The sequence below is a fragment of the Gardnerella sp. c17Ua_118 genome, assembly GCF_055804255.1.
In genome coordinates this window covers 1,499,458-1,557,128 of sequence record NZ_JANUYT010000001.1, presented here as the reverse complement: position 1 = coordinate 1,557,128, position 57,671 = coordinate 1,499,458, and the positions used below count along the sequence as shown (strand labels likewise).

The 57,671-nt window shown below is 41.8% G+C and carries 45 protein-coding genes and 4 tRNA genes (2 of these 49 only partly in view); 14 read left to right on the top strand and 35 right to left on the bottom strand.

Going from position 1 to position 57,671, the window contains the following annotated elements:
- The 6 genes from ffh to trmD form a co-directional block, all read left to right on the top strand.
- Window positions 1–898, top strand: partial view of a signal recognition particle protein gene (gene ffh / locus NYP69_RS06325; protein ID WP_473413050.1) — the 3' portion only. Its footprint begins 806 nt before the window's first position; 898 of the gene's 1,704 nt are visible here — the last part of the coding sequence; the start codon falls outside the window, past its left edge; its stop codon occupies window positions 896–898.
- Window positions 899–932: 34 nt separating this feature from the next.
- A complete protein-coding gene (locus NYP69_RS06320; RefSeq protein WP_473413049.1) occupies window positions 933–2,030 on the top strand; it encodes an endonuclease/exonuclease/phosphatase family protein in 1,098 nt (365 codons plus the stop codon).
- Between the two features lie 533 nt (window positions 2,031–2,563).
- Entirely contained in the window at window positions 2,564–3,037 is a 474-nt protein-coding gene (gene rpsP / locus NYP69_RS06315) for a 30S ribosomal protein S16 (RefSeq protein WP_016636229.1), read from the top strand.
- Between the two features lie 2 nt (window positions 3,038–3,039).
- Window positions 3,040–3,273, top strand: a complete 234-nt coding sequence (locus NYP69_RS06310; protein WP_016636230.1) for an RNA-binding protein — start codon at window positions 3,040–3,042, stop codon at window positions 3,271–3,273.
- Window positions 3,274–3,281: 8 nt separating this feature from the next.
- Window positions 3,282–3,866, top strand: coding sequence for a ribosome maturation factor RimM (gene rimM / locus NYP69_RS06305; RefSeq protein WP_415680743.1), 585 nt, complete (start codon window positions 3,282–3,284; stop codon window positions 3,864–3,866).
- Window positions 3,867–3,897: 31 nt separating this feature from the next.
- Window positions 3,898–4,767, top strand: coding sequence for a tRNA (guanosine(37)-N1)-methyltransferase TrmD (gene trmD, locus NYP69_RS06300; RefSeq protein ID WP_473413048.1), 870 nt, complete (start codon window positions 3,898–3,900; stop codon window positions 4,765–4,767).
- A 15-nt stretch (window positions 4,768–4,782) separates the two neighbouring features.
- On the opposite strand, the gene rsmD is transcribed toward trmD, so the two are convergent.
- Window positions 4,783–5,373, bottom strand: coding sequence for a 16S rRNA (guanine(966)-N(2))-methyltransferase RsmD (rsmD, locus tag NYP69_RS06295; RefSeq protein WP_473413047.1), 591 nt, complete (start codon window positions 5,371–5,373; stop codon window positions 4,783–4,785).
- Between the two features lie 242 nt (window positions 5,374–5,615).
- On the opposite strand from rsmD, the gene uriH reads away from it, so the two are divergent.
- Both uriH and uriT read left to right on the top strand, forming a co-directional pair.
- Window positions 5,616–6,563 (top strand): uridine-preferring nucleoside hydrolase UriH, encoded by a 948-nt coding sequence (gene uriH / locus NYP69_RS06290; RefSeq protein ID WP_473413046.1) that lies wholly within the window; start codon window positions 5,616–5,618, stop codon window positions 6,561–6,563.
- A gap of 125 nt (window positions 6,564–6,688) precedes the next feature.
- Window positions 6,689–8,110, top strand: coding sequence for a uridine transporter UriT (uriT, locus tag NYP69_RS06285; RefSeq protein WP_473413045.1), 1,422 nt, complete (start codon window positions 6,689–6,691; stop codon window positions 8,108–8,110).
- Window positions 8,111–8,331: 221 nt separating this feature from the next.
- Here the strand turns inward: uriT and NYP69_RS06280 are convergent, their stop codons facing one another.
- The 14 genes from NYP69_RS06280 to NYP69_RS06215 form a co-directional block, all read right to left on the bottom strand.
- On the bottom strand, window positions 8,332–9,480 hold the full coding sequence (locus NYP69_RS06280) for a PfkB family carbohydrate kinase (RefSeq protein ID WP_004574712.1): 1,149 nt from the start codon (window positions 9,478–9,480) through the stop codon (window positions 8,332–8,334).
- A gap of 108 nt (window positions 9,481–9,588) precedes the next feature.
- A complete protein-coding gene (locus NYP69_RS06275; protein WP_473413044.1) occupies window positions 9,589–11,979 on the bottom strand; it encodes an ATP-dependent DNA helicase RecG in 2,391 nt (796 codons plus the stop codon).
- A 353-nt stretch (window positions 11,980–12,332) separates the two neighbouring features.
- Window positions 12,333–12,527 carry a 50S ribosomal protein L28 gene (gene rpmB, locus NYP69_RS06270; RefSeq protein ID WP_004105392.1) on the bottom strand — a complete coding sequence of 65 codons (195 nt, stop codon included), beginning with the start codon at window positions 12,525–12,527 and terminating at the stop codon, window positions 12,333–12,335.
- A gap of 296 nt (window positions 12,528–12,823) precedes the next feature.
- Window positions 12,824–15,286 carry a type 2 isopentenyl-diphosphate Delta-isomerase gene (gene fni, locus NYP69_RS06265; protein WP_473413043.1) on the bottom strand — a complete coding sequence of 821 codons (2,463 nt, stop codon included), beginning with the start codon at window positions 15,284–15,286 and terminating at the stop codon, window positions 12,824–12,826.
- The gene (gene mvaD / locus NYP69_RS06260) at window positions 15,279–16,433 is read right to left on the bottom strand and encodes a diphosphomevalonate decarboxylase (RefSeq protein ID WP_473413042.1); all 1,155 of its coding nucleotides are present in this window, start codon (window positions 16,431–16,433) and stop codon (window positions 15,279–15,281) included. Before mvaD ends, fni begins: the two co-directional genes overlap by 8 nt.
- Window positions 16,434–16,465: 32 nt before the next feature.
- On the bottom strand, window positions 16,466–17,611 hold the full coding sequence (mvk, locus tag NYP69_RS06255; RefSeq protein WP_473413041.1) for a mevalonate kinase: 1,146 nt from the start codon (window positions 17,609–17,611) through the stop codon (window positions 16,466–16,468).
- Between the two features lie 582 nt (window positions 17,612–18,193).
- Window positions 18,194–18,640, bottom strand: a complete 447-nt coding sequence (gene rplI / locus NYP69_RS06250) for a 50S ribosomal protein L9 (protein WP_004112972.1) — start codon at window positions 18,638–18,640, stop codon at window positions 18,194–18,196.
- 15 nt (window positions 18,641–18,655) lie between these two features.
- Window positions 18,656–18,904 carry a 30S ribosomal protein S18 gene (gene rpsR / locus NYP69_RS06245; RefSeq protein ID WP_004105399.1) on the bottom strand — a complete coding sequence of 83 codons (249 nt, stop codon included), beginning with the start codon at window positions 18,902–18,904 and terminating at the stop codon, window positions 18,656–18,658.
- 199 nt (window positions 18,905–19,103) lie between these two features.
- Window positions 19,104–19,745 carry a single-stranded DNA-binding protein gene (gene ssb, locus NYP69_RS06240; RefSeq protein ID WP_016806626.1) on the bottom strand — a complete coding sequence of 214 codons (642 nt, stop codon included), beginning with the start codon at window positions 19,743–19,745 and terminating at the stop codon, window positions 19,104–19,106.
- A 152-nt stretch (window positions 19,746–19,897) separates the two neighbouring features.
- Window positions 19,898–20,194 (bottom strand): 30S ribosomal protein S6, encoded by a 297-nt coding sequence (rpsF, locus tag NYP69_RS06235; RefSeq protein ID WP_004131822.1) that lies wholly within the window; start codon window positions 20,192–20,194, stop codon window positions 19,898–19,900.
- Between the two features lie 196 nt (window positions 20,195–20,390).
- Complete coding sequence (locus tag NYP69_RS06230) at window positions 20,391–21,407, bottom strand: ribose-phosphate diphosphokinase (protein WP_016794614.1); 1,017 nt, start codon at window positions 21,405–21,407, stop codon at window positions 20,391–20,393.
- Between the two features lie 67 nt (window positions 21,408–21,474).
- Window positions 21,475–22,497, bottom strand: a complete 1,023-nt coding sequence (locus tag NYP69_RS06225; protein WP_473413040.1) for a ribokinase — start codon at window positions 22,495–22,497, stop codon at window positions 21,475–21,477.
- 98 nt (window positions 22,498–22,595) lie between these two features.
- Entirely contained in the window at window positions 22,596–23,960 is a 1,365-nt protein-coding gene (locus NYP69_RS06220; RefSeq protein WP_115756860.1) for a PFL family protein, read from the bottom strand.
- Window positions 23,961–23,979: 19 nt separating this feature from the next.
- Window positions 23,980–24,273: an ACT domain-containing protein gene (locus NYP69_RS06215; protein ID WP_004131818.1), complete on the bottom strand. Its 294-nt coding sequence runs from the start codon at window positions 24,271–24,273 to the stop codon at window positions 23,980–23,982.
- A gap of 458 nt (window positions 24,274–24,731) precedes the next feature.
- Here NYP69_RS06215 and NYP69_RS06210 point away from each other — a divergent pair, with 458 nt between their 5' ends.
- Both NYP69_RS06210 and NYP69_RS06205 read left to right on the top strand, forming a co-directional pair.
- Complete coding sequence (locus NYP69_RS06210; RefSeq protein WP_473413039.1) at window positions 24,732–33,176, top strand: Rib/alpha-like domain-containing protein; 8,445 nt, start codon at window positions 24,732–24,734, stop codon at window positions 33,174–33,176.
- 61 nt (window positions 33,177–33,237) lie between these two features.
- Complete coding sequence (locus NYP69_RS06205; RefSeq protein ID WP_473413038.1) at window positions 33,238–33,378, top strand: hypothetical protein; 141 nt, start codon at window positions 33,238–33,240, stop codon at window positions 33,376–33,378.
- A gap of 407 nt (window positions 33,379–33,785) precedes the next feature.
- On the opposite strand, the gene NYP69_RS06200 is transcribed toward NYP69_RS06205, so the two are convergent.
- The 10 genes from NYP69_RS06200 to NYP69_RS06155 form a co-directional block, all read right to left on the bottom strand.
- Window positions 33,786–33,858: transfer RNA gene (locus NYP69_RS06200), tRNA-Val, on the bottom strand.
- Between the two features lie 40 nt (window positions 33,859–33,898).
- Window positions 33,899–33,970, bottom strand: a tRNA-Val gene (locus NYP69_RS06195).
- Window positions 33,971–34,001: 31 nt separating this feature from the next.
- A tRNA-Cys gene (locus NYP69_RS06190) sits at window positions 34,002–34,072 on the bottom strand.
- A gap of 27 nt (window positions 34,073–34,099) precedes the next feature.
- Window positions 34,100–34,172: transfer RNA gene (locus tag NYP69_RS06185), tRNA-Gly, on the bottom strand.
- A gap of 118 nt (window positions 34,173–34,290) precedes the next feature.
- A complete protein-coding gene (locus NYP69_RS06180) occupies window positions 34,291–35,241 on the bottom strand; it encodes an acyltransferase domain-containing protein (RefSeq protein WP_473413037.1) in 951 nt (316 codons plus the stop codon).
- Between the two features lie 42 nt (window positions 35,242–35,283).
- Window positions 35,284–36,810 carry a DUF4127 family protein gene (locus NYP69_RS06175; protein ID WP_020973647.1) on the bottom strand — a complete coding sequence of 509 codons (1,527 nt, stop codon included), beginning with the start codon at window positions 36,808–36,810 and terminating at the stop codon, window positions 35,284–35,286.
- Window position 36,811: 1 nt separating this feature from the next.
- On the bottom strand, window positions 36,812–37,654 hold the full coding sequence (locus NYP69_RS06170) for a carbohydrate ABC transporter permease (protein ID WP_016635532.1): 843 nt from the start codon (window positions 37,652–37,654) through the stop codon (window positions 36,812–36,814).
- Window positions 37,644–38,615 (bottom strand): carbohydrate ABC transporter permease, encoded by a 972-nt coding sequence (locus NYP69_RS06165; RefSeq protein ID WP_020973646.1) that lies wholly within the window; start codon window positions 38,613–38,615, stop codon window positions 37,644–37,646. Before NYP69_RS06165 ends, NYP69_RS06170 begins: the two co-directional genes overlap by 11 nt.
- Window positions 38,615–39,898 (bottom strand): ABC transporter substrate-binding protein, encoded by a 1,284-nt coding sequence (locus NYP69_RS06160; RefSeq protein ID WP_004131797.1) that lies wholly within the window; start codon window positions 39,896–39,898, stop codon window positions 38,615–38,617. Before NYP69_RS06160 ends, NYP69_RS06165 begins: the two co-directional genes overlap by 1 nt.
- Window positions 39,899–39,973: 75 nt before the next feature.
- The gene (locus NYP69_RS06155; RefSeq protein WP_016635535.1) at window positions 39,974–40,927 is read right to left on the bottom strand and encodes an ROK family protein; all 954 of its coding nucleotides are present in this window, start codon (window positions 40,925–40,927) and stop codon (window positions 39,974–39,976) included.
- A gap of 278 nt (window positions 40,928–41,205) precedes the next feature.
- On the opposite strand from NYP69_RS06155, the gene NYP69_RS06150 reads away from it, so the two are divergent.
- The 3 genes from NYP69_RS06150 to NYP69_RS06140 all read left to right on the top strand — a co-directional run bounded on the left by NYP69_RS06150 (window position 41,206) and on the right by NYP69_RS06140 (window position 45,735).
- Window positions 41,206–42,345 (top strand): ROK family protein, encoded by a 1,140-nt coding sequence (locus NYP69_RS06150; protein WP_116285570.1) that lies wholly within the window; start codon window positions 41,206–41,208, stop codon window positions 42,343–42,345.
- Between the two features lie 99 nt (window positions 42,346–42,444).
- Window positions 42,445–44,475, top strand: coding sequence for a family 20 glycosylhydrolase (locus NYP69_RS06145; RefSeq protein ID WP_473413036.1), 2,031 nt, complete (start codon window positions 42,445–42,447; stop codon window positions 44,473–44,475).
- A 75-nt stretch (window positions 44,476–44,550) separates the two neighbouring features.
- Window positions 44,551–45,735, top strand: a complete 1,185-nt coding sequence (locus NYP69_RS06140; protein ID WP_230472059.1) for an SGNH/GDSL hydrolase family protein — start codon at window positions 44,551–44,553, stop codon at window positions 45,733–45,735.
- A 485-nt stretch (window positions 45,736–46,220) separates the two neighbouring features.
- On the opposite strand, the gene NYP69_RS06135 is transcribed toward NYP69_RS06140, so the two are convergent.
- The 10 genes from NYP69_RS06135 to NYP69_RS06090 form a co-directional block, all read right to left on the bottom strand.
- Window positions 46,221–47,666 carry an MFS transporter gene (locus NYP69_RS06135; RefSeq protein WP_016635358.1) on the bottom strand — a complete coding sequence of 482 codons (1,446 nt, stop codon included), beginning with the start codon at window positions 47,664–47,666 and terminating at the stop codon, window positions 46,221–46,223.
- Between the two features lie 160 nt (window positions 47,667–47,826).
- Complete coding sequence (locus NYP69_RS06130) at window positions 47,827–49,032, bottom strand: iron-containing alcohol dehydrogenase (RefSeq protein WP_016829309.1); 1,206 nt, start codon at window positions 49,030–49,032, stop codon at window positions 47,827–47,829.
- Between the two features lie 2 nt (window positions 49,033–49,034).
- Window positions 49,035–49,748: an HAD family hydrolase gene (locus NYP69_RS06125; RefSeq protein WP_016635356.1), complete on the bottom strand. Its 714-nt coding sequence runs from the start codon at window positions 49,746–49,748 to the stop codon at window positions 49,035–49,037.
- A gap of 80 nt (window positions 49,749–49,828) precedes the next feature.
- A complete protein-coding gene (locus tag NYP69_RS06120) occupies window positions 49,829–50,812 on the bottom strand; it encodes a nucleoside hydrolase (protein ID WP_032813262.1) in 984 nt (327 codons plus the stop codon).
- A 76-nt stretch (window positions 50,813–50,888) separates the two neighbouring features.
- Entirely contained in the window at window positions 50,889–51,857 is a 969-nt protein-coding gene (locus NYP69_RS06115; RefSeq protein ID WP_101889588.1) for a carbohydrate kinase family protein, read from the bottom strand.
- Window positions 51,850–52,551, bottom strand: coding sequence for a phosphoribosylanthranilate isomerase (locus NYP69_RS06110; RefSeq protein WP_004133368.1), 702 nt, complete (start codon window positions 52,549–52,551; stop codon window positions 51,850–51,852). The genes NYP69_RS06115 and NYP69_RS06110 overlap by 8 nt, the downstream gene beginning before the upstream one ends.
- Before the next feature lie 5 nt (window positions 52,552–52,556).
- A complete protein-coding gene (locus NYP69_RS06105) occupies window positions 52,557–53,360 on the bottom strand; it encodes an energy-coupling factor ABC transporter ATP-binding protein (protein ID WP_101889587.1) in 804 nt (267 codons plus the stop codon).
- On the bottom strand, window positions 53,357–54,229 hold the full coding sequence (locus NYP69_RS06100) for an energy-coupling factor ABC transporter ATP-binding protein (RefSeq protein WP_473413035.1): 873 nt from the start codon (window positions 54,227–54,229) through the stop codon (window positions 53,357–53,359). Before NYP69_RS06100 ends, NYP69_RS06105 begins: the two co-directional genes overlap by 4 nt.
- Entirely contained in the window at window positions 54,226–55,047 is an 822-nt protein-coding gene (locus NYP69_RS06095; RefSeq protein WP_473413033.1) for an energy-coupling factor transporter transmembrane component T, read from the bottom strand. Before NYP69_RS06095 ends, NYP69_RS06100 begins: the two co-directional genes overlap by 4 nt.
- 91 nt (window positions 55,048–55,138) lie before the next feature.
- Window positions 55,139–55,795, bottom strand: a complete 657-nt coding sequence (locus NYP69_RS06090; protein ID WP_032813263.1) for an ECF transporter S component — start codon at window positions 55,793–55,795, stop codon at window positions 55,139–55,141.
- A gap of 197 nt (window positions 55,796–55,992) precedes the next feature.
- Between NYP69_RS06090 and NYP69_RS06085 the strand changes: the two genes are divergently transcribed.
- A protein-coding gene (locus tag NYP69_RS06085; protein WP_473413032.1) for a PfkB family carbohydrate kinase crosses the window boundary here: on the top strand, window positions 55,993–57,671 show its 5' portion. 214 nt of this gene lie beyond the right edge of the window; the window shows 1,679 of its 1,893 coding nt (coding positions 1–1,679); it begins with the start codon at window positions 55,993–55,995; the stop codon falls past the right edge of the window.

Here is a 57,671-nt window from a genome sequence, read left to right as displayed (position 1 = left end):
TGGCGATGCGCGAGGCGGCGCTGCGCTATCTGTTGCAAGCGTAACTGGCAAGCCGATTTTGTTCGCTTCTACTGGCGAAGGTTTGAAGGATTTTGAGATTTTCCACCCAGATAGAATGGCCTCCAGAATCCTCGACATGGGCGATATTCTAACGCTTATTGAGAATGCGCAAAAGCAGTTTGACGAGGAAGAGTCTAGAAAAGCGGCCGCCAAAATATCTGAAGGAACTTTTGGACTAGATGACTTTTTGGATCAGCTTCAGCAGGTTAAAAAGCTTGGTTCTATGAAGAAAATTCTTGGTATGATGCCTGGAATGGCGGCGCACAGGCAGGAGCTTGAGCAGTTTGACGACCGCGAGATAGACCGCACAGAGGCGATTATTCGCTCGATGACGCCTAAGGAGCGCAAAGACACCAAGATTATTGATGGTTCTAGGCGCGCGCGAATCGCAGCTGGCGCGGGCGTTTCAGTTTCCGCGGTGAATGCGCTTTTGCAACGCTTTGAGCAAGCAGCTAAGATGATGAAGCGCATGAGCAATGGCGGCGGCGCAGGAATGCCTGGAATGGGCGGAATTCCTGGGTTTGGCGGCGGCGCTGGAAAGTCCAAGCGTAAAGACAAAAAGAGCAAGAAGAAGAGCGGAAAGTCTGGCAATCCTATGCGCCGCGAGGCCGAAGAGCGCGCTCTCAGAGACCGCTTGTCTGGAAATTCTTCTGCAAGTAGTGCGAATGATGGCGATGACGCTGGCGAGTCTGCCTTTATGAAGAAGAAGCAGGATTTGCCTAATAATTTGCAAGAAAATCTTCAAAATCTTATGAGTGGCGAAGGTGATTTTGCTGGCGGAATGCCTGATTTGCCGCCTAATTTGGGTGGCGGACTCGCAGGACTTTTCGGCAGATAATGCAAATAATGCGAATAATGCAGATAACCAGTAGATGATTTACTCGATTTTACTTGCGATTTTACTTATTTCGCTTGTTTTGCTTCTAGTTTGGCAGCTGCTTAGGTGGCTGCCAGCTGGAGCGGATAAGCTAAAACCGCTGCCCTATGTTATTGCGCTGCTGCCGACTACTCCGTTTTGCGCAGGTTTTGGGCTAATCGCCAGCGCTGTGGCTGCAGTTGCAACACGCTCGCAAAATGAATTTTATAAATATTACGTATTTTTGTGCGTTGCATATGCACTGTTATTATTAATCTCTTTGAAATCGTATACGCCGTATTTTGCAAGAAGATTGATGCGAATAAAACAGGAAAAATCGCCAGAATCATCACCAGAAAAATCGCAGGAAAAATCACTAGAAATCCGCGTTATGACGCTTAATTGCAGATATGGCCGCGCAAACGCAAGTCAAATAATAAAACTCGCAAAAACGCATAAAATCGACACGATTCTTTTACAAGAAGTGAGCGAAAAACTTGTAAAAAACCTTGAAAAACTTGGGATTAGGCGCGATTTTGCGAATATGCAATTGGGAAATACAAACAACCACGAAAATGGCGGATTTAACGCGATTTATACGCGACTAAGCAATATTAAGGAATCTTTTGGCAAGTCGATTAAGATTGATGCAGCAAACGTGCCAATTGTTACGGCGGTTGCTTGCGACTCGTCTTTGGCGGATTTCGACTCATCCGCGGAAAATCTTCTAATAACATTCGCCTCAGCGCATCCAAAATCGCCTATGCGCGGATGTGCGGCTTGGAGCAGCGGAATAATGGCGCTTGCAAAAATCGGCGAGAATCACAATAAAAGCAACGTCAAAAAAGTCACAATAATCGGCGGAGACTTAAACTCTACTCCAGACCACCCAAGCTTTAGAGCGCTACTAAAATCAGGATTTTTAGACGCATCAATGCAAATTGGAAAGCGACTAAAAACATGGCCAACGTGGCAAAAATGGCCGAATCTTGCGCTTGACCATGTGCTAGTAAAGTCAACAGGATGCAACGCTATAGCCACAGAGCAACGCGCGATTCGCGTGGACGGCAGCGACCACTTTGCGCTAATCGTTTGCGTTTCGCTCCCCCTCTAGCTCAGCGTAATCTTCCGCACTTTGTAGCTCTAAACAGCATGTAGAGCTACAAACTCGGGAAAACCTTACGCTTTATGTAGTGCGTTTGTATCAAAAAACACCGAAATTCGGTACAAACGCACTACATGGCAGGTCCTGCCGTTCGCGCGGTCTAAGCGCGCGAACGTCTTCGCTTGCGTTGAAAGCACACCGTGCTTTCAACCTTAAGCAAGCTCAGCGCTCCAAATTGCCTTCTCGCGCTACGCTTTAAGCTCGAAGGCAGATTGGCGCGCCTGCGAGGAGAGAAATACTCAAACCTCGCGCAACGCTAAGTAGGGAAAAGACGCCAGCCTCTTAGCCCGAGTTTGTAGCTCAACACGCCAGTTTGAGCAACATTATTGGCAAAATGCTTAGTCCACGCAATCAGTCATAATAGAAAAGTTATTCGCGTGAATCGAAGCCCTCTTATCGACCACGCGAGGAACAGTGGAACTCGCAAGGAGTGCCCCACACCCGAGCGAAATTCTACGACTCTAGTTATAAGGAGAGCCATTTTGGCAACCAAGATTCGTCTTAAGAGATTGGGCAAGAAGTTCTACGCCTTCTATCGCGTTGTAATTTCTGATTCGCGCAACAAGCGTAACGGCAAGTCCATCGAAGAGATCGGCATCTACGATCCAAACAAGCAGCCATCTTTGATTCAGATTAAGTCTGATCGCGCACAGTACTGGCTTGGCGTTGGCGCACAGCCAACCGAACCAGTGTTGAAGCTGCTAAAGATTACTGGCGATTGGCAGAAGTTTAAGGGTCTTGACGGTGCAGAAGGCACGTTGAAGACTTCTGAGGCTGGCCCAGATGCTCAGGCTCGCGTTGAGGCTGTAGAAGCCGAAGCTCAGAAGCTTAAGGCCGCTAAGAGCGAGGCCGCTGCAAAGGCTCAGGCTGCTGCAGAAGCCGCTAAGAACGAAGCCGAAGAAGCCACTGAAGAAGCTCCAGCAGCAGATGCTGAAGCCGAGGAAAAGGCTGAGTAATTATGCTGGCTCAAGCTGTGGAACATCTCATTAAAAACATTGTGGATTTTCCAGATGACGTATCCGTTCGTTCTCATTCAAACGCTCGCGGCGAACTTTTGCGCGTGCGCGTAAATCCAGAAGACATCGGTCGCGTTATTGGAAGAAACGGTCGTACCGCCAATGCTATTCGTATTGTTGTGCAGGCTCTAAGCCATCGCAACGTGCGCGTAGACATTATGGACGTACGTAAGTGAGATTGAACGTGGCTAAAAACCAACTTTTTGACAACCCTCAGCAAGGTGCAAACACCCTACTGAGGGTTTGTCGTATTGGAAAAGCGCAAGGATTAAAAGGCGAAGTCACGGTTCAGGTATTTACCGACGAACCTTATAATCGCTTTGAACCAGGCAATGTGCTTTACACGCAAGACGGCGAGCGCGAGTTTACAATCGAAGCCTCTCGCACTTTCAAAAACCGCTGGATTCTGCTTTTTGAACAAAGCCTAAATCGTAACGACGCAGAGGCATTAAACGGCTTGGAGCTTTACACTAAGGCTCAAAGCGCGGAAGAATTAGAGCAAGAAAATGCCTGGTATATTAAGGATTTAGTAGGCCTTAGCGCGCGCATTTGTAAGAATAATTCACTTGGTGTTGCTCCTCGCGAAATCGGCAAAGTCGTAGATGTTGTGGACGGCGCGCAGTCACTGCTTAAAATCCGCCTTTTGGAGCCAGTTGGCGATGATAAAATTGCGCTAGTTCCTTTTGTTCAAGCGCTTGTTCCAGAAGTAAATCTTAAAGACGAATATTTAACTTTAGACCCTCCAGGCGGCTTAATCCCTGGGCTTTAATGCACAGGATTTAAGCTTAAGGCTTATAAAAATGCAAATCGACATAATCTCCGTATTTCCAGAATATTTTCGTATGCTTGATTTAAGCTTGCTCGGCAAAGCGCAAGATAATGGCCTGCTTAAAATCAACGCGTACAATCTTAGAAGATGGACGCACGACGTTCATCAATCGGTTGACGATACACCAGTTGGCGGCGGCGCTGGAATGGTGATGAAGCCAGAGGTGTGGTCGGAGTGCCTGGATGAGCTGCTTTTTAGTGGCGACGATGGAGATAATATCGCAGATAACAGCGGCGATGTCTGCGACGTCTGCGACGACAATAACTGCATCGCAAACAATAGCGTTGATAACGGCACAATTCTAATCTTCCCAAATCCTTCTGCACCACTGTTTTCGCAAAAAGACGCAACGCAATTAGCAAACGCAAAGCGACTCGTGTTTGGATGTGGCCGCTACGAAGGCTATGACGCGCGAATCCCAGAATACTACAAATCGCGCGGCTTAGATGTGCGCGAGTACTCGATTGGCGACTACGTTCTTAATGGCGGCGAAGTGGCTGTTAGCGTTATGGTAGAGGCCATTACGCGCTTGATTCCAGGCTTTATGGGTAACCCTGAGTCGATTGTGGAAGAGTCGTACACGGGCGCGGACGCGATTCTTGAGCATCACCAGTACACGCGTCCAACAACTTGGCGCGGCATTAGTGTGCCTGCGATTCTTACTTCGGGCGACCACGCTAAAGTGGATCGATTCCGTAGAGATGATGCGTTGGAGCGCACAAGTAAAATTAGACCAGATTTGATTGAAAAACTTGATTGCAAGTCGCTTAGTAAGCAGGATAGAAAAACGCTGATTAGCCTTGGATGGGAGGTTTCTGGCGATTCGCCAAAACGCCTATAGAATTTGCACGGTTTCTTATTTGCTGTTGCGCGAAGTTTGAATAAACATAACTGCAGTCTCACCATAGTTGCGCGTGTCGAAAATCTCCCACCCCGCACAAATCTTAGGCGCAACACTGCGTGCGCTACGCTCCAAAACAATCAACGTGTCTGCCGCATCACTTACAACGCCGTTTTTAACCATGTTTTCAATCAAAAGCTCAACTTGCGCCGTCTCCAACGCATACGGCGGATCCACAAACACCAAATCGAAAGCATCGCCACTGTAGTCTTGCACAAACTGCTCCGCGCGCTTTTTATTTACGCGCGCGCTTAAATCTTCGCTCCACGCGCTTTGGTTTTCTAGCACTTTAATTGTTTTTGCAATTAACGCTGCTGCAGCCGCGTTCGCCTCCACGCACACAAGCTCGTTTGCGCCTCTAGAAATCGCCTCAATACCTAGAGCCGCGGTTCCAGCGAATAAGTCGAGTACGCGCGCTCCCCCGCACACTCCCCACGAGTCGAGTCTAGAAAAAATCGCCTCTTTTGTGCGGTCTGTTGTTGGTCTTGTGCATGACTTTGCGGCGCATAATGGCGTGCCCTTAAATCTTCCTGCAATTACGTGCATATTTTAAGCATATCATTTTAATTTATTTTGACTTATGTATCTTTTTTACTTGTGTCAAATTTTATCCTTGTTAAAATTGTATTGGTCATTTGTTTATTAACATCAACAAATGTTGCTTAGCACTGGTTTCTGGCGATTTATCCAAAACTACGCTAAACAATGAAGTTTGCTAAAAAGCCTAAGCATAAAATATCTAAATCCCAAATACAACTGACATATAACTAAACAACTAAGGAGCAGCAATGACTTCAATCATTTTAGATTGCGACCCTGGCCACGACGACGCGATGGCAATTCTTCTAGCGCTTGGCAACCCAAACATTGATTTGATTGGCGTAACAACAGTCGGCGGTAATCAAAGCCTCGAAAAAGTAACATACAACGCGCGAGCAACGCTAGAAATGGCTCACGCAACAAACATTCCAGTTCACGCAGGATGCGATCGTCCAATGATTCGCCCGCTAGAAGTGGCTGCATCCATTCATGGCGAAACTGGCCTAGACGGAGTAACGCTTCCAAAGCCAACTCGCCCATTAGACGAAGGCCACGCAGTAAACTGGATTATCAACACGATTATGAACAGCGAGCCAGGCACGATTACACTTGTTCCAACTGGCCCACTTACAAACATTGCAATGGCTGCGCGAATGGAGCCGCGAATCGTTAGCCGCGTTAAGGAAGTTGTGCTTATGGGCGGCGGCTACCACGTTGGCAATTGGAGCGCGGTCGCAGAATTTAACATTAAGGTAGATCCTGAAGCCGCTCACGTTGTGTTTAATGAAGATTGGCCTATTACAATGGTTGGTCTTGATTTAACGCACCAAGCACTTTGCACGCCGCAAGTACAAGCTAAAATCGACGCAATCGGCACACCTCTTTCTGCGTTTGCAAGCGGTTTGATGGACTTCTTCCGCAAAACATACCAAAACAATCAAGATTTTATTGACCCACCTGTGCACGATCCTTGCACGGTTGCGTACTTGATTGACCACAGTGTTGTACAAACTCGCAGATGCCCTCTAGACATTGAAATTAAAGGCGATTTAACACTTGGAATGACGGTTGCAGATTTGCGCGGACCAGAGCCATCAGCCAGCGAATGCCATACGCAAGTGGCCACTAAGCTTGACTTTAACAAGTTCTGGGATTTGATTATCGACGCTCTAAAGCGAATCGATGGAATCAAATAAACCAAATAAGTCAAATAAACCAAATAAGTCAAACAATAGACATCAAACAAATAAATAAAAGATAATAGAGAAAATCCCTAACAAGAGAAGATCCCTAATAACCAAACAAATATATAGGAGTTATTATGACTGAGGTTTCATCTCCAGCTCCACACATGTTAGACAAGGGCGGGCGCTCAATCGTAGCACTTATGACCGCACTTCTAGTGGCCATTTTTGCGTTCCAGCTAAACGCATCCATGCTCTCCCCAGCACTCGCCACTATGACGCACGAGCTTAAAACAACGGATACGCAAATCGCGCTAACACAAACCGTGTTCTTTACGGCGGCAGCGCTGTTTTCGCTATTCCTACCTCGCTTGGCAGACATTGTTGGTCGCAAAAAAGTACTTACAGGCATTCTGGTTTCAACCATTTTAGGATGCGTTATTAGCGCCATTGCACCAAATGTTACGGTTCTTATGATTGGCCGAATCCTTCAAGGCGCAAGCGGTCCTGTTGTGCCAATGTGCTTGATTATGCTGCGCGTGCGCGTTAGCGAAGAAAAGCGCTACGCAAAGTTGATGGCAATTTTAACGTCTGTAAACGGCGGAATTGCAGGCGTGGACGCACTTGCAGGCGGCTGGCTCGCAGGCAACTTTGGCTTTAGATCCGTATTTTGGACTATGGCTGTAATCGGCGTGATTGCAGTTCTTTTGGTTATATTCCAGACTGAAGAATCGCACGCGCAAGACACTCCTAAGATGGATTGGGTTGGTGTTGTAACGCTTGGCATCGCGTTCTTGGCTGCATATCTTGCGATTAACGAAATCGGCAAGCTTGCTAGCGCCAACTTGACTCTTGTGGCAGTTCTTGTAGTTCTTGCAATCGTTTTCTTTGTAATCTTCTGGAACGTAGAGGGCAAAAACTCCGCTCCGCTTGTTTCTACAAAATATATGAGCCAACGCCGCACTTGGGGATTGCTTTCTTGCACGCTTCTTACAATGACGGGCGTTTTTGCAATCATGAATGGCGTTGTTCCACAGCTTGCACAAGATGCTAAGTCTGGAGCTGCAATGAGCGCAAGCGTTGTGAGCTTTGCAACTCTTACACCTTACGCAATCATTGGCTTTGTGTTTGGTCCTGTTGCTGGCATGCTTGCTGCAAAGTTTGGATACCGACTCGTTTTGCGCGCTGGAATCCTTGTAAGCGTTCTTGGCGTTGTATTTGGAATGTACGTTGCTGAAATGCCTTCTGTTTGCGCTCTTGTAGTGCTTTCTTTGTGGCTTGGAATTAGCTACGCAGGTGTTGCAAACATTATGCTTAACGGCCTTGGAATTGTGCTTTCTCCTAAAGATAATCCTGGATATTTGCCTGGCATGAATGCTGGAGCGTTTAACCTTGGTGCAGGATTGAGCTTTGCGATTCTTTACGCTGTTATGACCAATTTTGCGCAGAACGCTGGAGCCACAACTGGCTACGTTGCTTCGATGATTGCTGGAATCGTGCTGCTTGCTCTCGCGTTTGCATGCTCGTTCTTGATTCCTAAGCCAGAAGATTGCGACTGATAAGCGCTTAGACTGCGCTTGCTCAGGCAGGTAAAATCGCTCGCGAGTTACAGCACACTGTAGCGCGCGAGCGATTTTCCGCTTTTTGTACGTGTTTTAGGTCAAAAATGGTACAAAATGCGGAAGATTTTTCCCGAGTTTGTACCATTTTTTGGTGGAATGTGGTACAAAAAGCGTCACATCGTTCGCGCGCTCTAAGCGAATGCAGGTCGGAGCGAGTATCACGCGCGCTCATGAATGCTTTGCATACGCTCCTCAACAAGCTCTGGCGTCATCGCCTCGTGCACAGCTTCAACAGACTCCATGTTAAGCGCAGCAGCAGCAACCGCAAATCGCCCAGTCTTAGAATTGTCAAAGTGGTTGTATCGCGCGTAAATCAAAGCAGCAGTCGCAGTATCGCTAGAACCGTTGTCGTTGCCAACAGCCTTAGCGCCTTCAGATCCGTTTCCTCTAGAAACTATCATTCTTTGAACGCGCCGCAAAGGCACAGGATAAAACGCAATTCCTTCCCCAAGAATTCCATACGCAACGCCTTCTCGCCCAGAATTAACAAACACGCGCTTTACTCCGCGCTTAAGCAGAGCCTTTGCGCATTGAACGGCCGATCTTTCGTCTACAGCGCAAATTCCAGTAAGCGCTTGCGATTCTGCAGTGTCTAAAACAAGAGTATCAATGCAATTTAATCGCGAAAGTATTCTCGGCGCTTTTGCATCCGTTATTGCGCGAACCATAATCGGCTTCTTGTAGTTATCGCACACCCATTCAAACGACTTTTGCGAAATGTTGGTGTCTAGCGCAACAATATCTGCGTTTTCTATGATTGATATTCTTTCACGCAAAAAGTCTGGCGTCATGTAATCGTAGATACTCATATCGTCTAGCGCCAAAAGCCTTTGCCCAGAAGCGTCTCCAACGTACATGTAAGACGCTGTCATTGCGTCTGGCAGCTGCTTTGAGTAGCCTATGTCTAGTCCGTTTACGGATGCGTCGATTTTAAACAGCTCGCCATTATGGTCGCCTCCGTACACAGAGACCAGACTTGCGCGCGTGTTCATCCTCTCTAAAGCAACTGCTATATTTCGCCCAACTCCGCCAAGCGCGTAGCGCACTTTTGCAGCGTTCGACGTGTAGTCCATAAGATCTCCGCACGCGATTCCCAAAACATCCATGCTTATTCCGCCGATTACAGTCACGTAGCTTGGTGGCGTAACAATGTAACCTTTGCCTCTAAGGTATCCCTTGCGAATCAAATTAGAAATGTGCGCTGCCACGCCCGATCGCGTAATGCCAGCTAAATCTGCAAGCTCTTGCTGACTAATCATAGGATTCTGCTGAATCCACGACAATATTTGTTGTTCGCGTTCAGTCATCTTTGCCTCGTCTCTCGCGTTTTTACCTTATATCTCTAGAATATTCAAAAATTGTCTTTTTCGCACGTAAATTGTAAAAAATTGTGCGATTTTCTTCTCGATTTTCTTCTAATTGCTCAAAATCGCCGTGCTGCTTCCACGAGTAAAGTCTAAAACCGCTCCAGCGAGTTGTGTGTGATTTTGCAAAGTCGGGTCGCTTGCAAGAATCGAAGTTGCGCATTGCCTTGCGTCTGCAATAATATGCGCGTCTTTAACAACTCGAAGCAGCTTTAAGCTTGATTTTCCGCCAGATTGACTATCTCCTAAAACGTCTCCAGCGTTTCTAAGCTCCAAGTCTTTTTGCGCTATTACAAAGCCATCTAGCGATTCTTCTACGACTTGCAAACGCTCTGCTGCCAACTCGTTGCCTTGAGCTGCAGATACCAAAAAAGCCCATGATTGCGTGCCAGAGCGCCCCACTCGTCCCCTAAGTTGATGAAGCTGCGCAAGCCCGAATCGCTCTGCGTTAAAAATCACTATGCAACTTGCTTTTGCAACGTCTACGCCAACTTCGATTACGGTTGTAGAAACCAAGATTTGCACTTTTCCGCTTTCAAAGTCGCTCATAATTTTGCGCTTCTCGTCGTCGCTTGTGCGGCCTGTAAGCTCAGCAAAATTGACGCCACTAAATTGAGCGAGGTTTTTAAGGCGGGTTAAAATTTGCGATACTGTGTGAACTTGCGAATTAACTTGCGAGTTAACTTGCGAATCGTTTAGTGGATTAGATGCGTATGCACCAAAATCGCCAGCAACCGCGCAATCGCCATTATCGCCATTATCGCCATTATCATCATCGTCTATTCGCGCACAAACAATGTACGCGCGCTCCCCCGCGTCAATCCTGGAACGAACGTGGCTAAACATTGCAGCCATTTTTGCAAAGTCCAGCTCGTTTATAACAAACGTGCGAATCGGCTTGCGGCCGCCTGGAAGCTCCGTTAAGTAAGACGCGTCTAAATCGCCAAACCAAGTCATTGCAGCGCTCCTAGGGATTGGCGTAGCCGTCATAACAAGAAGATGAACATCCGCATTATTGCTCATTTTTCGTATAAGCGAATCGCGCTGCTCAACGCCAAATCTGTGTTGCTCGTCGATAATCGCAAGCGCAAGGTTTGTTGGCTTAAAACTGGCGGAAAATGCGGCATGAGTGGCCACTATAATCGCAGGCTCGCCGCTTGCTACTTTTGCCAAAGCACTTCTTCGATCCGCCAGCTTCATTCCGCCCGTCACAAGCGTAATTTCAACGTTTATATGTGCGCGCGCAATCATTTTGCGCAAGTTTTCGGCGTGTTGATGAGCCAGCACTTGAGTTGGCGCAACAAGAACCGCTTGATGGCCCGAACCAACAGCTTGAAGCATTGCGCTCATTGCAACAACCGTCTTTCCAGAGCCGACTTCTCCTTGCAAAAGACGACGCATTGGTTTTAATGGGGACTCTGCGGCTGCTTGCGATTCGCCCTGCGCGCCTTGCATATCTTCCGTAATCTCGCTAATAACGTTTTTTTGGCCTTCCGTCAACGCAAATGGCAAACTTTCTTCAAACTGCTGCCTTAAAGCGCCATTGTTGCATTTATAAGCAGAGCCTAGACGCGAATTCTCGCGCGATTGCAAAACAGCAATTTGAGATATAAACGCCTCTTCAAAACGCATTGTGTTAATTGCACGCGCAAAATCCTCTTTGCTTTGCGGATTGTGGATTGATTCAAACGCATCCGTGCGGTGCATAAGATTTTTACTTGCGATTACGGATTGTGGAAGAATGTCTGGCAGGGATTCTGGCAAGGATTCAGGCAGGGATTCAGGCGCAAAATCGCCACTATCACAACTCTTAAAAAGTTGCAATAATCCTAAAATCGTCTCGTGAATATGGTCGCTAGAAATACGCGAATTTGCGTGATAAATCGGCTGCGGAGCGCATAACTTTTCAAACGCTTCTTCAACACTTTGCGCAGCAAAATCGCCAGAAGATGTTCCAACAGACGCGCTAGATTTCTCATCGGTGCTAGATTTCTCATCATCGCTACGCGCCGCCAAAACGCTTATAACTTGCGGATGCGTAAATTGCAAAACACCATTAAACGCGCCGCTCGTGCCGCCAACAACAACGGTTTGACCAACGCTCATGCGGCTGCTAACCCATTGAGCGTATTGCTTGCTTTTTGAAAAATAGACAATTTGAGCGCGCGAGGCATCTTGCGCAACGTTTACGTCTAGGCGATACCCTCTTCGCGCATTCATTTGCACTAAGTTGATGGACTGTATAATCGCACAAAACGCCACTTCTTGACCTGGCAAAATTTGGCTTAAATGCGCGCGTTTTAGCGGATTTGTGACTCTAAACGGATAGTACGTTAGCGCGTCTTTTACTGTGACTACACCTAGTGATTTTAGGGCAGACACGCGGCGCTTGTTGCCTACGATTGAAGATATTGCTGTGTTAAGTGTTATGCGTGCTGCCATACTTCGATTATAATCGTTGCGCTAACTCTGGAAAAACAACGCTTTATGTAGTGCGTTTGTATCAAAAAACACGGAAATTCAGTACAAACACACTACAGTTTTATGTGTTTGTGTAGTGCGTTTGTATGACGACACGCCGTATTTTAAGTACAATCGCACTACAATGCAGGTCGTCGTTCGCGCGGTCTAAGCGCGCGAACGTATTCGCCGCCGTAGAAGCACACCGTGCTTCTACGCTAAGCGGCTCAGCGCTCCGAATTGCCTTTTCGCGCTACGCTCTAAGCGAAAAGACAGGTCGGAGCGAACAAAAAAAGCCCCGAGCACTGCTCAGGGCCTTACATTTAACACGCGATTCACGCTTCAACACGCTGAACCTTGCCTGCCTTAATGCATTTTACGCACACACGAAGGCGAACATTTTCGCCATCAATGGTGGTGCGAACTGGCTGAAGGTTCGGGCGGAAGGTGCGCTTATTGCGAATGTGCGAATGTGAAACACTGAAACCGGTCTGCGGTCCCTTGCCACATACTGCGCAACGAGCTGCCATAATGGACTCCTATTTTCTTTGACTTGCAAGTCTTGCGTCGCTCATCCATGCAAATCCAAACGCGACTAACCAATGTTAAATCGCATAAACAAATAAGCATGCCTGAACGCACAACTACACAAGTATATCACTACGCCAGACATTACAACATACGCGAGGAGAGAAATACTCAAACCTCGCGCAATGTTAAACAAGGGAATATCGTTATCGCGATCTAAGCGCGCTAACGCCTTCGCCGCGCAGAAGCAGTGCTTCTGCCTTGAGCGGCTCAGCGAATCGAGGTGATTTCTCGCGCATTATGCAGCTCGAAATCGTCGATTCGCGCACGGCTTGCCATCAATCAAGATGCGCGAATTTTGGCGCAAATCCGCAACATTCTTGCATCCAAGCAACGCCATAATCACGCGAATCTGCGCCTTCCAATCCTCAATTTGATCAACAAGCGCATCCTGTCCACCGCAAGTGAGCGTATGCAAGAACTCGCCCGCAACTCCAACCGCGCTCGACCCAAGCTTTAGCGCGCGCACAACATCAAGCGGCGTACGCACTCCTCCGCTTGCAAACACTTGCATTTGAGCACTATCGCAAGAATCGCAAGCAGCCGCACTATCGCAAGAATCGCAAGAATCGTGCAAAATCTCATCACATTGCGCTATGTCTAGTAACGACTCAACAGTGGTAAGCCCCCAAGAATCAAGAAACTCGTAGCCGCGCACACCCCCACGCCTTGCATTTTCAATCGCAACAAAATTCGTGCCGCCGCGCCCACCAACGTCCACAGCGCGCACGCCCACATTTTGCAATCGCAGAACATCCCCAGCGCTCATTCCGCATCCAGTTTCCTTAACAACAACTGGCACTTTCATTGCATCAAGCGAGCGCACAACAGCCTCAATATTGCTAAGCCACGCGCTAAAATCGCGGTCGCCTTCGCTCATAACGAGCTCTTGCGCCGCATTAATGTGGATTTGCAACGCGTTTGCTTGCAAAATTTCAACAGCTTTAACCGCCTGCTCAACGCTTGCGCCTGCGCTCACATTCGCCATAACAAATCCGCGCGGATTAAAGCGCCGAATCACGCTAAAGGTTTCTGTAAGATGCGGATTTTTAAGCGCTGCGCTTAGAGAGCCACACGCCATTGCTACACCAGTTTTTGCCGCCACTCTAGCTAGCAACGCGTTTATATTTTCGCCATTCTTGCTGCCACCCGTCATTGCGTTAATGTACAGCGGAACATCCCATTTTTCGGCGGCACCAAACACACTCACGCTTGTATCTACGTCGCTTAGCGCCAATTGCGGCAACGCGTTTGGAATAAATCGCACTTGTTCAAAACCAGATTCCGCGTGCGATTTATATTGTTCGCACGCAAGTTTTATGTGATCGTCTTTGCGCTGCTCGATAAGCGAAGAGTCGCGATTTTCATCAAATTCCGCGACTTTCAGATTAAGCGCCTCAATCCCACTTTTTTTCCATTCGTCTTTAATGAGATTAGCAACTGCATCAAAATCTTGTGCGCGCGCAATCGCGATTCCGCAATCTCCTCCGCCTGCGCCGCTTGTTTTGGATGGCAATCCTGCACTGTTGGCAACTTCGATTAGCTGCGTAAGTTTTGGCGTTTCGATTAGCGTTCCCGTGATTTCGCCAAGATCTTTTAGCAACGCACGATTTTGCGCGAATCCGCTTAATAACGCGTTAAAATCCCCATTTTCTAGCGAATTTGCGATTTTTTGCACGCATTTTTCGCTTTGCACGCAAAAATCTTCGTATGTTTTAGCGTATGTTTTAGCAATATTATTCACGCTTAAAGTGCCGCTTGCCTCAGATTTCACGCCAGATTTTACTCCAGCTTTTACGCTTCCAACAAGCTCCGCGCTACTGGCAGGGCTCCCAGTCCACCCAACTAAAAGTCGAAAGCCTGCGCCCACTTTTAAGCGTTTTACAACAAACCGCGGCCACTTTTTTTGCAACAACTCGTGTAGGCTTGAGTCGCCGCTTTCAATCATTTCTACTTCTGCTTTAAGCCATTCGCGATTGTACGCGCGGTACATTACCCACCCACCGTATGCGCTTGCAGCCACGTCTCCGCCGCTTCCCGACTTTTTTACTAGCGAAGACGCAATTATGGCTAGCTTGCACAATTCTGGCGTTGCAAGCGTTAATCCGTACCATTTGCACAGCGCTCGCACAGCCGCCACCGTTACGGCTGCAGAAGATCCAAGCCCGTATTTTTTGCCACTTTTTTTATCGTCTAAATCGCTTTCAATGCGTACGTTGTATTCGCGCGCGCAACCCAGTGATTCCTCCGCACCCAACACGCCCATCTCGCGCGCATATTCATCTACAACGTTCATTGCGGAAATCACATACGCGTAGTATTTTTTAATTTTTTCTACATTAGTTTGTTCTAGCAAATCGTTGGTTGCTGGCGATTCTTCCGCTGGCAAATCGCAAGCAGCCGCGCGAGTATCTAAACCACATACGCAACTTTTATCTAAAATAAATTCCTTGTTATTGCCAAAACGCGCGCCGCCAAACTTCCAATACAGCGGCTCAAAGTTTTTATCCTCACACGCAATTTTTCCGTAAAAATTCCTGCCACAGTTGTCATCTTCAGAAAAATCGCAAGCTCCAGCCGCGTCAACCGTAACTTTAACATAACGATTCACAGCTGATACGATTGCCGCTCTTCCATCTACAACAGCGTATTCGCCTGCAATATAAAGCTTTCCAGGAGCTTCCGCTTGAAACTTAGTCATGATTTTCTCCGTACGCCGTTACGCTAACAGCATCGCCTGGGCACGCAATAACAAACTGCGGATTGGATTGCGCTGATTCAACAGATTCCGCCAAATCCGCATGAGGCAAATCCGCCAAATCCGCCGATTTCTGCGACTCGCGCAAACTCTTAATCTCACTCAACACGCGCAGCCTCAACTCGTTTTTAACGCGCAAAACTTGCTCCGCACTAGTTAAAACCTTAACATTTGGACCTGCGTCCATTGTAGCCCAAACAGGCCACCCCTCGCCGCGCATTTGCAGCACAACTCTAAGCACAGCGTGCGATTCTTCGCTAAGGTAGTCAACGCTAGGATTGGCCGCGCGCATTGCAGCATGCATTCCTAAAGCGTTTCGCTCCGAAACCTCGCCCAACGCCTCTAAATCGCAGTTTTTAATCGCTTGCAAAGCCGTTGTAATGTCATCTTTACAACTTTCAATCCAACTTTTATAAAGCGGCGATGTTTCAACCGTTTGCCGCATTGCATTGCGGCTCGAAATCTTCTTTTTGCTTGGATTCAAAACAACAGCCACCATTGCAAGATTCAAATCTTTTGGCGATTCAATTGGCTCCGCGTAACTTGTTTCGCTACTCACGCCCGCGTTCCACAACACCAATCCGCCATAAATCGACCTGCATGCCGACCCCGACCCTTTGCGCGCTAAAATCGAAAGTTCGCGCGCGTTTAACCTAAGACCAGACGCATACGCTGCAGCCGCAGCCAGCGCTGCAAAACCCGAGGCGCTAGACGCAAGACCTGCAGCCGTTGGAACCGTGTTTTTGCTTACGACTCGCGCATGGATTTCGATTCCAGCCATTTTCCGCACCATGTCTAGCATTCTTACGATTCGCGCGCGCTCTTCGCTTTGCAATAAATCGCCACTAAGCTCTGTGTTGTTTAAGCAAACGGAGTCTTCTTTTAGAAAATCGTCAAAATGCACGCTAGTTTTAGTGGAAAATCCTCCTAAAGTCAAAGATAGCGAGGAAGAATACGGCAAAATAAGCTGCTCATCGCGCTTTCCCCAATACTTGATTAGCGCAATGTTGGCGTTTGCTTCCGTGATTGCGCAATGCGTTTGCATCGACTCGTCAAACGCTATTTTTGGCTCAATTTCAACGTTTTCCACAATAACCTTTCTAAAACCTTTCTATAACCTTTCTAACTGCCAATTTCCACAATCCACGTTTTGGCAGCACCTGCACGCTCTAAAGCCAGCGCCACTTTAAGCGCATTATCGTAACTTTGCGCAAGCGCGATAACGCATCCGCCACCGCCACCTCCAGTCAGCTTTGCTCCCAAAGCACCACTTTTGCACGCAGCACTAACCAACTCGTCTAATAGTGGCGTGCTCACGCCTAATTGCGCAAGAATCTTGTGCGCGCGGCTCATCTTAAGCCCAATTTCCAGCGGCCGCCCAAGCTCTAAATCATCTTGCGCACTAATAGCGATTTTCCCAAGCTGCTCTAGCATCGCATCAACCGCATGCGGATTCAAATCGTGCTTTTTGCGCAATGCTTCAACCGTATCGCGCGTTTGACCCTTGCACCCCGAATCAGCCAAAACAAGCCACGCGTGCAATCGTATATTTATATTGCTAAATTCGCCGCGCAAAAATCGCACCGCACGCGCCGAAGCAGTAGCCTTAGCGTCTAATCCAGATGCCTTTCCATGAGCAACATTTTCTGCCTCCTGCGTAAGCGCAAAAAGCTGACCCTCGCTGGCTTCAATCGCGTAATAGTCTAGAATCGCGCGAATTACAGCGCCTGCAGCTGCAGCCGACGACCCCAATCCTCGCTCTGGCGGAAAATCGCAAGCTGTTTCCACTTGTAACGCTTCGCCGTGCCAATTCGCAAATTGCAAAGCCTTATAAATCGCGGTTTTAATGGAGTTCAAACGCTTTGGTGCATTTTTTAATGGCCCGCAAAAATCCAACGCTTTAAGCGTTACGTAACTTTGAGCAAGCTCTTGCAAGCTGTTTTTATTAGGATTATTTTCGATTTGGGTAACTAGCTCGTCGGTTGCTTGCGACTTTTGCGCACCTGCGTTTAATTCGTTTTCTGCGTTTTGTGCGTTGTATGCCTTTTCTGCGTTTGCGCTACTAACTGTTGCGCGCATCTTAAGATTTTTCAGCGGAAGAGCCACTGCACTGTAGCCATAAACAACCGAATGCTCACCAAAAAGAATTACTTTTGCGCAAGTCTGACCAACGCCAATGCGATTATGTACGCGATTTTTCGCGCGCTCATTATTGCAATCACACGGATTAGACGCGTGGCGATTCGCTAAAGTGTTGCACTCAGTCACTAATCCTCCTTTGCGACGCACTGGTTCACTTATTAGCATTGCATAATTATTGGCATTGCATAATTGCGCAAATGCTCGCTTTTGCATGTTAAGTCTATTTATCAACTTTTATAATTTAGTAGCTAAAACGATTCAACACCACGATTTGCGCAATACGCACACAACACATTCACATTTCCCGAATTTTGTTTCTCTAATTAGCGTGTTCAACAACAAAACACGGAAAACAACTCCGCATTTTGTACCAAATTTGACCTAAATCACGTACAAAAAGCGTCAACCATTTCCGCACTTTGTACCAAATTTGACCCAAATCACGTACAAAAAGCGTCAACCATTTCCGCACTTTGTACCAAATTTGACCCAAATCACGTACAAAAAGCGGAAATGTAGGTCGTCGCGAACAAAAAAAGCTCTGCGCAAATCGCAGCAAGTAAAACTCACCACAATTCGCACAGAGCTAATGCTTAAGATCAATCCAAATGGATTGCCTCCCATCGCAAATTCCGCAAAATCACAAGCAATCGCAAGAAAACTTGCAAGAACTCACAAAACCCACGTGGGAAGCTGGAACACGTTTAACTACTCAGCTACAACCTTAACAGTAAAGGAAGCGCTGATTTCTGGGTGAAGAGCCACAGTTGCTGGGAATTCGCCAGTGGTCTTGATTGCAGCAACGCTAATAGCGCGTGCTTCAACGGCGGCCTTTGGTGCCAAAGCAGCAGCAATCTTATCGGCGGAAATACCACCGAAGAGCTTGCCAGACTCGCTCACCTTAGCGGCGATTTCTACAACAGTGCCTTCGATTGCGGCCTTAGCTGCAACAGCCTCTTCGCGAGTGGCAACAGCCTTAGCCAAGCGTGCGCGACGCATCGCTTCAATCTGGGAAGCAGCGCCCTTATTCCACGCAAAGGCCAAGCCCTGTGGAATCAAGTAGTTACGTGCGTAACCAGCCTTAACAGTAATAACGTCACCAGAGTGACCCAAGTTTGCAACGGTCTTGGTGAGAATAACCTTGGTTTCTGCCATGTTCTATCCTCTCAATCAGCGACCAGTAGTGGCGTATGGGAGCAAAGCCATCTCGCGAGCGTTCTTAACGGCCTTCGCGATCTTGCGCTGTTCCTGTACGGTTACACCAGTAATACGACGGGAACGAATCTTGCCGCGGTCCGAAACGAACTTACGCAACAAAGCAACGTCCTTGTAATCAATTTCAGTAATCTTGGCAGCCTTCAAAGGATTTGGCTTCTTCTTAAAAGGCTTGACCGGTGGTTGCGGCCTCTTACGTGACATAGGATGTCCTCTCTTAAATGCGTTAAACTTTTGTTTTTGTTTATACGCTAAACTGATGTTTTTAATTGTAAAGTCGTATTTAGATTTTTACCAGCATTAGTTTTACAAGCAATAAGTCATATTCGCTAAACTATCTGCCCTAAAGCAGCGGCGACTAGACGCCATTAGCGCGCGCATAAAACTAGAAAAACTAGAAAAACTAGAACTCTGGCTCTTCGTCTGTTCCACCAAAATCGGAGCTAGCTCCAAACGTTGCAAATCCGCCGTTTGATGGAGCAGAAGCACTCCACGGGTCTTCAACGTTTACGCCCTGATTAGCGCCATTTTGCGCATTCATTCCAGCACCAGCAGCCGCACTATTCGCATAATTCGCGCCGCCAGCATAACCGCCAGTGTATCCACCAGCATTCATTCCAGCTCCAGCACCAGCGCCCTGATTGAATCCGCCATTGTTCCCAGCAAAACCGCCCTTCGAGCTCAAACGATTAACCTGAGCGGTTGCAAAACGCAAGGATGGCCCAATCTCATCAATCATCAAATCAATGCTGTATCGTTTTTCGTTGCTGTTTTTATCAACGTAGTTGTTTGCACGCAACCTACCCTGAATAATAACGCGCATTCCCTTAGTAAGTGTTTGTGCGCAATGCTCAGCTAAGTCGCCCCATGCAACGCATCTAAGCGATAATGGCGTGCCGTTAACGTAGCTGTTTGTTCTTCTGTCAAAAGTAGAGGAATTAGAAACAATCGTGAAAGACGTTCTAACACTACCATTGGAACTGGTAGCAGTCTCTGGCTCTTTAGCCAAATTACCAATCACCGTTATAACAGTTTCTCCAGCCATCGCGGCCTCTTTTCTATTAAGACTTGGAACAATTTCGTGGAACAATTTAGAGCAAATCCAATTTGGCTATTTGACTATTTGACTATAAATTAATCAAACTAATCTAAATAAAATTTTGGATATTGTCCTTAAACTTTTGACTTTACTTTGCTTTACTTTGCGTCCTTGCGAAGAATCTTCGTGCGGACTACAGATTCGTTAAGGTTCAAAACACGGTCAAGCTCGTCGCTAAGTGCTGGCTCGGCAGTGTAATTCACTACAACGTAGTTACCTTCGTTCTTGCCATCAATCTCGTAAGCAAGCTTACGGCGACCCCAATAGTCGGTGCCATCAACGGAACCGCCCTCTTTGGTGACAAGCTCAAGATACTGCTCGGTCAACTTCTTAAGACCGCGCTCGTCAAGCTCTGGATCGGCAATGAACATCAGTTCATACTTGTGTGCAGACATCACCCACCTCCTTCGGACTATTCGGCTGCGGGCTTTCCACAGCAGGAGTGTGTTTGCAAAATCGTTCGTAAATCAAGTTATTACACAATTTATTACGCGATTATTACGCAATAATTTTTGCATATTTAATTTTACGAACAACCTACTAAGTCTACATCATGCTTGCGACTCACCGCCGCGCAGCTAATCAACCACACTAATGAGCGTAAATATTCCTATGCTTCATGTCTTCTGGAAGCGCGTTTCTAAGCGAAACAAGCGATCCCGACCTAAACACGGACCTAATTCCAGCAGCCAAAAGAGGCGCAATCGAAAGAACCGTCATATTTTCTAAGCGCTTTTCTTCTGGAACAGGAACTGTATCCGTTAAAATGATTTCGCGCGCGCCGCAACTCTTAAGTCGCTCTACTGCAGGGCCAGATAGCAGCGCATGAGTTGCAACCAAAGTAACGGATTTTGCACCAGCTCCTTTAAGTGTGCGCACAGCTTCGCAAATCGTGCCAGCCGTATCAATCATATCGTCTACAACAATGCAATCGCGGCCTTGAATATCTCCAATAATTCCATGCGCTTCCGCATGATTTGGCCTTGTTATATCGCGCGTTTTGTGAATAAACGCTAACGGCAATCCGCCAAGCTTTGCAGCCCATTGCTCCGAAACCTTGATTCGCCCTGCGTCTGGAGAAACAATCGTAGTGTTTTCTAGGCTCATAGTATTGCGAACGTAGTCAATCAAAACTGGCATAGCAGTCAAGTGATCCACAGGACCGTCGAAGAATCCCTGCTCTTGAGCAGCGTGCATGTCTACAGTCAAAATACGAGTAGCTCCAGCAGATCGGAACAAGTCAAACATAAGTCGCGCTGTAATTGGCTCGCGGCCTTGATGCTTTTTGTCTTGACGCGAATACCCAAAGAAAGGCGCAACAACGTTTATGCTTCTAGCGGATGCTCTCCTTAAAGAATCCACCATAAGCAGCTGCTCCATAATCCAATTGTTGATTGGATCTGTGTGCGCTTGCAAAACAAAAACGTCTGCGCCTCGAACTGGCTGCGTAAAGCGCACATACATTTCTCCGTTTGCAAAATCGTAGGCAGTTGTTTCCAGCACGTCTATTCCAAGGTAGTTGGCGGTTTCTTCCGCAAGTTGCGGATACGCTCTACCCGTTACAAGCATCATTTGCTTTTTTGGAGTGCCTTCAAGAATTGTTGACATATTTGCCTTCCCGTTTGCAAAATCTGTAAAAACGCATACGCGACTAGTTTAGCAGCATACAACGCCACTACTCAAATGCGCGAACAACCTGCTGCGCACTTCCATACGAACTTTGCGCTCCAAATCCCATTGCTGCATACGCCGAAACGTAAGTGGCAACTTGCGCGCTTTGATCCAGACTAAATCCAGCTGCAAGTCCTGCTAAAACAGTTCCCATAAACGCGTCTCCGCAACCCGTTGTATCTACTGCTTTAACACGCTGAGGGCAAATGCGCACAGCCTTCTTGCCATCTTGCGCAGCATAGTCTAAAACAACCGAGCCTTCTGCACCAAGCGTTACAACTGCCTCATCAAAGCCGTACTCGTGCATAATGCGCGCCGCATCATGCCAATCAAAATCGTCCCAATTCCCGTCTTCTGGCTCGCTAATTTTAAGCAATTGCGCCATCTCGTGCTCGTTTACAAGAAGGATGCTTGCGTTTTCAATCAACTCGCGTGGCAGCTCGCTTACAAAAGGCGAATTATTTAGCAAAACTTTTACGCCAGCCGCACTCGCAATTTTTGCCGCCGCCGTTACGGTTTCCATTGGGCTTTCTAGGCAAAGTCCTAAAACACTTGCGCCGCAAATTGCTTGCTTAACATCGTTTTGATTAATGTATTCAACGCTCACTTTTGCATTAGACCCTGGAGCGTAAACGATTGTGTTTTCGCCGCCTTTTGCGTCTACTGTTATTACTGTTGCGCCACTTTTTACGCCTTCTACACGCAAAATTCTAGACGTGTCTACTCCAGCAGATTCTAGCGTGTTTAATAGGAATTTTGCATTTTCATCGCTGCCTACCGCGCCAAACATTTGCACGTTTGCACCTATTTTTGCTGCAGAAACGGCCTGATTCCCCGATTTTCCGCCTGGAAGAACGCGCAAATCACTTCCGTTTACAGTTTCCCCAGGATTTGGGAGACGATCTGCGACTATTGTGTAGTCTGCGTTCATGGAGCCTACTACAGCAACGCGATTGCTTGATTCACCTATCTTTTTTAGCGCGCTAGCAAGCATTTCGCCGCTTAGTGGCGTAGTCTTTTCCATCATAAATCCTTTCGTAAAATTCCATTAAGCAATGATTTAAGCGTGATTAAGTATTAATTCAAGCCGCAATCAAATCACAATTTAACTTACGATTAACTCGCCTAATTCTTAAAGCTATGAACAGGCGCTGGAATTCTTCCGCCACGCGAAACGAATTCCTCGCAGCTTTCGGTATTTACTGGCATAATCGGAGCATACCCCATTAAACCGCCAAAATTAGCCATTTGCCCAACGCTTTTGCCTTCCACAGGTATTATGCGTACAGCAGTTGTTTTTTGATTTATCATGCCAATTGCTGCCTCATCCGCAATCATTCCAGATATTGTTGCAGCAGTTGTGCTTCCAGGAATCGCAATCATATCTAGACCTACGGAGCATACGCATGTCATTGCTTCTAGCTTTTCTATTTTAAGGCAGCCCGACTTTGCAGCAGCAATCATGTTTGCGTCTTCTGAAACAGGTATAAACGCGCCAGAAAGCCCGCCAACGTAGCTGCTGGCCATTATTCCGCCCTTTTTAACTTGATCGTTAAGCATTGCAAGAGCGGCGGTTGTGCCAGGAGCGCCAACAGTAGAAAGTCCGATTTTCTCTAGGACTTCGCCTACGGAATCTCCCACGGCTGGCGTTGGCGCAAGCGACAAGTCTATTATTCCAAACGGCACGCCAAGTCTTCTAGATGCCTCTTGCGCAACCAACTGGCCGACTCGCGTAATCTTAAAGGCTGTGCGCTTAATCGTCTCGCACAAGAACGCAAAATCCTTGCCACGCGCCTCGTCTAGCGCGCGCGAAACCACGCCTGGCCCAGATACGCCAACGTTTATTACAGCGTCTCCTTCGGTTACGCCGTGGAATCCGCCTGCCATAAATGGATTATCGTCTGGAGCGTTACAAAATGCAACGAACTTTACGCATCCGTACGAATCACGGTCTGCAGTCGCGCGCGCGATTTGCTTGACTACTCGCCCAAGCAGCTGAACGCAATCCATATCAATTCCAGTTCGCGTAGACCCCACGTTTGCGCTCGAGCACACAATATCCGTCTCGCTCAAGGCTTTTGGCAGCGATTCTATAAGCATGCGATCGGCAGCTGTCATGGATTTTGCAGGCAGAGCGGAGTAGCCGCCAATCAAATCTACTCCAACTTTTTTGGCAGCCTTATCTAGCGCGTGCGCAATTTGCACAAAGTCGTCTGGGCTTTTGCACGCTGCTGCTCCAACTAGGCTTATTGGTGTTACGGTTATGCGCTTGTTTACAATCGGGATTCCGTAGTCGCGCTCAATCGCGCAGCCCGTGCTGACTAAGTCTTTTGCAAGGCGCGTAATCTTGTTGTACACGTTTTCGCACACTTTTTGCACACTTGCGTCTGCGCAGTCTAGCAGATTTATTCCCATTGTTATGGTTCTAACGTCGAGCTTTTCTTGCTCGATCATGGAGTTTGTTTCGCTCACTTCCATAATATTTAGCATGGGCTTCTCCTACTAATCCCTAGATTCTGTGCATGTTTGTAAAGATTTCCGCGCGCTGGCAGTGTATACTAACGCCTATTCCTTCGCCCAGCTTTGCCAATTCTTCGGCCAGTTCGCCAAATTCTACGCTTATTTCGTTTACGTCTACAATCATCATCATGTTAAAGAATCCGTTGACGATTGTTTGAGATATATCTAAAATATTCGCCTTGCTATTTGCTAAATGAGTCGTAACTTTTGCTATGATTCCTACAGCATCTTTGCCCACTACGGTGATTACGGCTTTGTTTTCATCATTATTAGTGGTATTCATAATCACTCCTATTGGCTATATGTGATTTTTGCTGCGCAACAGATGTTCTATCTATTCTGCTTGCCATTCGCGCGCGTTTTGCTCCTTATTTATACTATTGCCCGCCGCGTATAATCGCCTAGTTGTGCAACACGCCAAAGTAGCATCTGAATAAATTTTCATAAAAGGTTAAAAATTTATAATAAAATCCTCCATATATTGTTATATCAACATAATATGCATCAAATACCCCCCCCCATCAGTAAATTTTACACTTGTAGTCAACGTCACGCTTAAAAAATTTCACTCAAAAAACAAAAATACGATATAATATCTTGAATTGATGAATATTTATCTGTTCATGTAATTGAGCAAAGCTTGAATGCATACATGTTAAGCACACATTAGCAATCGCAATGCATCGCATGCTCCACAAAGCGGCCGAATAAAAGAAGAACACAAAAAGAATGGGGATTATTATGGCAAAGAACACTCGCCAAAAGCACGCTCGCAATCAAGAGTATCGCTCACTTGTAAACGTAAGCGCCGATTTTAGCGCATCAACCGCACGCAAACTGTCACTTAGCGCACTTACAACGGTTCTTACTGCAGCCACCTGCTTGGGCGGTCAGCCAATCCTCGCATCCTCTAATATTCTTCTTCCTCCAACTACAGCGGCATTTGCATCTCAAGTGAGTGATGCAAAAAATACTCCTTGGCTACATACGCCAAACATTCTTGAGTTCCAAAGGTATCGTTTTGTTAACAGCAATGGAAAAACTGGCTCAACAGCCGATTTGGGTGATTACGATAACACCACCAAGAAATCGGATATGTATGCACACGTTGAAGAAAACAACGGTGCTAAGTATTTAGTCTTCGATGTGTTCTTCAACAACGACGGCAAATCAATGGTCACTCATTCTAGCCAGCATCAATACGTGTGGCAGATTCCTTTTACAGTTGCAGACTTAAACAATGGAGGATATAAAAACGATACTATCAGCGATTTGAGCTTCGACTTCTATCAACGAAACAATAATTCTCCTCAAGCAACAAACGCGATGCTTTCGCGTGATATTAAATTGTTCAGCAAAGACGATAGCAAATCTTTTAACGTTAATTTCTTAAACAATGGTAAAGATCACGCAGGCTCAACATACTTATACACATTAGGCATAAGAGGAGGAAACAGCTACAATCGCGACTTAAGTGAAACATTCCACAATAACGCTAGATCAAATAACGGAAAAGTGGATCCTGTTATTGAAAAAGCAGTAAAACTTTATGGACCATATTCAGGAAAAAGCTACGGCATTGGCTTAAGAACTACTAATGCAAATTATGCTGTTCACATGCACTGCAAGTTGAAGCTGCGCCAAGACGCAACCATAGACGACATTCAAAACGCTTTTACTTGGGCAAACAGTAGCTCTTATGGTAAAACAACTAACTCTGCTTACACGTTTATTTCTGGTCGCACACAAGACGAGAACTTCCCTCGCACAAAAAGCGATAAAATCCCTCCAAAGCTGTATTTTAATGGCAAGGAAATTGGCGATAAGGACAACAACAGCATTACCGTGTATCAGGGCGAAAGCAACACCTTCACTTTCAGCACGTCCGACAATAGCGAAAAGGTGACGAAGTTCTCCGTAGGTGGATTCCCTAACGGTATAAACGCAAACTTTAATGAGAGTAATAAGGACGGCTTTGACGCGACTGAAAAGAAGCCTTACAAACACGAAATTAAAGACGTTAAGTTTGAGCACAAGGATGGCAAGACGCCAGTAAACTCCGACTACACGATTACTGTTTCTGCAACCGACGCTTCTGGCAACAAAGCAGAAAAGAAAGTCACTGTACATCTTAAGAATCTGAACCAGAAGTACAAGGCTCCAACCGCTACCCCACTTACTGTTGATTGGGGGCATGAGCTTACTAAAGACGAGCTTATAAAGCAGATAAAAGACAATGATGGAAATGGCGAAATAACTTTTATTGACAAGAAGTTGCCAAAGACAAATCTATCCGAAAGCCGTTTCAAACATTCTAAGAACACTCTGCAAGTCGCATCAAAAATCATATATGCAGATGGATCCTACCATCTAGTGAACATTCCTGTAATAGTTAAAAAGCCACTTGCTTTTGAGCACGCACCAAAAGGAAGCGAGAACACTGTAACCGTTGGGGATAAACTTAAACAACCAAGCGATTACATAACACTCGAAAATAATTCTGACAATAAAGTTAAGCCGCAAAAAGTAGAATGGTACGGCGGAACACCTAATTCCAGCACAATTGGCAACTTTAATAACACTGTCAGAGTGCATTACACAGACGGTAGCCACAAAGATACTACTGTAACATTTAACGTTAAGCCGAAAACACCTGTTATTGAAACAGATTTGAACGGTCGAGCAAAAATTAAAAACCAGAAAGTAGTAGTAAACGTCGGCACTGGGTTTATACCAGGTGCCACAAACAAAGTTACATTATACGATGCCAACAATAACGCAATTGGCTCTACTACCGAAATCAAAGACGGTAAGGCAACTATTACTGTAGCTAATAGCATACCTGCAGGAAATGTGTATGCGATTACAAGCAGTTCATACAACAATCATCAGGATAAACATACAAATACCTTCAATTTATCTTCCGATAGAAGTGACAATCACCAAGCTACAGAAGATAGACAAAAGCCAACACTTACAGCAAACGATGCAACTGCAAAAGTTGGAGAAAACTTAAGCTTTAATCTTGAAGCAACAGATGATATTAAAATTGACGACTTCAATATTGCAGCTCCATTAGCGGGACTTGTAAATAATGATTTTTCACGTTTGAAGATTGAATACCAAGGCAAACAAGATGATCCAAAAAATCGCAAAGTAAAAATTACGATACTTGGCATGAAAGCAAGTGAAGTTGGAGAACATAAACTCAAGTTCTCAGTTACTGATGCAGCTGGAAACAAAACTGAGAAGGAAGTTAAGCTAACAGTTAAGCAACCTTACGAGCTAAAAGCAAATCCTATTACCGTTGACTTAGGTCATGAACTTACTAATGATGACGCTAAGAAGATATTTGAAAACAGCAAAAATATTCCTTCTGGAACAACATACACTTGGGTTAATAAACCTGGAACCGACTCAACTGGAAATGAAAAGCGAGGCACAGTAAAAGTCAGCATTCCTGGAGTAGAAGCTAAGGATATTGATGTAGCTGTAACAGTTCAAGATAAAGTAAAACCAGTAATAAAGGTGTACAAGAAAGGCCCTGGTAACACTTGGACTGAAGTAACCGAAAAGATTGCTGAAGGCAAAGTAAGCTACACAAAGATTGACACGTACCACGGTGACAAGTGCGAACTAAAAGTAACAGCAACCGACAACAGTGGCAAAGTTACAGATTTGAAGATTAGCAGTTTATTAACAGGCATGTCTTCATCTGATTTTGCAACAAAGAAAGGTGTTGGTTCTGAACAAGATCCTCGAGCAATAAAGATTGCAGGAACTGTGCCGAATGGCGCGGCTGCCGGATCATACTCTAGTAATCTTATAGCAGTTGATGATTCTGGAAATCAAACAAACCTTCCAATTCGCTTTATTGTGCACACTCAAGCAGATAAATTTAACAAGATTACTCCAAAGGATATAACTCACAACATTCCTGCTGATGGCAACAATAATAATCATCCAAAGGCTGAGGATGGTATCTCGGAAACCAGCAAGAAAGACTTCCCAACCGGCACTACTTATTCTTGGGTTAAGGAACCAGATTGGAATAAACCTGGCGAACAGAGCGAAGTTAAGATTCGCATAACATTCCCAGATGGTTCTCACGTAGACGTTTCACCAAAGCTTACTGTTACGGATACAATTAAGCCTGTTATTGAAAAGCCTGATTTAGGAACAGCAAAACATGGAAGCAAAGATCATTACTTACTGAAAGTTCATCGCGGTGAGAAGTTTGATCTTACACTGAAAGTTCACGACAACACTGGCAAAATAGTCGGCGCAATCTTGGATAACAATGTACCTGATTGCGGAATCACTAATACTAATTTAACAGTTGACAATGCAGGCAACCACAGTGTTAAGAACCCTGCTATTGTTCATATAACTGGTACAGCACCAACCAACGAAGGAACAAGCCAATATTGGAGCCGTACTGTTACTGTAACAGACGAGGCTGGTAATAGTTCTAAACTCCCTATTCAGATTGCTGTATATACAAGCGCGGAGGAACACACTGCAACCGCTACGCGTATTACTAAGCAAAACGGTAAAAAAGTAACAGAAGACGATATAAAGAAAGCAGTAACAACTGACTATACAAATAAAGACAAAACTAAGAAACCAGTAGTTTCTGTAAAAACTGGCCAAACTTTACCAGATGGAAGCACTCCTGGAAACTCCACAATAACAGCTATTGTTACTTATCCAGATGGTTCTACAACAGAAGTCGAAGTGCCTATTACCATCCAAGAGCCAATGAGTAAGACTTATAAACCTACTACAAACGAGGTTGATAAGTCTTACGGCTCTACTAAGAAGCAAATAGAAGATTCCATAACAAGCACTTCTACTGGCGGCGGAATATCTTGGCCTAAGAACAAAATTCCTGCAGGAACAACAATTAAGATTGCAGACGAAACCAAGATTCCTAGAGGAACTGAACCTGGCATATATGAAGTTCCTGTAAAGATAACGTATAGCGATAACTCTGTTGGATACGCCACAGTAAAAGTTAAGATTGGCGAGCCGCAGAGCAAGAGCTACAACCCACAAGGCAATACGCTTACGTTTGCTTACAACTCGAAGCCAAAGACTGACAACATATCCGGTAAAATTACTGGTGTTGGCAAGGATAAAGGCATTAGTCTTAAAGATAATCATGGTAAAGATACAGCGCTTCCTACTGGCGCAAATATTGCTATTGACAACCCAAGTAATATTCCAGACGGAACTAAAGCTGGCGATTTTACTGTTCCTGTAACAATTACATACAAGGACGGTTCAGAAGATCATACAGTTGTTAAGGTAAAAATTAACAAGCCACAAAGCGAAACAAATAATCCAACTGTTACTAATATAACGAAGGAATATGGTAAAACAACTAACGAAGCTGAAGTAAAGAAGCACGTTACTTTTGACGGTAGTAAACCTAATCCAACTTCAGTAACTGTTGAAAACGCTAGCGATATTCCAAATGGTAAGACTCCTGGCGACGTAAATATTAACGTTAGTATCGAGTATTCTGATGGCTCCAAATCTCGCGTTACAGTAAAAGTTACTACTGGAGATCCTGATACTAAGACTTACGCACCAAGCGCAAACGAAGTTAAGAAAAACCGTGGTGATGAAATCACAGCTGATGACATTAAGAATGCTGTAAAGACTTCTACAGTTGATGGCAAGACCCCGGATAAGAGCAAAACAAAAGTAGAGCTTGTAAACAAAAACAACTTGCCTGATATGACTAAGACTGGCACAACTAATGTTCCTGTTAAGGTCACATACCCAGATGGGTCAGAAGTTGTTCTTGAAGTTCCAGTGGTAGTTAAGGACACTGACAAGGATATTTACACGCCAACGTCTTCTACGCTAGAAAAGCCTTACGGCTCAACTATTAGCGATAAGGATATTACTGATAAGGTTACGGTTCCACACTTTGTTGGAGATGCAACTAAAATCTCTTACAAAGTCAAGGACACTAAGAAGATTCCAGGAGGAAACTCAGAGCCTGGAGCTTACACAGTACCTGTAACAGTAACTTATCCGGACGGCACAAGCGAAGATGTGGACGTAAACGTTACAATCTTGAATAAGGATTCCGACTCTTACGAACCAACCGCTAAAACTCTTACGAAGAAGCACGGCGAAACGATTAGCAATGACGATATTACCGGTCAAGTAAGTGTGCCTAATTATCCAACCGGCAAAAAGCAACCGAATAAGAATGTAGGAACTGGAGCAACGCTTCCAAATACTAATACTCCAAGCGAAAGCAACGTGCCGGTTACTGTTACTTACCCAGATGGCACAACTGACACTGTAAATGTTCATGTGGTTGTTAAGGATGCGGATGCGAATACGCATACTCCACAAGCTGAACCACTTGAAAGAAATATCGACAGCGGAAAGCCTTCGGATAGCGACATTACAAGTAAGGTTACGATTCCTAATTGGCCAGCAGGCGAAAAAGATAATCCAACTTACTCTATTGCTGATAGTGATAAGGCTCAGATCCCTGCTGGAGATAAGGCTGGCAAGTTTGAGGTGCCTGTAACGGTTACGTATCCGGATGGATCAAAAACCTTGATCAACGTGCCTGTAATTATTAAGGCTCCAAAGCCACAAGCGAAAACTGGCATGACTGTGCCAAAGGGTGCGGAACCTAAGCCAGAAGACATGATTTCTAATAAGGATAAGTTCCCTGATGGCACCATCTTCGAGTGGACCGAAAAACCAGACACATCTGAGGAAGGCAACAACAAGTCCGGAAAAGTAAAGATCACTATTCCTGGATCTACTACTCAAGAAGTGCCAGTAAAGGTTAACGTTGTTGACCCAAGTGCATCTGAAGTCAACGTGCCACAAAAAGGCAAGTTGCCAGATGCTAAGGATGTTATTAAGGATTCTAGCGAAACGAATAAGTATCCTAGCGGAACTACCTTTACATGGAAACCTGAGAATACACCAGATACCAGCAACTCTGGAAAGAAAGATGGAGTTATACTAGTCACCCTACCAGGCCAATCCCCTGTAGAGGTGCCTGTAACAGTGAACGTTACGCCAAATCCAGAAACGAATGTTGTTAACGTGAAGGTTGGCGACAAACTTCCAGACGCATCGAAGGGTATTGCTAATAAGGATAAGTTCCCTAAGGGAACCACCTTCGACTGGAAGAAGGATGACGAGCCAAAGACCGACAAGACGGGTCCTGCTACTGGCACTGTGCTCGTTCATATCCCAGGTGTGAAAGATCCAGTGAAAGCCAAAGTTACTGTGAACGTAAACCCTGCGCCTACAGCGCAGGACACCTCCGTCATTCAGAACAGCGATCCAGATCCTAAGAACAGCATTAAAGACAACGATAAGTTACCTAAGGGAACCACCTTCGAGTGGAAGAAAGGTGCTGCTCCAAAGACAGACAAGCCAGGCACTGTTGACGGCACTGTGATTGTAAAGATTCCAGGGCAAGATCCTCAAGAAGTGACTGTAAAAATTACTGTTACAGCATCTCCTGAAGGAAAAGACGTAACCGTGCTGCAAAAGACTGGCGGCAAGGATACCACTCCTCAGCCACAGGAAGTTATTAAGAATCATAGCGATTTGCCTGAGAATGCTGATGTTTCTTGGAAGAAGAAGCCTGATACGTCAAAGACTGGCAACCAGCCAAGCGTTGTGACTATTACGGTTCCAGGAATGACTCCTGTAGATGTGCCTGTAAACGTGCTTGTTGTGCCAAATCCAGAAGGCAAGACGGTGAGCGTGCCAGTAAACGCCAAGCCAAAGCCAGAAGACAGCATCTCCAACAAAGATGATTTACCTCAGGGAACCACCTTCGACTGGAAGAAAGATGCTGCTCCAAATACTGACAAGCCAGGCACCACTAAAGGCACTGTGCTCGTCAAGATTCCAGGCGTAAATAACCCAGTAGAAGTGCAAGTAACTCTAAACGTTACAGACAAGCCATTTATTAATGATGGCAATGCTGAAAACACGCCAACTAAGCCTGATAAGACCACTATTACTGGTAAAACTCAGCCAGGAAACACCGTAACTGTCAAAGACAATGGCGGTAATACTGTTGGTACTGGAACTGCCAACGAAGACGGAAACTTCACTATCGAAATCGATAAGAAGGATCCTGGTACAACACTCAAGCTTGTTCCAAGCAAAGGTAATGAAGAAGGCACTCCAGTAGAAGTAACCGTCACGGCTAAACCACAAAAGCCAACGATTACGGTACCAACCGACAACCAGAAGAACGACGGAAACGTAACTGTAACTCCGCCAACTGGCGACACAACGGTTGTAAAGATTGAAATCAATGCTAAGCCAAATTCAATCAATGGTCCAGAACAGCCAGTTCGCACAATTATTGCTAAGAAGGATAACGATGGTAAGTGGAAGATTGACGGAGACGCTCCAGATGGCGTAACTGTTGATCCAAAGACTGGCGTTGTTACTATTCCAGCAAAGAATTTGGAGGATGGCAGCACTATTACTGCAGTATCTAAGAACAAGACAGACAAACCATCTGATCCTGCTACTGCTGTGACTGGCTTTAAGACTCCACAGATTAGCGAGCAAACACTGAAAGATAATCCAGATGATTCTACTAAGCAAATCATCACTGGAAAGACTATTCCGGGCGCAACAGTAACTGTTACCGACAAAGATGGAAAGCAAATCGGAACAGGCGTTGCAGATAAGAATGGCAACTTCACTATTACTATCAACAAGCAAACGCCTGGCGCGATTGTAAACCTTACGCCTACAAACGGCACAGGTGATTTTGCTAAGACTGGAAACACTGTTGAAGTAACGGTTGGCGGAGATATTGCCGTTCCACGCATAGACACGCCTGCAGACGGAAGTGCCACAATAACGCCAAATCTTACGGATACGCGCATAGATAAGGTTGTTATTACGTATACGCCTGAAGGCGACGGAAGCACGCCGCAAACTGTTACAATCACCGTTATCGCCGAGGGCGATAAGCGCGTGTGGAAGATTGATGGCTCTGCGCCTGACGGCGTAACTGTTGATCCAAAGACTGGCGTTGTTACGATTCCAGCTGCAAACGTTAAAGACGGAAGCACGATCACCGCTGTTGCAAAGAATAGCACTGATAACACTGCTGAAGGCTCGTCTAGTACTGTTACAGGCACGATTGCGCAGCCTTGAGACGGTGGTAGTGGCGATAGCGGAAGCGGAGACAGTGGTAGTGGCGATGATAGCGGCGATAATGGTAGTGGCGATAGCGGAAGCCACGCCAACAACGCAAACAACGCCAACAACGCAAACAAGAATGGCAGCAATAATCATGGAAACCAATCTCGCAATAGTGGATCTAATAGTGGATTTAGAAGAGGTAAGGGTGCGCTAGGCAATACTGGCGTTGGTGTTGCATTAAGTGCTCTTGCGTCTGCGATGCTTGCTGGCATGGGTGCTGCAGGAAGGGCTGTATCTCGCCGCAAGAAGCGCAACTAGCTAGCACGCGCTAAGTAACTATAAACCAACAAACAAAGGCCTGGAGCGATTGCTCTGGGCCTTTTGTTACCCGCTTTTCTGAATTCTGCAGCTAACCTGCGCGAACGATATTTCCGCACTTTGTACCATATTCCACCTAAATTACGTACAAAACCCGGAAAAAACTTCCGCATTTTGTACTATATTTGACCTAAAAATGGTACAAAAAGCGGAAAACAGATCGTGTCGTTCGCGCAGCCTAAGCGCGCTAACGTCAATGAGTAAAAAAAAACGCGGCAAAATACCGCGAAAACAAACATATTGTGGGTGATATAGGAATCGAACCTATGACCCCTTCCGTGTGAAGGAAGTGCGCTAGCCGCTGCGCCAATCACCCAAAATTTTTTTAATTATGCGTGAAAGGCAATCCTTTCGAGTGGGCGATACAAGGTTCGAACTTGTGACCCCTTCCGTGTCAGGGAAGTGCGCTACCACTGCGCCAACCGCCCAGGTTGTTTATTAAGCTAACACGCTCAATCGAGGTGGGTACGAGAGTCGAACTCATCTATACGGCTTTGCAGGCCGCTGCCTAACCGCTTGGCTAACCCACCACAAGGCCGATAACTCACCAGACCTAGAGCGGACAACGGGACTCGAACCCGCGGTCTCAACCTTGGCAAGGTTGCGCTTTACCAACTAAGCTATGTCCGCAATGCTTTCTCGCTAACTAATGCCAGTCCGAAGCACGAGTAACTACTATACCAGAAATATTTATAAATTCAAGTCCGCCGCCCGTTGGCGTGTCGAATAGCAAACACTGTTAAATTTTCTACCTAACATTCTTTAAAACTCCGTACCCAATCGCCATCCTTCCCCCATTTTCAACATATTCCCTAATATTTTTTTGCAAACTTGTTTCCATCTTGCCACTTTCCATGCCACTTTCCATGTCACTTTCCTTGCGCACTTCCCCACACGCTTCTACATTGTTTTCCTTGCCACAATTTACACCATTTTCACCACGCCCAAAAATCTTGCAATTTTCTCCAAAAACCCAACGCTTATAGTCGTCAGAATACGCAATTCCAAAAACTCGAAACATAGATCTAAATACTCGAATATTCGACTTTTCTGGTAGCAACTTATCTAAAGCAGGATCAAGCAGCCACGATATGCAATAAAAAGTGCAATTCTTTAACTCAGGAATGTACTTATCTATAAACTCATTAGCCAACATAAAACTTATCGTTAAATTTTCTATGCTTAACTTTGCATCAGACGGAATATGCACGCTTACCAGATTTTGCCTTTTGCAAAACTCAAATTCTAATTCACCTAATCTAAATATTTTCATAGAAAGAAGACGTGGAAACCAAAATTCTTCACTAAAAACAAAAGGATACTTGCCAACACGAATCTTCTTAACAAATCTTTTAATAAAACCAAAAGTACTTAAAAAGACTTCATCTTTAATTCCAGCTTGTTCATATCTTCTACGCACCAAAAGAACGCATACCATAAATATTGAAAGAATCCGCATTCCGCTATCATCAGCACAATATTCATTCAATTTTGCAACTGCTAGCTCTTGATTAAACCCGTCATTAAAAAGGTCTTGTATGCAATCCATCAAAACAGAAATATCTATATTTTTAAAAGATTGTACTATTGTGCGCGTTAGGCAATCATCAAAATGCAATTCGTTACACAGATTTTCAACATCTTCTGCAGTCTGCAAAATTAGGTATGACTTTTCATCTTCTTTTAACAAATCACACATTTTTACCTCACAATAAGCCTCACAATAAACTCACAACAAGCCTCACAACAAATCAAAATTAACTTCAAACATCCTTTTCCATGGAAAATCTACATTATTGATTTTCAAAGGAAGCGCTTTTGATAAATTCAACTTGCTATACTCTTTCTGCAACAAGTTTTTAGCTTCGCACTTAGCCCACGCTTCGCATGGCTTTACATCAAAATAATTACCACCATAATTATCAATCCTATTAGCTATATTCCATCGAATATTTGATTGATATAACGCATCTTCGATTATTCTATATGCAATATTTTTCTTTATACTTTTTGAATCAATGCCTAAAATTGCTTGAGATAAAACTGTTCCCAAAGTATTGCAATTTGTATTCCATCCCGCATAACTAATAATTCTGTCTAAAACGTTATTATCATCTAGCAAAGTTAATAATTGCAAATCCCCACCATTTGAATACGCACTATCACATAATGCAACTTTCTTACCAGATTCAACTAGAGTGCAGATATGATTAGTAAAATAATTTAAATTTCTATACGTGTCGTACGTTACATCATGATTAGATACAGAAAATTCTGCTTCTTGCATAACTTTTCCAGGAGCATTAATCATTAAACAAATGTTGTTTAGTCCACTTAAACCACTTAAATCACCTAAATCGCTATCTTCCCAATTTTCTAAAAGCCTTGCTCCACAAGCTAAAACATGAGATTTTAGGCTTTCAAACATAGGCCTATCTTCGTAAGAAGGAACTATTGTTGGCCCTAATATAGACGAATATTCAACACTTATAGCAGGCTTTATTCTATGCGATTTACAAAACGCTCTTGCAAGCAGAGTCATGCCAACTTCATCTGATCCAGGATACATAGCAACTCTACTGTTTAACCTCTTAGAATAAACAGCTGATTGAAGTCTTCTTTGAGATACTGCAGTATATCCGTATGGACTAGAATCGTCTTGTGGAAAAATAAGATAATCAATAGTATTATTTGCTACTAAATCAAGAATTGATATATTAATACCAAGATTTTTATCACGACGATTTTCATAATCATCAATAACATATTGAGGGATATCAAAAGATTCTAACTCTTTCTCCTGCGATTGTGTTAGATCATTGCATCTAATCTTTTTATCACTCAGATATGCTCTTAAATAAAGACTCCTACCATATTCTGCGTAATAATCAGGCTCCTCATCGCTGCTGTTATACGCAGGCGCGCGCATAACAGTGCAAAAAACAAATAAAGTCATATTTGGATTAACTTTTTTGAGCTTTTCTAATACGCGCAGGCGACTTTGCAAACAATCGCTTTGTAAATTATGTACTCTTGAAGGAACCAATCCCCCATACACAAGCATGTCTGCAGATATTATAGCAATATCACATTTTTTGGCATTATCCATCAAGAAATCAACTATTCCATTAATATCTGCAGACTGTTTTTTATTGCCTAATAATTCCAACGGCACATTTACAAGGTCAAAATCACTACTTTTAGCTAAGAGTTCTGGGAACTTATAGTTACAAGGTCGCTCGTCTAATGGAAGAAATAAGACTTTCATTTTAACCTTTCAACCCACCTTCTTGTAATCCTTTGTAAAGATGCTTTTGGAATAAAGCAAAGAATACAACTATAGGAACAAGCGATATTATTGCACCAGCCGCAACTAATCTAGGATCCGTATAGAACGTTCCTTGTAAACGATTCAAGCCAACAGTAAGCGTATATTTATCGTCATCGCTTAATGCAACCAATGGCCACAAGAAGTCGTTGTAGCTTCCAACAAACGACAATATTCCAATAACAGTAAGTGTTCCTTTTACCTGCGGCAATGCTACATACACGAATCTTTGCCAAATATTCGCTCCATCTACTTTTGAAGCTTCTAGTAAATCTTGCGGAACAGATTTAAACGCATTTACCATAAGCAATACGTTTAACGGGCCAATCAAACCAGGCAAAGCCAAACCAAACAGAGTATTCGTTAATCCCATACCTTTTACTAGAAGGAATGTAGAAACAAGAATACCTTCGCATGGCATGATGATTGCTGCAACAAAAAGCAAATAACCGATTTTACTAAACTTAAACTTTAAGCACCCAAAAGCATATCCAGCCATTGAGCATCCGATTATATTCCCCAAAACATTCATTGCTACAACAATCAGGGTATTGCACAAATAGTGAAGTATAGGAACTGTTCTAAATGCTTTTACAAAATTTTGCACTGTAAAATCATGCGGAATCAAATACGGAGGCATTGCAAAAACATTGTCATTAGGGCCCTTAAATGCTAGTGCAATTTCCCATACCAATGGACCAGCTAGCAATATGAACACTAATACAAGAATGCAATATTGAACTATCGTTCCGATTCTAACGCGATGAGTGTTATTAGTTTTCATCTCCAGCACCCCTGTGAACAAATATTTGCTGAATAACTGTTATAAAACCAACAATAATTAACAGAACAACGCTTATTGCACTAGCATAGCCAGTACGAGCACTCAATCCTGTTCCTTCTTGCTGAATCAGCATTGTCATTGTTATGTCTTTTCCGCCTATTCCGCCTGTACCACGAGTAATTACATACACCTCGTTAAACACTCGGAATGCTGCTACAGACGAAAGCATCATTATTAGAGTCATTGTGGATCTAACTCCTGGTACTGTAATGCAGAAGAATTTGCGCATTATTCCAGCTCCGTCTATATCGGCAGCTTCGTACAATGATTTATTTATGTTAGCTAAAGCTGCTAAATAAATAATCATGTAATATCCAAGACCTAACCATATTGTTACAAACATTGCACTAAAAATTGTTAGCCATCTGTCTGTAAGGAATGGCAATGGCCCTGTTACTACGTGAATCATCTGTAGAATGGAATTAACTAATCCCCTTGTATCGAGCAAGTTAGTCCAGATAAGCCCTATTACCACTGCAGACAACACTACTGGGAAGTAGTAGGTTGTTCTAAAGAATCCTATTATTTTTGAATCTTTACTCACTAAAGCAGCAAGTATAAGAGGCAAAATAATCATAAATGGCACAACGCATACTGTGTATAAAGCAGAATTGAAAATAGCAGTTACAAAACGACTATCGCCAAATAGTTTTACGTAATTTGCAAATCCAACATTGTGCCCAGGTATAAGCATTCTAGCGTTTGTAAAAGATCTTAAGATGGTGTTTATAAACGGATAAATGCAAAACAATATAAGTATGATTAAAGCTGGCAGAACAAATAACCAAGATATGCACCCATCTTCGTTAAATTTTTTACGGAAGATGCCCCGAGGGGCAGGAGCCGCATTGCTGCGACTCACTGCCGACTCGGCTTGTGGATTATTCATAGGAGAAATCATTACTTTAACCTGTCGTTTAGTGCAGCAACTGCTTTATCAAGCGCTTCTTTAACTCCCTTTTCTCCTTGAATTGCCTGAGTTAATTCAGGAGATAGATAGTTTACGCCGTCAGTATCGGAAATCTCTGGTGGGAAGTTTGCAACAGTACCATTGTCAATTTCTTCCTTAGCAACTTTAAGAACCTTGCCTTCTATAGTAGATTCGTCAATGCTCTTAAAGAATGGATCATCCATTGCGCCAGCTGCAGAAGGATAAGTATTTGACTTCTTAGAAAACTCAACTTGATTCTTCTTGTTTGTTAAGAAGTTAGCGAGCTTCAAAGCCATTTTCTTATTCTTTGTTTGAGAATTTACTGCCATTAGCATTGGGTTAAGTGTATTCTTCTTGTTTGTTGCCAATGGTGCTACATCAAGTTGCTTATAGACTTGCGGAGCATTTGCCTTAAATGCGGCAACAGAAGAAGTTGAATCAAGCATATACGCTATGTTTCCTTGGAAATATAGTTTCTCTGCGTTAATTATGTTTGCGTTCATTCCATCTTTAGGAATGGCACCCTTCTTATAAAGATCTGCATAATGCTGAATATACTCAACACCCTTGCTAGAGTTAAAGGTAAACTTTGATCTGTCTTTACTCAAGAAGTTAACACCATACTCTTCAAACTGCGAAGGGAATACGTATGGAACAGCAATCATGTAGCTCTTACCACCGCATTTTTCATTAACCGTATTTGCCTGATCGAATAAATCATTGTAGGTTTTTGGCGGCTTATTAATGTCTAGACCGCAGTTAGCAAAAACATCCTTATTCAAATAAGCAACATCAATATTCAAGTACCATGGGAATCCGTAGACTCCTTCGTCAATACCATTGCCCGAGAATTTAGATCCATCCCAAACCTGAGGCAAATAGTCCTTGGCCATTCCTGCAGCTTCTTTACTAAGATTCAGCAACGCTCCAGACTTTGCAAGATTGTATGCTTGCTGTTCATTAACATTTACAATATCTGGCAATTGACCAGCTGCAGCATCCGTAGATAACTTTGAATCATAGTTTTCTGCAGGCTGATCGACCCACTTGACTTTTACTCCAGGATTTTCTTTTTCAAACTCACTAATAAGTTTTGTAAAATATGGAGTGTAAGTATCGTTCTTAAGGTTCCAAGTTTGGAAAGATACTGTAGAAGATTCGGAATTATTTGCAGAAGAACCGCATGCGCATAACGATAGTGCGGCTGCGATTGAGACGCATCCAGCAATAACACCTTTACCAATAGCATTCATAATGTTTCTCCTTTGAAATCAATTTATGTATTAACAGTTACGTATTAGCAATATCTAGTTGGAAAATGTATGTAATTAATTATTTCCCTCCTTTTTTATATCGTCATTGTGATTGCCGATAAGAGCTGCTCCTAACGCACCAAAAAACACCTCTTGATCTGCAATCACTAGACGATTAGATATATTTAATGAGGACAAAAATGGCGATTTTGTCTCAAGTCCACCAATAACTTTTTGTATATCCTTTAATAAAATTGTTCCTATCTTGCTTATGCCACCGCCGATAACAATAATTTTTGGGTCAAAAGTTACTGTGAGCATTTGTATTGTGCTTACAAGCGTGAATATGAATTTATGCCAGACCTTTTCAGCCTTTTCATTTTTATTGGAGACTTCTCTTAGTAACGATGCAATAGGATATCCATTTTTGGTAGGCCACATTTGCGCTAAAGCACTTCCAGATATTATTGTTTCTACACACCCACGCTGACCGCATGGGCACATTGCACCATCTTTATCTGCAACTATGTGCCCTATCTCTCCCGCAATCCCAGTTGAACCGTGGAAAAGCAACCCATTAATAACTACTCCTGCCGAAACACCAGTGCCTAAATTCAAGAACACTAAGCTGCTTGAATTTGCTCCATAATAATGGTATGCACCAAAGGCTGCAGCATTAACATCGTTATCAATGTAGGCATTTATTCCAAATCTATTTAAGATTTCAGATTTGAAATCTAGATTATGCGATCCCAAATTCACCGATTCACATACGCAACCAGTGTTTTGATTCACTAATCCAGGTACTCCAATACCGATACTTAAATCAACTTCCTTTCCATATATATTATTAACTTGCTTAATCACTTTTGATATGAGATTACACACCTCATCAACGATTTCTTTTTCTCCTTGATGAGTAGACACTTGAGAATACGCAATAGGCTTATTGTGCGTGTCGAAAGCTGCACACAGCACCTTTGTGCCACCAACATCTACACCTATACGTATTGGCGAATCAAGTGCCATAATAAACTCCTTACAATTACCTCTACCTTGAAGTAAAGTCCATATTTATTGGATTAAGTACAATTATTGCACTAAAAAATAAAAAAGCAATACCATTTATAATATTTATCAAAAAACATTGAAAATAAAGGCGTTTCGCAATATAACTTATTAATACAAAAAACGTAAATTCAAAAAAATAATTTCTAAAAACATCTTTTAGTATATGTTCCAAACTATATATTTATCTGATAATATGTAACATATAAAAATAAAAGGGCTTGAAGATGGGATGCAATATGGAAGATACCCAAATACCCCAGTCGATGATAAATCAGCTGATGACGGTTTCTCAAAAAACACTACCCGCAGATGCAAGAATAAATAATAGAATGTTAGTATTCAATTATTTATTCCCAAAGCAAATACTCTCTAGAGCAATGCTTGTAAGAAAGACCGAACTTTCAAAAGCATCAATCTCTACCGTTGTATCCGAAATGCTAGATGACCACATGCTTATAGAAAGTGGGCATGAATCAAAAATAGAACGTGGTAAAAGAGGAACATTACTAGAAGTTGATGCAACTTATTGGAATATTATAGCTATTGACATTTCTCAGCCATGCTTAATACAAGGCGCAATCCTCAACCTATGCGGAGATATATTAAAACGATCAGAAATATCACTATACAAAAACACAGATGTTAGCGCAGACAAAATAGTTGAATTGTGCAAAACTCTTATAAAGCAATCAAACAATAATATATTAGGGATAGGCATTGCTGTTCCTGGAATTGTAGACAACAACGGAAAAGTTATACGTTCATTAAATCTTAAGTGGGAAAATATAAATCTTAAAGAAGAATTAAACAAATATTTTGACTGCCCTATTATTATTGACCACGATACAAATAGCGCACTTCTAGCAGAAAGATTTTTCGGCAACGGAGTATCAAACACTATATTTATACAATTATCACTAGGCGTTGGAGCATCTATATTAATAAATGACGCAATAATTACTGGCATAAACAATTCTGCAGGAGAAATCGGTCATATAACCGTTGACCCTAATGGTCCAACTTGCACATGTGGAAAAAAGGGATGTTTAGAAACATATATATCTGCAGAAATATTGCATAAAAAAATGTTCACATCTAATCAAGCAAGAATAGACATACTAACAGAAGCTGGACATTATTTAGGAAAAGCTCTTACAACAACTATTAATCTTTTAGACTTAACAGATGTTGTTATTTATGGACCATCCGACATTGTAAACAAAGTCTTTATAAGCGCCACGGAAGAAGCCATACAAGAGTACGGCCCTTATAATCCAAAACATTCGTGCACAGTAAGACGCTGTACGTGTAATAACGACATAACTCTTATTGGAGAATGCATTTCTGTTATTCAAAACAGAATTATGCATCTTTAATATACGAAAATATACCAATATTCACCAATAAAAATCTTTAATCATATTGTATGTATTAAAAGATAAAACTTAAACAAAAATAGCAAAGAAGCATTAATCATGGATATAAAAGAATCAACAATCATACTTGTGCCTTATCCACAAAAATTAAAAATTACAGGAAATGACTCCATAACTCTTCCAGAGTCAAGCTATATTAGTTTCAAAAATATTAAACCAGATACAAGAATTACTACTGCTGGAAAACAGTTATGCGTAGACTTAAAAAATCAATTTAATTTTGATTGGAATGTTAGCTACGGGGATGGCTATAAAAGCGCCATAAATGTATCAATAAACAAAGATCTTTGCGCACAAGAATATAAAATTTATACGTCATTAGCAAATAATCAACCAAGAACAAATCGTGCAATAATCACTGTAGAAGCTAAAGACATTCAGAGTATTTGTTTTGCAATACAAACTATAAGACAGTTAATTAAACAATTTGGAACAAGTATGCCTTTAATAGAAATTGAAGACTTTCCAAAAATACCAGTCAGAGCATACTCTTACGACGTTTCAAGAGGTAGAATACCTAAGCTTTCTTGGCTAAAGATTTTGGTAGATCAATTGTGCTTATACAAATATAACCAACTACAGCTTTATGTTGAGCATACTATTGATTTAGAAAATACTATTGAATCGTGGATTAAGCATACTCCACTTACATGCAGTGAAATTATTGAACTAGACGAATATTGCTACAACCGAGGAATTGAGCTTGTTCCTACTATGGCAACTTTTGGTCATATGTACGAAGTTTTAAGAAGTACGTCTTATAAAAATCTTGGCGAATTCCCTAGCCAATCACAAAGGCCGTTTAGCTTTGTAGAAAGAATGCTGCATCACACATTTAATCCTGTAAACCCACAAACAATACCATTCATAAGTAAAAGAATTAAAGATTATGCAGCATTATTTAGATCAAATAAATTCAACATTGGTGCAGATGAAACCTTTGATCTTGGCTGCGGAGAAAGCAAAGAAATTGCGCAAAAAGATGGCGTAGCAAACCTATATTCATCTTACGTTCAAAAATTATGCAATACGTTACAAGAAATAGGATCACAGCCAATAATGTATGCAGATATTGCATTAAAACATCCAAATATGTTATGCGCCATTCCAAAAAATGTTATTTTTGCAAACTGGAATTATGCAGCAAACGTTACAGAAGATAGTGTTAAATTAATACATAATCAAAACGCACAGCAATACGTATGCCCTGGAACACAAACATGGAATAGGCTAATACCAGATTTTGATTGTGCAATTAGCAACATATCTAAAATGTGTAAATATGCTCACAAAAATAACGCTTATGGATTATTACTCACAGACTGGGGAGATTATGGTCATATAAATGACCCAATTCTCTCTTTGCCTTATTTGATTATGACTGCTCAATACTCATGGGGATCTAGCAAGATAAGTAAAAACAATGTAGAACACGATTTTACAGATATCAATTCGCTAAATACCTTATTAAAAGATATAAGCAATATTCTTACCGATAATGTTTGCCCTCAATTATGCAATATTCTTCAAGAAGCATCACACTCACAAGCATTTAGCTGGTCAGACGCGGTGCAATTTAAAGAGCTTGATGATAATGGCGATTCAAACAAAGATGTTTTATTCTTATTAGGATTCAAAAAAGACATATCTCTAAAAGAAGCAAGAAAACAGTTTTTGACTGATAGAAATCAACAAATATTAAATGCAGAAAAATACAACAACACATTGTACAAATGCATAAATGATCTTTATAAAACGTACTCTTGCTACAAATGCTACACACTCAAAGAAAGAATAAATAAAGACTTTATAAACACAACAATTTTAAGTATTCAAGGCCAGCAAATACTTAATAGCCTTGGATTGTATATTCTTAACGCAAGCGCAGAATATTCAAATAGCAGCAATAAAATAAGCAAAGACCAAGTAGCTTACTTTGTACAGACTATAAACAATTGGTTTGTTCAATATGCAAATAGGTGGAATTCTATAGGAAAATCTGCAGACTTGTACAGGATTCGACAAGTTTTTGATTGGCACATAGATTGGCTGTTAAAAAATTCCAATTAAATATATTACTTTTTATTACTGTTTATTATCCGATGACTATTTTACGAAAATTATAAATACAAGATGAAGGCTTTTATGAATAACACAAACTGCTCAATCAACGAACAAGCAATTCTAGACTCTGGATTAAAAATATCTAACATATTCGATGTAAAACATAGAGTTTTAGGAAGATATAATAATGTAAAAAATCCTTGTGGAAACAAAAAATACTATTCAACTTATTGGACTGGAAGCGGCGTTGAATTTTTGTATTCAGGAAACTCACTAAAACTTGTAATTGAGTCATCTTACACACAATATGAACCTTGGGTAAGCGTAGACATAGATGGGTGCCAAATAAGCAAACAAGCACTTAACAATGGCATTAACTTAATACAATTATCTAACGATTTAGAAGATAACAAATATCATAAAATACGTTTGCTAAAAGAAACACAGTTTATGCACGAAGACCCAACCCAAACTTTTGTTATAGAAAAAGTCATATATGATGGAACTTTTAGGAATCCAGAAAAACCATCTTTAACTCTTGAATTTATAGGAGACAGTATAACAAGCGCAGAAGGAGCATGCGCGAATGCGAGTATACAGAAATATTGCTCTGCCATTTTTAGCGCTTGGAATGGATACCCTAGAATAGTGTCAGACGCCTTAAATGCAGATTTTAGCGTAATATCTCAAGCAGGCTGGGGAATAGTTTGCAACTGCGAAAATAATCCTAATTGCACATTAACAAATATATACTCAAAAATTTGTAAACCTGCTCAAGGGAGAAACATTGAATTTGGTTGCAACGATAGCTATAAACCAGTAATCAACACTGATTTTATTGTTATAAATCTTGGAACAAACGACGCCACAGCTTGCCTTGCAAACGAGTGGGAAGACCCGAAAACGCATAAAAAATTCAAGTTAAGTTTAGATAAAAATGCTCTAAACTCAAGCGAAAATGACTTCTTAGATAATGAGTCTGCAAAGATAGTTAAAAACGGCGTAAATAACCTATTAGAAACAGTTAGAAAGATTAACCCAGACTCAACAATAATTTGGTGCTATGGGATGCTTGGAAATAGGCTGGAGAATCTTATTAAACAATCCATTAATGATTTCTGCAATAAAACGAGCGACAAGAAAATATTCTATATTGAATTACAAAATACTAGCGATAATAATCTTGGCGCATGCAGTCACCCTGGAAAAATAGCACATAAAAATGCTGCGCAAATCTTAATCAATAAAATAAAACAGTTGATGTAAAGGATGACAATCAAAAAAGAAAGTATGCATTACACAAAACTGTAGTGTGATTGCGCGACGAATTACCTTTTCGCTTAAAGCGTAGCGCGAATCGACGATTTCGAGCTGCATAATGCGCGAGAAATCACCTCGATTCGCTGAGCCGCTCAAACGTAAAGTCCAGTGGACTTTACGTGCGGCGAAGACGTTAGCGCGCTTAGACCGCGCGAACAATTACTTGCATGAGAACTTAAAGCGTAGCGCAAGGCAGGTCATCGCGCAAACGCACTACATGAAACCGCAAATCTTCCGCATTTTGTAGTTATAATCAGCGCATTAAACAACAAAATAAAAGCCGCAACGGAAAATCCACTGCGGCTTTTATTGCTTATAAACCTTTCTAAAATTTTCAACAATGCCTAATACTCTGCAATTTAACAATTACAGTTAAATACGGCAATAAATAATTTATTTACTAAAATACCTGACTACAATACCTGACTCTACTACGCCTCATCTTTCTCAACGTGCGAATGGCTATAAATCATCTTCATAGAGAAGATGAAAATAACCATAGCTGCAAGAACGATAATTCCGCCTATCATAAACACGTTTGCATATGTGGAAGCAAGGCCGCTTGCTGTTCCAAACATAGATCCTCCGCTCATCGAGCCATTGGCCATAAGCTGTCCGAATAACGATACACCAATCGAACCAGTAATAGCTTGAAGCAAATCATTAAATCCTAAAGCTCTACCAGATTCTTCAGGTTCTACTGTCAAAGTTGCAGTATCAACAATTGGCTGGTAGAAGAATGAAGTGCCAAAGTAGTAGATGCACGGAGCAACAGCAAGCGCCCAAATCTGACCTGCAGGAATCAAAATAGCTATTGCAATCAAGCCGCATCCCATGCACGCAAGAGCAAGAATTACCGAAGCTTTGCGTCCAATCTTTTGAATAATAGGACCAGCAACAAATCCCATAATCGCAGCTAAGATGATTGACCAAACAAGCCAATTAGACACTTGGGAAGAATCAATCTTATAAACATTTAATCCAATAGCATTGCATCCTGCATTCAAAGTGTAGCTAAAGAAGTATCCAACAAAGATTACAACCATAGTCATTGCAAATGCTGGATTTGTAAGCATCTTAGGTGTAATGAATGGGTTCTTAGCCTTATTTATATAAACAACAAATGCGATTAACGTCACCACGCAAGCAGCAAGCCAGAAATAATTCATATCTGTAAAGAACATAGTTACAGATGCTGCAAATAGACCTATAAGCGCAAAGCCAATAACATCAATCCTTGCGCCCTTGCAATGTTCATCTGGCAGATTCTTACGCAATACTGGCAGCAAGAACACTGCCAACACGCCAATGCCAAACAGAATTCTCCAATCAACTAGGGTCATATATCCTGCAAGGAACACACCTAAAGCGGCAGCAGCACGGAATACTGCAACAAATATTCCGTACCAAATAACTCGCTTCTTCTTTTCTACATACTTAGAAACCAGCACCAAGAATATAGAGCCAGAAACTTGCCATCCAGCAGATTGTAAAATCCTAGCAATAATTACAATCCAAATATTAAGATGACCAAAGCATCCAAGAACCGATGCAGCAACAAACACAACAGTTCCTAATGTCATCATCTTCTTTAGCGACACAAAATCACCAAGCGAACCATAAATAACGCACACAATACCCAAGACAATTCCTGGCAAAGACGTGATCAATGGAGCAAGGTTTGCTTGTTTTAGCTGGTCTCCAATATTTACGTAAATCATTCCAAAAGCCTGCTGCTGCAATACGCCAAGAGTAAAAATAGCGAGCACAACAGGAATTGCAACTTTTGCCATTTTATTCATTTTTGCGAACTCTTCAGTTCCCTCTTCAGGAACTGGAATGCCATTAGTTCGCTCACTGACTTCAACTTTAGTCATGGCTATTCCTTTCTTCTATTCTTCCAATTAAATGGAATATTTTTGCCACGCCTATATTTTTGACGCAGCATCGCTGGCACAAATCTTCATTTGACTTATGTCAACAACATTTACTTATAAATCAGCTAAATCAGCAATAACCCACTAAAAAACGAATTTTCTAACAGATTTCCCTATGCATAGAAAGCTGATATATTTTTTTACAATCATCTGGATTTAGCCTTGCAACGGAACCTATAGAATTATCTTCACCAAAGAACTCAATTTGACTCAGCATCTTATCGATTCCATCTTTCGGCAAACCAGCATCTTCAAAACTCGTCGGCATACCTAAGGATTTGAAAAACTTTTCAGTTTCCAAAATTCCCTTATTTACTAAATAAGATTCACTATCTACAGTGCTAACATTTGCTTCAGTAGAAATGCCAAACACTTCTTTTGCGTATCTAGCAAATCTCTTAGCATTCTTGCTAGAAGCAACCTTCATCCATGAACACATGATTATAGATAATGTTGCACCATGAGGAGTGTTATATAGAGCACTAATCTCATTCGCTAACGTATGCGTAGACCAATCTTCATTGCGACCAATACTAAAAGTATTATTCTGAGCAATTGTTGAAATCCACATAATCTGCGCACGCAAATCATAGTTTTCCAGATTTTCCAAACAGCGCGGACCTATGGAAATTAGAGTGCGCAGAACGCCCTCGCACATTGAATCCACTACCCCGAAATCGTTATCATCGCTAAAATATCTTTCGCAAATATGACTAAACATGTCTACTATTCCGCATGCTGTTGGATATGCTGGAACGCTAAGAGTTAGCTCTGGATTCATAAAAGCGACAACAGGTCTGACTATTGTATTAGATATAAGCAGCTTAAGATGCTCAGAGTCATTATTTATAACCACTACTTTGCTTGATTCGCTACCCGACGCAGGCAAAGTAAGCACAGAAAACACTGGCAAACTAGACTTTACTTTCGCAAACCCAGTAAAATAATCCCATACATCACAATTACCAGCAGCTCCAATACCTATAGCTTTAGAAGAATCAATTACCGAACCACCTCCAATTGCAACGATGCCATCAATGCAATTATTTTTTACAACTTCAATACCTTTTCTAACTAGCGATAGCTTCGGATTTGGCTCAACTCCACCAAGATCAACAAAATCAATATTGTATTTATGCAAACTATTTTTAATATCAAAAAGAATATGTGAAAGGTATTCTCCCCCATCATAATGAAGAAGAACCTTAGATATACCTCTATCTTTTAATTCTTTTCCAACTTTACATTGAGCATTCCTGCCAAACACAAACTTAGTTCCAATGCAAAGATCAAAATTATTAATCATGATTACCGAACCTCCAGCAAAGAGTTTCTTTCTTCATTTGCAATATCAGAAGAAAATAGAACTGAAGAAATGTCATTTACGCAATTAGCTAAATACTTTGGCCTGGCCAACTTCAATGCAGAGATTTCACCGTCTCCATAAGATACAGCAATACAATCAACACAATTTTCTCTAGAAGACTCAACGTCGCTATAGGAATCTCCAATATATACACAATCAAAAGGGCTAATATTATATTTACTAATCATTAAAGAAATCATTTCTTTCTTGCTCATATAAACTTTCGATTCAGAATACAAAGAATCTGGAGAAATCCAACTGTCGAATAGCTCAATCCATTTTTTTATATTCAAAATCTTTTCCAATGCATCCAATGGCTTATTCGTAACTATTGCATTTATTACTCCGCATTTTTTAAGTTTCAAAATAAGCCGAGCAATACCCGCATACATGTGCGTACTATGAAAATTATTTAAATTCCTATAATGATTACTAATATCTGAATCGAATTTTTTATAAAATTCAAATCCAGGATATGGGATGAGGTACTTAAATATTTCTAATGTTGACTTACTCAAATTAGAACTATTAGATATAAATCCTTCAGGAAGCTTAGACCCACAAGCACATGCGGCATAGTTTATGGAACGCCACACGTCTTCGCTTGTACTGGCTATGGTTCCATCAAAATCCCAAAGGATTAATTTATACCTCATCCCAAGCCCTTTCTTTATAGATTGTTAATAATGAACAATGTTTCTAAATAGCGTTTCTTAATACTGTTTCTAAAACTAAATTAGTTATAACTTTCAAGAGTCTTGTAAAGCATATCTACAAATCCAGGGAAATCTAGCTCAAGAGCTGCTTCTGCGTTGGGTTCCTTACCTCTTGGCTCCATAGTTGGAGTACGCTCTAAATCAACAGCTGGATTTTCGCCACGTAGATGTCTGTAATCACATACAGTCATTCCTCTTGTTAGCTTTCCATCAAGCTCAACGTCAATATGCATTGGCACAGCCTTAATAAGTTCAGGGAAAGCAACCCATGTTACAGCACAAGCATCATGCATTGTTGCGCCTGTTAGATTTGTTTCTTCAGCACATGTTCCTATAAAGAATTCAGTTAAATCAGCAGCTAACATTGCTGCTTTTGTTCCAATTTGCCTAAATTTAGCAACATGCTCTGCTTTAAGATCGCATTGACGAGTTAAATTAATTCCAGTCATTTTTACATGAATTCCAGAATTAAACACTCTAGATGCTGCTTCTGGATCAACAAAAATATTGAATTCTGCCGATGGAGTCCAATTTCCAAAAGTAACAGACCCACCCATGATGCATATTTCTTTGACTCTATCAACAATTCTAGGTTCTCTATTTATTGCAGATGCTATGTTTGTTAGCGGACCTGTAGCTATAAGAGTTACATCATCTGTGCTCATAACTGTGTCAACAATAAAATCTACAGCATGCTTATTCTGTGGCTTATGAACAGGATCTGGAAGAACTGGACCATCTAAACCAGTAACACCATGGAATTGAGGCGCAGTAACAAGAGGCGCAACCATAGGACAGCTATGCCCAGGGTAAACACCAATATTATCTGCCTCGCCTAAAACTTCAAGAATTTTAATTGCATTAGTCGTCACATTTTCTAATGGGCTATTGCCGCCAATTGTTGTAATTCCTAGAACATTAAGATGCTTAACAGCAATCATTATTCCAAATGCATCATCATGACCTGGATCACAATCCAAAATTACTTTCTTTTTATTACTCATTATTAATGACTTCCTTATCATATTGTTTGGTAACTTATTATTTATTGCATTATTTATTAATCAATAACCTCAATTGTTATTTGAAAGTTTTTACATCATAATGCAACAAAAATTCATTAATTTGATTGATATTAGGAGAATTCCTAGCACCTTTATGCGCTACTGAATACGCAGCAACAGCATTCCCATACAGTAAGGATCGTTCAATATTAGAACAATCCAACATAGATTTTATGTAACCAGCGTTATAAATATCGCCAGCACCTATAGTATCTACAACATCAACATTGAACGGCGGAGCAGATATAACGCTACTATTCTTAAATCCTATAGAGCCGTTTGCACCATCTCTTGCAACAACTGTACGTCCATTAACAGATAAATCTTTTGCATTATTTTCCCATGTATCATCTCCTAAATAAGAAAACTCGTCTGGACCAGAACCCAATAAATGAGTTACATATGGCATTATTCCCATCAAAGCATCATAAAAATCAGGATTTAATACGCCATTATCAACTCGTAAATTCAGATCGAATGAAGTGGGAATTCCGAAATTATAAGCCTCTCTAAATATGCGCGTAATAGAATCTCTTGCAGAAGTGTTATACACAAGGCACATACCAGAAGAATGAATCCAATCAGAGTTTCTAACAGCATTCATAATGCGATCATCAAGATCTAGCACCTTAAAGGATTGGCTCTCTCTTGGCCAACCCCACAAATACCTTTCACCAAACTCATCTACAAACGCAAACACCCCAACGGTATTTAACTCAGCATGCGTGCGCAAATAGGTTGTGTCAACGCCTTCCTTAGCAAAATCATCTAAAACAAAACGACCATATTGGTCATTCCCTATGGAACCAACAAAAGATGTATTAACTGCTAATCTAGAAAGCGCAACAGCAGTATTGGCAGAAGTACCTCCACCTTGAATAGATACATCAGGATACTTAACAATAGTTCTTTGCTCATTCAAAAATCGCGGATAAGGAACTATAATATCTACATTTGCATCGCCAACAACAATAACATTATGCATTTAACGCCGCCTTAATAAAAGCTTCCACTTTTACAGGATCCTTACATCTCAACGTATTTGCACGCTCGTCTTTGTAATTTGTAAGACTAAATGAGTCAACACCATACGGGTTAGTATCATGAATCGCATCAGCAACATTAGAAGCATCAAGGCCTCCAGCAATAATGCATTTAACAGATGTAGAGTCAATAATCTCCTTATCGATAGACCTATCGTGCTCAATTCCAGTTGCGCCTATGTCGTTAGCATCTGGCGATTTTGTGTCTATTAAAAAGAAGTCGGAAACTTTTTCATAATCTTTAACATATTGGAGAACTTTTTGCTCTTCTAAAGGAACGCCTTTAAGAACAGGTATAGCTTGCATAATAAGAAGCTCAGGAAACCTACTTTTTAACTCACCAACTTGTTCAGGAGTTATACCTTCTATGTTTCCAGATAAATGCAAAACATCTGGCATTGCTAAATTTAAGTCTTCACTAATTTCGTCTATATTCTCCGAACACGTTAAGCCAATTCTTACGGCACCTGGTTGTACACCATTAAAAATCTCTTTTGCTTGCGAGCAAGACAACTGACCTGGAGTATGTTGAATATGCCCATAGCTTACGCCAATATGCTTAGCGCCAAGACTTACAACCATACGCGCATCTTCCACAGTCCTAATTCCATAAATTTGTACAATAACGTCAGCCATATTATTCACCTTTCACTGTTAAACAATTCAACAAACGCTGGCACAGTAAATGGAGTGCCATTCATACCAACTTTTTGCGCAACTCTTGTAATCGGTGGAGGAGTTACAAAAGATAATCGCAAGATATCCGTTTGAGAAAACACCTTCTCTGCTGGCCCATCTAACAAAACTCTTCCAGACTGCATAACAATTATTCGACTAAAATTCTCCGTAACAAACTTCATGTCATGCGATATTGTTATGCACAATTTTCCTTGAGATTGCAGCGTCTTTATAATCTTCTTAAGACGTAGATTTCCTAAAACATCTTGACCACATGTAGGCTCATCAAAAATAATGACTTTTGGATCCATCATAAGTATTGAGCCAATAGTGCAGAATTTTTTCTCTGTTAAAGATAGGTCAAAAGGATGGATATCTAACTTATTGTTAAGACCAACAAGATTTGACACTAATTCCATGCGTTCTTCGATTAATTTTGAATCCATTTTTATTTGTTCTGGACCAAACGAAAATTCTTTACGAACGCTCTCTAAAAACAGCTGGTCATCTGGATTTTGGAATACATACCCAACTTCGCAAGCCCATTCAGAGGTATCTTTAGTATCAACATTTATCCCATCAATTAAGACTTTGCCCGAAGTTGCTTTAAGAATACCGTTAAAATGCTTAACAAGCGTTGTTTTACCAGCGCCATTTTGACCAATTATTGCAACAGGCTCGTTGCCGCTAATGCTAAAAGAAACACCATCAAGCGCTTTGTGCCCCGATTTATATTCGTGCACAAGATTTATAACATCTAACTTCATGAGTTAACCTCACTTTTATTAGAACGTATGCTACTTTTAACAAGATCAACTGCCTGATTCTCGGCGATAGGAATTTTAGTCACATTTACTCCGCAATTAGCAATAGCAAAACCGAGTTTTACGTAATCTGGAGGTTCAATTCCGTGATTAGTAATATCTGGATTTGTAAATACTTCATAAGGCGATCCACTTGTAAAAACTTCGCCATTATCCAGCACCATAACAGTATCAGCGCACCTTGCAACGCGCTCCATATCGTGATCAACCATAATCACAGTTACGCCACTATTATTAAGACGTTTTACAATGTCAAAAATATCCTCGCTGCCAAGTGGATCAAGTTGTGTTGTACACTCATCTAAAACCAAAATCTTAGGTTCCATAATAAAAGTTGACCCAAATGCAACTCTTTGAATCTGTCCACCCGAAAGCTCAAGAGGATTTCGGTCTAAAATATCACTTATACGCATTAATTCTGCAACTTGAATAACTTTTTCAGTCATCTCCTTACGAGCAACACCTTGATTACATAATCCATATGCAAGCTCTTCTGCAACAGTGCCCGAAGTGTAGCTAAGTTGATTAAACGGATTTTGAAATACTAGACCGATTGTTTTAGAAAGTTTAGCTACACTAGAAGAAGAAACATCATTGCCGTCAACAACCACTTTCCCACGCGATTTGCCAACAAAATAATGCGGTATTAAACCAACTAATGCATTACATAATGTTGATTTACCAGATCCGTTAGCGCCTATGATACATAAAAAGCTTCCCTCTTTAACATCAAAACTTATATGCTTTAATGCACTTTTCTTACTACCGCTGTATCTATATGAAAAATCTTTTACGGAGAGAATATTATTCATTTTAGACCCCCATAATAAGGAATAATTCCAACATAGAAACAGGTAGACAGAACTAAAGAGATAGCAAGAATCAGTAATAACATGTAAGTCAAAACTGAGTCACAAACTCTCCATTGGACTTCTACTATGCTTGTTCTTTTTACTCCACTTACACCAAAGCCACGCGTTTCTAATGTCATTCCTCGCTCTTGAGCATCAGTCAAAGAGCTTAAAACAACGGGCCCAAGTAAAGGTATTAGCGCACGCAATCTGCCAATCGCACTTCCAGACATTTTTAACCCTCTAGCGCTTTGAGCCTGGCTAATAACAGACATTCGTCTTTGCATTTGCGGAACAACATTTAAGCTTGCTAAAACTAAGTAACCTATTTTTGCAGGAAGACCTATACCAGTTAAAGCAGCGACCATACTGCCTATATAAGTAGTTTTATTCATAATGTAAAAACTGCCCAAAAATACTAGAACAGTAACTACTACTCTTCCCGCATAAATCATTCCTTCGAGACCAAGTTTTGCAAATCCAAAATCCGCTATAAAGGTTTTATTACTGGGACTATATAGCCCTTGTATAAACATAAGCATTAATGTCATTGGTATTCCAAAGCCAAACATAAGTTTTACATATGGAACAACAATCCTTGCAATAATTGCTACAACAAAAAGAACTACAATAAATGCAATTCCTAGACAAGGATCTGGCCATGCCATAGATGAGATTCCTAAAGTAAAAATAGCAATTATTTTTGTTATAGGATTCAGCATAGAAACAGGATTATTATCGCAACGCTGCCATGTTAAACAACTTTTATTATCACTCATTGCAACATAACTCCCTCGTTAAACTTATGAAACCATAAAACCATGAAGCTGATTCAAGATTGTTAAATCAGCTTCTTCGCCAAAAAACTAATTAATCAACAGAATCTTCATCATATTCATCTGATTCATCAGAATTATCCGAATCATCTGAATTGCCTGCAGCATATTGACTTAAGAACCTCTTAGGCACCTTTTTAACAATAAAGTAGGCAACAGCAACAGCAATTCCCTTATCTAATAGGTTCTCAATAATTGATGATGAAAATACAGAAGCAAAAATATTTTTCATTGCTACAACAAGCGTTGCAGTAAGCACCGAGGTTCCATTAATGCCAGTTGCTCCACTAAAAACAAATACTGTTATAAGTGATGCAGAAACGGCGTTTACTAAGGTTACAACAACCCAAACAATTAGAACACCCCACCACTTTTTGAATAAACCTGCCTTAACCATATAACCAACAACAAGACCACATAAAACGCTAACTACCGCATAAGGTAAATTAACTGGATTTGCCACCAATGCTAAAAATACATTTGTTAAGAACCCAGTTAAGGCAGCAACCCACGGCCCCGATAAGCAGGCAACTACCATAGTTCCAATCATATCTAGAAACAGAGGGAGCTTTAGCGTTGAGCATAGAGTACCGCCAATAAGATTTATACCTACTGCAATAGGAATCAAAACTAACGATTTAGTTGAGAATTGATTCTTAATATTCTCAATAAATAATAGCTTCTTTGCCATCATGCACCACCCTTCAACAAAATGTTGATAAGTCTTGCAAAGTTGTTAATTCTTTCAAAATTTCAACAAAACAACACTGTATGAAAATTGTTTCCTAAACAGTTTTCATAATTCATCTTAGAATAATAAATACTTATTGTCAATAATGCACAGTTATGAATAAACTATATCTTTGAAGACAAAAAAGAAGGAATCAAATGAACATTAAAGACATAGCTCGATTATCCAAAGTTTCAGCATCAACTGTGTCAAAAATTGTTAACAGTAAAGATGATTCAATCAGTTCTGAAACTCGCGAGCGCGTCTTATCTGTAATACGACAATATCACTACACTCCATATGCAAAAATATCGTCGCAATCAAAAACTTGGCATATTGCAGTAATTCTTAGATCTTCAATATCTTTTGACACAACTTTAGACGGAATAATACAAACAGCACAACAATCAGGCTATGGAACAGTAGTTTTCAATAGCTATTCAAACATAGAACAAGAAAGTAAAAATATAAGCGCGCTTAGCAAACACAAAATCGACGGTGTTATATGGGAGCCAGTAAGCAAAGAAAGCTTTAATAAATTAAAAGGAATTGAACACGAGATACCATGGCTAACTATTGGATCAATAGGAGGCGACGAATCACTATTATTGCCCTATTCAGATGCGGCATATAAACTGACGGAACAACTAATATCGCATGGCCACACATCAATAGGATGCTTAATGACAGATGGAAGAAGAACAAAAGATTTTCTTAACGGATTCAAATCATGCTTATTTGACCATCACCTAGATTTTGACGAAAGCAGAATATTTTTTGACCTCAACGACAAGTTAGTAGAAAAAATAAGCGATCACTCTATTACTGCGCTCGTGTCTTCTCATTATAGAAAAGCTTTAGAATTTCAACAGTTAATGACTTCTCTAAATAGAAGCATTCCCGAGGACGTTTCACTCGTATCCATAAAAAACGACACAAACGAACAGCCTATACTGGCAAAAAACTCTGAAATATCTACATATACAATCCGCAACGCTGATTTTGGGTCATACTTGTGCAGCAAGCTTATAAACGAAATAGAAAAAAGACATGAATCAAAGACTTCTTTCGTTCAAGAATTCCATCTGGACAATACAAGAACTATAGGATCACCGTCTCAGCTAAGAAAACAAAAGATAACAATTATAGGATCTATTAACCTAGACACATGCCTATCTGTGCAAAATTTGCCAAGTAAAAATGAAAGCATTAATGTTCAAACTTCTAAAACTTATCCAAACGGTAGCGCAATAAACCAAGCTATAGCAGTATCTAATCTTGGCCAACGTGTAACCCTAATAGGAAATGTTGGATACGACTTGGATGCAGACAAAATATATAAAACACTTTCACAATGGGCAATAGATTCATCTGGCGTAATACGCAAACATGAATCTCACACTGGAAAAGCGTACACATTAGTAGACGCTTGCGGAGATTCAATAACATCTGTAATATCTGGCGCAAATAGCACATTAAATCAATCAAACATACAAGATAGAGCTAATTTGTTTGAAAACACAGCATATTGCATAATTCAATCAGATATACCTGTCGATGCAATAATATCTGCGTGCAAAATCGCTAAAAAAGCTGGTGCAAAAATCATATTCAATCATGTTTCATCCGAAAACATACCGAAAGAAATAATAGATAAAATAGATATTTTATTTACGAATATAGATAGTAAAAGCACTGATCGAATTGAGGAAATAGCAAAAGAAAAGTCCTCATATTTTATAAATAAAGGCGTAAAAACAGTAATTATAAATATGCTGCATAAAGGATACTTACTATCTGATTACAAAGAAGAAAAAATAGTAAATAGCAACGAACC

Excerpts from the sequence above, each read along its gene's own strand:
- NYP69_RS06320 (WP_473413049.1), top strand. The coding sequence starts at position 933 with ATGATTTACTCGATTTTACTTGCGATTTTACTTATTTCGCTTGTTTTG.
- NYP69_RS06310 (WP_016636230.1), top strand. The coding sequence starts at position 3,040 with ATGCTGGCTCAAGCTGTGGAACATCTCATTAAAAACATTGTGGATTTT.
- trmD (WP_473413048.1), top strand. The coding sequence starts at position 3,898 with ATGCAAATCGACATAATCTCCGTATTTCCAGAATATTTTCGTATGCTT.
- rsmD (WP_473413047.1), bottom strand. The coding sequence starts at position 5,373 with ATGCACGTAATTGCAGGAAGATTTAAGGGCACGCCATTATGCGCCGCA.
- uriH (WP_473413046.1), top strand. The coding sequence starts at position 5,616 with ATGACTTCAATCATTTTAGATTGCGACCCTGGCCACGACGACGCGATG.
- uriT (WP_473413045.1), top strand. The coding sequence starts at position 6,689 with ATGACTGAGGTTTCATCTCCAGCTCCACACATGTTAGACAAGGGCGGG.
- NYP69_RS06280 (WP_004574712.1), bottom strand. The coding sequence starts at position 9,480 with ATGACTGAACGCGAACAACAAATATTGTCGTGGATTCAGCAGAATCCT.
- NYP69_RS06275 (WP_473413044.1), bottom strand. The coding sequence starts at position 11,979 with ATGGCAGCACGCATAACACTTAACACAGCAATATCTTCAATCGTAGGC.
- rpmB (WP_004105392.1), bottom strand. The coding sequence starts at position 12,527 with ATGGCAGCTCGTTGCGCAGTATGTGGCAAGGGACCGCAGACCGGTTTC.
- fni (WP_473413043.1), bottom strand. The coding sequence starts at position 15,286 with ATGACTAAGTTTCAAGCGGAAGCTCCTGGAAAGCTTTATATTGCAGGC.
- rplI (WP_004112972.1), bottom strand. The coding sequence starts at position 18,640 with ATGGCAGAAACCAAGGTTATTCTCACCAAGACCGTTGCAAACTTGGGT.
- rpsR (WP_004105399.1), bottom strand. The coding sequence starts at position 18,904 with ATGTCACGTAAGAGGCCGCAACCACCGGTCAAGCCTTTTAAGAAGAAG.
- ssb (WP_016806626.1), bottom strand. The coding sequence starts at position 19,745 with ATGGCTGGAGAAACTGTTATAACGGTGATTGGTAATTTGGCTAAAGAG.
- rpsF (WP_004131822.1), bottom strand. The coding sequence starts at position 20,194 with ATGTCTGCACACAAGTATGAACTGATGTTCATTGCCGATCCAGAGCTT.
- NYP69_RS06230 (WP_016794614.1), bottom strand. The coding sequence starts at position 21,407 with ATGTCAACAATTCTTGAAGGCACTCCAAAAAAGCAAATGATGCTTGTA.
- NYP69_RS06225 (WP_473413040.1), bottom strand. The coding sequence starts at position 22,497 with ATGATGGAAAAGACTACGCCACTAAGCGGCGAAATGCTTGCTAGCGCG.
- NYP69_RS06220 (WP_115756860.1), bottom strand. The coding sequence starts at position 23,960 with ATGCTAAATATTATGGAAGTGAGCGAAACAAACTCCATGATCGAGCAA.
- NYP69_RS06215 (WP_004131818.1), bottom strand. The coding sequence starts at position 24,273 with ATGAATACCACTAATAATGATGAAAACAAAGCCGTAATCACCGTAGTG.
- NYP69_RS06210 (WP_473413039.1), top strand. The coding sequence starts at position 24,732 with ATGGCAAAGAACACTCGCCAAAAGCACGCTCGCAATCAAGAGTATCGC.
- NYP69_RS06205 (WP_473413038.1), top strand. The coding sequence starts at position 33,238 with ATGGTAGTGGCGATAGCGGAAGCCACGCCAACAACGCAAACAACGCCA.
- NYP69_RS06180 (WP_473413037.1), bottom strand. The coding sequence starts at position 35,241 with ATGTGTGATTTGTTAAAAGAAGATGAAAAGTCATACCTAATTTTGCAG.
- NYP69_RS06175 (WP_020973647.1), bottom strand. The coding sequence starts at position 36,810 with ATGAAAGTCTTATTTCTTCCATTAGACGAGCGACCTTGTAACTATAAG.
- NYP69_RS06170 (WP_016635532.1), bottom strand. The coding sequence starts at position 37,654 with ATGAAAACTAATAACACTCATCGCGTTAGAATCGGAACGATAGTTCAA.
- NYP69_RS06165 (WP_020973646.1), bottom strand. The coding sequence starts at position 38,615 with ATGATTTCTCCTATGAATAATCCACAAGCCGAGTCGGCAGTGAGTCGC.
- NYP69_RS06160 (WP_004131797.1), bottom strand. The coding sequence starts at position 39,898 with ATGAATGCTATTGGTAAAGGTGTTATTGCTGGATGCGTCTCAATCGCA.
- NYP69_RS06155 (WP_016635535.1), bottom strand. The coding sequence starts at position 40,927 with ATGGCACTTGATTCGCCAATACGTATAGGTGTAGATGTTGGTGGCACA.
- NYP69_RS06150 (WP_116285570.1), top strand. The coding sequence starts at position 41,206 with ATGGAAGATACCCAAATACCCCAGTCGATGATAAATCAGCTGATGACG.
- NYP69_RS06145 (WP_473413036.1), top strand. The coding sequence starts at position 42,445 with ATGGATATAAAAGAATCAACAATCATACTTGTGCCTTATCCACAAAAA.
- NYP69_RS06140 (WP_230472059.1), top strand. The coding sequence starts at position 44,551 with ATGAATAACACAAACTGCTCAATCAACGAACAAGCAATTCTAGACTCT.
- NYP69_RS06135 (WP_016635358.1), bottom strand. The coding sequence starts at position 47,666 with ATGACTAAAGTTGAAGTCAGTGAGCGAACTAATGGCATTCCAGTTCCT.
- NYP69_RS06130 (WP_016829309.1), bottom strand. The coding sequence starts at position 49,032 with ATGATTAATAATTTTGATCTTTGCATTGGAACTAAGTTTGTGTTTGGC.
- NYP69_RS06125 (WP_016635356.1), bottom strand. The coding sequence starts at position 49,748 with ATGAGGTATAAATTAATCCTTTGGGATTTTGATGGAACCATAGCCAGT.
- NYP69_RS06120 (WP_032813262.1), bottom strand. The coding sequence starts at position 50,812 with ATGAGTAATAAAAAGAAAGTAATTTTGGATTGTGATCCAGGTCATGAT.
- NYP69_RS06115 (WP_101889588.1), bottom strand. The coding sequence starts at position 51,857 with ATGCATAATGTTATTGTTGTTGGCGATGCAAATGTAGATATTATAGTT.
- NYP69_RS06110 (WP_004133368.1), bottom strand. The coding sequence starts at position 52,551 with ATGGCTGACGTTATTGTACAAATTTATGGAATTAGGACTGTGGAAGAT.
- NYP69_RS06105 (WP_101889587.1), bottom strand. The coding sequence starts at position 53,360 with ATGAAGTTAGATGTTATAAATCTTGTGCACGAATATAAATCGGGGCAC.
- NYP69_RS06100 (WP_473413035.1), bottom strand. The coding sequence starts at position 54,229 with ATGAATAATATTCTCTCCGTAAAAGATTTTTCATATAGATACAGCGGT.
- NYP69_RS06095 (WP_473413033.1), bottom strand. The coding sequence starts at position 55,047 with ATGAGTGATAATAAAAGTTGTTTAACATGGCAGCGTTGCGATAATAAT.
- NYP69_RS06090 (WP_032813263.1), bottom strand. The coding sequence starts at position 55,795 with ATGGCAAAGAAGCTATTATTTATTGAGAATATTAAGAATCAATTCTCA.